This window comes from Rhizobium freirei PRF 81 (genome assembly GCF_000359745.1).
Taxonomy (GTDB): Bacteria; Pseudomonadota; Alphaproteobacteria; order Rhizobiales; family Rhizobiaceae; genus Rhizobium; species Rhizobium freirei.
This window is the reverse complement of record NZ_AQHN01000084.1, coordinates 461,374-519,044: the sequence shown is the minus strand read 5'-3', so window position 1 is coordinate 519,044 and position 57,671 is coordinate 461,374. Positions and strand designations below refer to the sequence as shown.

Annotated in this window: 50 protein-coding genes (2 of these 50 only partly in view); 29 read left to right on the top strand and 21 right to left on the bottom strand. The window is 60.8% G+C overall.

The annotated features are described in order from the left end of the window. Positions 1-377: the start of a LysR family transcriptional regulator gene (locus RHSP_RS25770; protein WP_004125419.1), read on the bottom strand. It extends 541 nt beyond the left edge of the window; the window shows 377 of its 918 coding nt (coding positions 1-377); it begins with the start codon at positions 375-377; the stop codon falls past the left edge of the window. Between the two features lie 117 nt (positions 378-494). Between RHSP_RS25770 and RHSP_RS25765 the strand changes: the two genes are divergently transcribed. Next, the gene (locus RHSP_RS25765) at positions 495-1,106 is read left to right on the top strand and encodes a glutathione S-transferase family protein (RefSeq protein ID WP_004125416.1); all 612 of its coding nucleotides are present in this window, start codon (positions 495-497) and stop codon (positions 1,104-1,106) included. Then, positions 1,103-2,086 carry a pyridoxamine 5'-phosphate oxidase family protein gene (locus RHSP_RS25760; RefSeq protein ID WP_004125413.1) on the top strand — a complete coding sequence of 328 codons (984 nt, stop codon included), beginning with the start codon at positions 1,103-1,105 and terminating at the stop codon, positions 2,084-2,086. Before RHSP_RS25765 ends, RHSP_RS25760 begins: the two co-directional genes overlap by 4 nt. Positions 2,087-2,211: 125 nt before the next feature. Here RHSP_RS25760 and RHSP_RS35715 read toward each other — a convergent pair whose 3' ends face one another. Further along, the gene (locus tag RHSP_RS35715; protein ID WP_240535507.1) at positions 2,212-2,595 is read right to left on the bottom strand and encodes a hypothetical protein; all 384 of its coding nucleotides are present in this window, start codon (positions 2,593-2,595) and stop codon (positions 2,212-2,214) included. A 941-nt stretch (positions 2,596-3,536) separates the two neighbouring features. Here RHSP_RS35715 and RHSP_RS25750 point away from each other — a divergent pair. Beyond that, positions 3,537-4,829 (top strand): NCS2 family permease, encoded by a 1,293-nt coding sequence (locus tag RHSP_RS25750; RefSeq protein ID WP_037154445.1) that lies wholly within the window; start codon positions 3,537-3,539, stop codon positions 4,827-4,829. A gap of 284 nt (positions 4,830-5,113) precedes the next feature. Here RHSP_RS25750 and RHSP_RS25745 read toward each other — a convergent pair whose 3' ends face one another. Beyond that, positions 5,114-5,599, bottom strand: a complete 486-nt coding sequence (locus tag RHSP_RS25745) for an ureidoglycolate lyase (RefSeq protein ID WP_004125404.1) — start codon at positions 5,597-5,599, stop codon at positions 5,114-5,116. Positions 5,600-5,644: 45 nt separating this feature from the next. Beyond that, a complete protein-coding gene (puuE, locus tag RHSP_RS25740) occupies positions 5,645-7,102 on the bottom strand; it encodes an allantoinase PuuE (RefSeq protein WP_004125402.1) in 1,458 nt (485 codons plus the stop codon). A gap of 160 nt (positions 7,103-7,262) precedes the next feature. Here puuE and uraH point away from each other — a divergent pair, with 160 nt between their 5' ends. Genes uraH through xdhC form a run of 4 tightly spaced genes read left to right on the top strand, consistent with a single transcriptional unit; the run spans position 7,263 to position 12,328 of the window. After that, entirely contained in the window at positions 7,263-7,628 is a 366-nt protein-coding gene (gene uraH, locus RHSP_RS25735; protein ID WP_004125401.1) for a hydroxyisourate hydrolase, read from the top strand. Between the two features lie 3 nt (positions 7,629-7,631). Continuing rightward, positions 7,632-9,116: a xanthine dehydrogenase small subunit gene (gene xdhA, locus RHSP_RS25730; RefSeq protein ID WP_004125398.1), complete on the top strand. Its 1,485-nt coding sequence runs from the start codon at positions 7,632-7,634 to the stop codon at positions 9,114-9,116. A 4-nt stretch (positions 9,117-9,120) separates the two neighbouring features. Then, positions 9,121-11,475, top strand: a complete 2,355-nt coding sequence (gene xdhB, locus RHSP_RS25725; protein WP_004125397.1) for a xanthine dehydrogenase molybdopterin binding subunit — start codon at positions 9,121-9,123, stop codon at positions 11,473-11,475. Between the two features lie 4 nt (positions 11,476-11,479). Beyond that, the gene (gene xdhC, locus RHSP_RS25720; RefSeq protein WP_004125395.1) at positions 11,480-12,328 is read left to right on the top strand and encodes a xanthine dehydrogenase accessory protein XdhC; all 849 of its coding nucleotides are present in this window, start codon (positions 11,480-11,482) and stop codon (positions 12,326-12,328) included. Positions 12,329-12,351: 23 nt separating this feature from the next. Here xdhC and RHSP_RS25715 read toward each other — a convergent pair whose 3' ends face one another. The 3 genes from RHSP_RS25715 to RHSP_RS25705 all read right to left on the bottom strand — a co-directional run bounded on the left by RHSP_RS25715 (position 12,352) and on the right by RHSP_RS25705 (position 14,067). Then, complete coding sequence (locus tag RHSP_RS25715; protein WP_004125393.1) at positions 12,352-12,792, bottom strand: PIN domain-containing protein; 441 nt, start codon at positions 12,790-12,792, stop codon at positions 12,352-12,354. 2 nt (positions 12,793-12,794) lie between these two features. Then, positions 12,795-13,046: a type II toxin-antitoxin system Phd/YefM family antitoxin gene (locus tag RHSP_RS25710; RefSeq protein ID WP_004125392.1), complete on the bottom strand. Its 252-nt coding sequence runs from the start codon at positions 13,044-13,046 to the stop codon at positions 12,795-12,797. Between the two features lie 82 nt (positions 13,047-13,128). Beyond that, a complete protein-coding gene (locus RHSP_RS25705; protein WP_004125391.1) occupies positions 13,129-14,067 on the bottom strand; it encodes a LysR family transcriptional regulator in 939 nt (312 codons plus the stop codon). A gap of 141 nt (positions 14,068-14,208) precedes the next feature. Here RHSP_RS25705 and RHSP_RS25700 point away from each other — a divergent pair, with 141 nt between their 5' ends. Then, on the top strand, positions 14,209-15,447 hold the full coding sequence (locus tag RHSP_RS25700) for a urate hydroxylase PuuD (RefSeq protein ID WP_004125390.1): 1,239 nt from the start codon (positions 14,209-14,211) through the stop codon (positions 15,445-15,447). Continuing rightward, positions 15,444-16,787, top strand: a complete 1,344-nt coding sequence (gene guaD / locus RHSP_RS25695) for a guanine deaminase (RefSeq protein WP_004125388.1) — start codon at positions 15,444-15,446, stop codon at positions 16,785-16,787. The genes RHSP_RS25700 and guaD overlap by 4 nt, the downstream gene beginning before the upstream one ends. A 131-nt stretch (positions 16,788-16,918) precedes the next feature. Here guaD and bhcR read toward each other — a convergent pair whose 3' ends face one another. Next, positions 16,919-17,746, bottom strand: coding sequence for an HTH-type transcriptional regulator BhcR (bhcR, locus tag RHSP_RS25690; RefSeq protein WP_004125387.1), 828 nt, complete (start codon positions 17,744-17,746; stop codon positions 16,919-16,921). Between the two features lie 263 nt (positions 17,747-18,009). Here bhcR and gcl point away from each other — a divergent pair, with 263 nt between their 5' ends. From gcl to RHSP_RS25660, 6 genes are all read left to right on the top strand, one after another. After that, positions 18,010-19,794, top strand: coding sequence for a glyoxylate carboligase (gcl, locus tag RHSP_RS25685; protein ID WP_037154440.1), 1,785 nt, complete (start codon positions 18,010-18,012; stop codon positions 19,792-19,794). Positions 19,795-19,806: 12 nt separating this feature from the next. Beyond that, positions 19,807-20,622, top strand: coding sequence for a hydroxypyruvate isomerase (gene hyi, locus RHSP_RS25680; RefSeq protein ID WP_004125381.1), 816 nt, complete (start codon positions 19,807-19,809; stop codon positions 20,620-20,622). Between the two features lie 5 nt (positions 20,623-20,627). Beyond that, complete coding sequence (locus tag RHSP_RS25675) at positions 20,628-21,512, top strand: 2-hydroxy-3-oxopropionate reductase (protein ID WP_004125378.1); 885 nt, start codon at positions 20,628-20,630, stop codon at positions 21,510-21,512. A gap of 118 nt (positions 21,513-21,630) precedes the next feature. Beyond that, a complete protein-coding gene (locus tag RHSP_RS25670) occupies positions 21,631-22,902 on the top strand; it encodes a glycerate kinase type-2 family protein (RefSeq protein WP_004125375.1) in 1,272 nt (423 codons plus the stop codon). A gap of 350 nt (positions 22,903-23,252) precedes the next feature. Further along, positions 23,253-24,881: an MFS transporter gene (locus tag RHSP_RS25665; protein ID WP_037154437.1), complete on the top strand. Its 1,629-nt coding sequence runs from the start codon at positions 23,253-23,255 to the stop codon at positions 24,879-24,881. A 55-nt stretch (positions 24,882-24,936) separates the two neighbouring features. After that, a complete protein-coding gene (locus RHSP_RS25660) occupies positions 24,937-25,470 on the top strand; it encodes a hypothetical protein (RefSeq protein ID WP_240535506.1) in 534 nt (177 codons plus the stop codon). 86 nt (positions 25,471-25,556) lie between these two features. On the opposite strand, the gene RHSP_RS25655 is transcribed toward RHSP_RS25660, so the two are convergent. Then, positions 25,557-26,204 (bottom strand): TetR/AcrR family transcriptional regulator, encoded by a 648-nt coding sequence (locus RHSP_RS25655; RefSeq protein WP_004125363.1) that lies wholly within the window; start codon positions 26,202-26,204, stop codon positions 25,557-25,559. Positions 26,205-26,338: 134 nt separating this feature from the next. On the opposite strand from RHSP_RS25655, the gene RHSP_RS25650 reads away from it, so the two are divergent. From RHSP_RS25650 to RHSP_RS25635, 4 genes are all read left to right on the top strand, one after another. Continuing rightward, entirely contained in the window at positions 26,339-27,520 is a 1,182-nt protein-coding gene (locus RHSP_RS25650) for an HlyD family secretion protein (RefSeq protein ID WP_004125361.1), read from the top strand. Positions 27,521-27,546: 26 nt separating this feature from the next. Further along, the gene (locus RHSP_RS25645) at positions 27,547-29,130 is read left to right on the top strand and encodes a DHA2 family efflux MFS transporter permease subunit (RefSeq protein ID WP_004125359.1); all 1,584 of its coding nucleotides are present in this window, start codon (positions 27,547-27,549) and stop codon (positions 29,128-29,130) included. A 270-nt stretch (positions 29,131-29,400) separates the two neighbouring features. After that, positions 29,401-30,381 carry a sugar-binding transcriptional regulator gene (locus tag RHSP_RS25640; protein WP_004125357.1) on the top strand — a complete coding sequence of 327 codons (981 nt, stop codon included), beginning with the start codon at positions 29,401-29,403 and terminating at the stop codon, positions 30,379-30,381. 57 nt (positions 30,382-30,438) lie between these two features. Beyond that, positions 30,439-32,493: a bifunctional aldolase/short-chain dehydrogenase gene (locus RHSP_RS25635; protein ID WP_004125355.1), complete on the top strand. Its 2,055-nt coding sequence runs from the start codon at positions 30,439-30,441 to the stop codon at positions 32,491-32,493. A gap of 195 nt (positions 32,494-32,688) precedes the next feature. On the opposite strand, the gene RHSP_RS25630 is transcribed toward RHSP_RS25635, so the two are convergent. The 5 genes from RHSP_RS25630 to RHSP_RS25610 all read right to left on the bottom strand — a co-directional run bounded on the left by RHSP_RS25630 (position 32,689) and on the right by RHSP_RS25610 (position 37,204). Further along, on the bottom strand, positions 32,689-33,045 hold the full coding sequence (locus RHSP_RS25630; protein ID WP_004125354.1) for a type II toxin-antitoxin system RelE/ParE family toxin: 357 nt from the start codon (positions 33,043-33,045) through the stop codon (positions 32,689-32,691). 2 nt (positions 33,046-33,047) lie between these two features. Next, on the bottom strand, positions 33,048-33,299 hold the full coding sequence (locus RHSP_RS25625) for a ribbon-helix-helix domain-containing protein (RefSeq protein ID WP_037154618.1): 252 nt from the start codon (positions 33,297-33,299) through the stop codon (positions 33,048-33,050). Between the two features lie 237 nt (positions 33,300-33,536). After that, entirely contained in the window at positions 33,537-34,589 is a 1,053-nt protein-coding gene (locus RHSP_RS25620) for a substrate-binding domain-containing protein (RefSeq protein WP_037154433.1), read from the bottom strand. A gap of 51 nt (positions 34,590-34,640) precedes the next feature. Beyond that, positions 34,641-35,690 carry an ABC transporter permease gene (locus tag RHSP_RS25615; protein ID WP_004125344.1) on the bottom strand — a complete coding sequence of 350 codons (1,050 nt, stop codon included), beginning with the start codon at positions 35,688-35,690 and terminating at the stop codon, positions 34,641-34,643. Then, positions 35,687-37,204: a sugar ABC transporter ATP-binding protein gene (locus tag RHSP_RS25610; RefSeq protein ID WP_004125342.1), complete on the bottom strand. Its 1,518-nt coding sequence runs from the start codon at positions 37,202-37,204 to the stop codon at positions 35,687-35,689. The genes RHSP_RS25615 and RHSP_RS25610 overlap by 4 nt, the downstream gene beginning before the upstream one ends. 145 nt (positions 37,205-37,349) lie before the next feature. Between RHSP_RS25610 and mtnK the strand changes: the two genes are divergently transcribed. The 5 genes from mtnK to RHSP_RS25585 are packed head-to-tail and all read left to right on the top strand — an operon-like array spanning position 37,350 to position 42,783. Further along, on the top strand, positions 37,350-38,621 hold the full coding sequence (gene mtnK, locus RHSP_RS25605; protein ID WP_004125341.1) for an S-methyl-5-thioribose kinase: 1,272 nt from the start codon (positions 37,350-37,352) through the stop codon (positions 38,619-38,621). Then, positions 38,618-39,712: an S-methyl-5-thioribose-1-phosphate isomerase gene (mtnA, locus tag RHSP_RS25600; protein WP_004125339.1), complete on the top strand. Its 1,095-nt coding sequence runs from the start codon at positions 38,618-38,620 to the stop codon at positions 39,710-39,712. Before mtnK ends, mtnA begins: the two co-directional genes overlap by 4 nt. Before the next feature lie 4 nt (positions 39,713-39,716). Continuing rightward, positions 39,717-40,652: a transketolase gene (locus RHSP_RS25595; protein WP_004125337.1), complete on the top strand. Its 936-nt coding sequence runs from the start codon at positions 39,717-39,719 to the stop codon at positions 40,650-40,652. Positions 40,653-40,654: 2 nt separating this feature from the next. After that, complete coding sequence (locus tag RHSP_RS25590; RefSeq protein WP_004125336.1) at positions 40,655-41,656, top strand: transketolase family protein; 1,002 nt, start codon at positions 40,655-40,657, stop codon at positions 41,654-41,656. Further along, positions 41,656-42,783: a RuBisCO large subunit C-terminal-like domain-containing protein gene (locus RHSP_RS25585; RefSeq protein WP_004125334.1), complete on the top strand. Its 1,128-nt coding sequence runs from the start codon at positions 41,656-41,658 to the stop codon at positions 42,781-42,783. The genes RHSP_RS25590 and RHSP_RS25585 overlap by 1 nt, the downstream gene beginning before the upstream one ends. A gap of 301 nt (positions 42,784-43,084) precedes the next feature. On the opposite strand, the gene RHSP_RS25580 is transcribed toward RHSP_RS25585, so the two are convergent. From RHSP_RS25580 to RHSP_RS25555, 6 genes are all read right to left on the bottom strand, one after another. Further along, positions 43,085-43,996: a carbohydrate kinase family protein gene (locus RHSP_RS25580; RefSeq protein ID WP_004125332.1), complete on the bottom strand. Its 912-nt coding sequence runs from the start codon at positions 43,994-43,996 to the stop codon at positions 43,085-43,087. After that, positions 43,993-45,027: an ABC transporter ATP-binding protein gene (locus RHSP_RS25575; protein ID WP_004125330.1), complete on the bottom strand. Its 1,035-nt coding sequence runs from the start codon at positions 45,025-45,027 to the stop codon at positions 43,993-43,995. The genes RHSP_RS25580 and RHSP_RS25575 overlap by 4 nt, the downstream gene beginning before the upstream one ends. Next, complete coding sequence (gene argH, locus RHSP_RS25570) at positions 45,027-46,541, bottom strand: argininosuccinate lyase (protein WP_004125328.1); 1,515 nt, start codon at positions 46,539-46,541, stop codon at positions 45,027-45,029. The genes RHSP_RS25575 and argH overlap by 1 nt, the downstream gene beginning before the upstream one ends. 3 nt (positions 46,542-46,544) lie before the next feature. Next, positions 46,545-47,396, bottom strand: coding sequence for a carbohydrate ABC transporter permease (locus RHSP_RS25565; protein WP_004125326.1), 852 nt, complete (start codon positions 47,394-47,396; stop codon positions 46,545-46,547). Next, complete coding sequence (locus RHSP_RS25560; RefSeq protein WP_004125324.1) at positions 47,393-48,337, bottom strand: carbohydrate ABC transporter permease; 945 nt, start codon at positions 48,335-48,337, stop codon at positions 47,393-47,395. The genes RHSP_RS25565 and RHSP_RS25560 overlap by 4 nt, the downstream gene beginning before the upstream one ends. A gap of 94 nt (positions 48,338-48,431) precedes the next feature. Beyond that, positions 48,432-49,679: an extracellular solute-binding protein gene (locus tag RHSP_RS25555; RefSeq protein WP_004125322.1), complete on the bottom strand. Its 1,248-nt coding sequence runs from the start codon at positions 49,677-49,679 to the stop codon at positions 48,432-48,434. A gap of 296 nt (positions 49,680-49,975) precedes the next feature. Between RHSP_RS25555 and RHSP_RS25550 the strand changes: the two genes are divergently transcribed. Further along, positions 49,976-51,184 carry an ROK family protein gene (locus RHSP_RS25550; RefSeq protein WP_004125319.1) on the top strand — a complete coding sequence of 403 codons (1,209 nt, stop codon included), beginning with the start codon at positions 49,976-49,978 and terminating at the stop codon, positions 51,182-51,184. A gap of 18 nt (positions 51,185-51,202) precedes the next feature. Next, on the top strand, positions 51,203-53,599 hold the full coding sequence (locus RHSP_RS25545; protein ID WP_037154424.1) for a PIG-L family deacetylase: 2,397 nt from the start codon (positions 51,203-51,205) through the stop codon (positions 53,597-53,599). A 48-nt stretch (positions 53,600-53,647) separates the two neighbouring features. On the opposite strand, the gene RHSP_RS25540 is transcribed toward RHSP_RS25545, so the two are convergent. After that, positions 53,648-54,517 (bottom strand): helix-turn-helix domain-containing protein, encoded by an 870-nt coding sequence (locus RHSP_RS25540; protein WP_004125314.1) that lies wholly within the window; start codon positions 54,515-54,517, stop codon positions 53,648-53,650. Between the two features lie 123 nt (positions 54,518-54,640). Between RHSP_RS25540 and RHSP_RS25535 the strand changes: the two genes are divergently transcribed. The 3 genes from RHSP_RS25535 to RHSP_RS25525 form a co-directional block, all read left to right on the top strand. Further along, complete coding sequence (locus tag RHSP_RS25535; protein ID WP_004125312.1) at positions 54,641-56,167, top strand: GMC oxidoreductase; 1,527 nt, start codon at positions 54,641-54,643, stop codon at positions 56,165-56,167. Positions 56,168-56,184: 17 nt separating this feature from the next. Continuing rightward, complete coding sequence (aroE, locus tag RHSP_RS25530; protein WP_037154422.1) at positions 56,185-57,033, top strand: shikimate dehydrogenase; 849 nt, start codon at positions 56,185-56,187, stop codon at positions 57,031-57,033. Positions 57,034-57,309: 276 nt separating this feature from the next. Next, a protein-coding gene (locus RHSP_RS25525) for an FMN-dependent NADH-azoreductase (protein WP_004125305.1) crosses the window boundary here: on the top strand, positions 57,310-57,671 show its 5' portion. Its footprint extends 259 nt past the window's final position; the window shows 362 of its 621 coding nt (coding positions 1-362); its start codon is at positions 57,310-57,312; the stop codon falls past the right edge of the window.

Sequence of the window (57,671 nt, the reverse complement as noted above, 5' to 3'; positions counted from 1 at the left end):
ACGGTCTTGACCTGCATGTTCTGGTAGAGCCGGAGGAAATCGAGAATGACCGGAAGCACGTGAATTCGCCCGAAAAGCACCGGCGCCGTCACCGTCAGCACTCCGGCCGGCTGGGTGTAGCTACCAGCAGCATTGGCCTCCGCCTCGCTGATCTCGGCAAGGATCCGTCGGCAGTCAGCCGCATAGCCCTCACCGGCCGAGGTCAGCTTCATCGAACGGGTTGTTCGCACCAGAAGACGGGTTCCAATACTGTCTTCCAGCTGGGCGACTGCGCGGGTCACCGATGGCGCACTCATATGCAGCAGCTTGGCGGCGGGCGCGAAGCCGCCACTCTCTACGACCTGCGCAAAAATGCGCATTGCCTGCAACCGGTCCATGCGAACAACTCCATTCCTATTATTTCTGATAATGAAATGGTCACATGCTTATTTCAATGGTTATCGTCATGCCTACTAATAGTCATGATGCTTCCAGTCATTTCACAGGAGGCAGACATGAAGCTCTACTACCACCCACTATCCGGCCATTCGCATCGCGCCCGGCTATTCTTGTCGCTGCTTGGAATCGACCATGAGCTCATAATGGTCGATCTTGTGGTCAAGGCGCACAAGCAGCCGGATTTTCTTGCGCTCAATCCCTTTGGGCAGTTGCCCGTGCTCGACGACGAGGGAACGATTGTCTCGGACTCCAATGCCATTCTTGTCTACATCGCCAAGAAGATGGGGCGGACCGACTGGTTGCCCGAAGACGCGGTTGGCAGCGCAGCCGTTCAGCGCTGGCTCTCGGTCGCCGCCGGTCAGATTGCCTATGGCCCGGCGATGGCGCGCCTGATCAATGTCTTCAACGCGCCGCTTCGCGCCGAAGAAGTCATTCCGCGTGCCCATGCCATCCTGACGCTGATCGAGGCTGCACTCGTTGGCCGCGACTGGGTCGCCACGCATCGACCGACAATCGCCGACGTCGCGCTTTACAGCTATTTGGCCCGCGCACCTGAAGGGGATGTCGACTTGGCGCCGTACCCTCACATCCGCGCCTGGCTCGCGCGGGTAGAGGCGCTGCCAGGCTTCATCGAGTTCCAGAAGACACCTGTGGGTTTGGCGGCATGACGGACGCGGCGGCCAATGAGGATTCGTCGCTGGCGTCGCCGTGGCACGACGGCGAAATCCGTTTGCAACGGTCGGTCGGTGTCGAGGCACGCATGAACGAGATCGGGCGGAAAGTGATCCGCGATCATCTGATCGATCAGCATCGCGAATTCTATCCACTCTTGCCGATGGTCGTTCTTGGCGCGGTCGACGCAAAAGGCGATGCCTGGGCGACGCTGCGCGCCGGACGGCCTGGCTTTCTCTGCGCCGCAGATCCGTATCGGCTGAGTGCCACTCTTGTCCGAGAGGCAGCCGATCCTGCCGAAGCGGGAATGGAGGATGGCCAGGACATCGCGCTCCTCGGCATCGATCTTGGTACGCGCCGCCGGAACCGGCTGAATGGTAGGTTGCGCCGGCGCACCGATGGATTTGATCTGATGGTCCGCGAGAGCTTTGGCAATTGTCCGAAGTATATTCAGACGCGAGATGTCAGTTTCACGAGGGACCCTGCGCAGGCAACGAGCGCTCCGCCGCATGTCAACTCGACACTCGACGACGCTGCACGCGCGCTCATAGAACAGGCCGACACTTTCTTCGTGGCATCCTATTTCGAAGATCGCGGCAAGCGGCGCGTCGATGTCTCCCATCGGGGCGGGCAGACCGGCTTTGTGCATATAGGTGCGGATGGGTGGCTAACGATCCCTGATTTTCTTGGCAACCGCTTCTTCAGCACGCTCGGGAACATCGCCCTGAACCAAAGGGCCGGTTTGACATTCGTGGACTTTGCCTCGGGCGGGCTCCTGCAGATGACCGGCGATGCCGAGATCCTGTTCGATCACGCATCAAACCTCTCCCTCAAGGGCGCCGAACGCTATTGGCGATTCCGGCCGCGACTCGTTATCCGGCGGCCAGAGGCCCTCCCGATCCGATATGAAATGACCGAATGGTCGCCGTTCACCCTGGCGACAGGCAGATGGGGCCACCCGTATCCGAGATCTTAATATGGCTTCGGCAACATAGGCACGGCCAACGAGGCTACCGCCTTCGAGAACCGCGCCGAGATGCGTTTCGTTGCAAACTCATCGCCCAAGGGGCAATGCCGATCGAAGCCGGCAACTCGAAGTGCTCAGGCACCAATCCTGCGGCTGGCACGAATCAGCCGATTCTCGCTCAAGGCGCGCTGAAACTTCAAATCGGTCTGAGCGTGATGACCAAGATCGTCGAGAAACTCGCAGACATCCTGCAGCGTATCGACGACAATATAGCGAAGACCACCACCAGCATCGATCAGATCGTAACCGATGCCTATGCCGAAGCCGCCTGCTACCTGGCGAAACCACGCCGAGCGCCAGCTTGTAAAGCCGGCGGGATCGGCCGCGAATTCAGCAAGCAATGTCTTTTGCCGTTCGATCCGCATCAGGAATGTTGCCACGATATCTGCCGCGCCAGTCTTCGGCTTTTCCGCCCTTTTGGCAGCCCATTTATCGATGAAATCGGATTTGGGTGGCAAAGGTTCTGCTTCATTGCATTCAACCGCAGCAGCCAAACTGATATCCGACGGCTCGGAGCAGTCCGCGTCAGCGGTCGCAGCAACCGACGGTTCCTCGCGCTCTGCCGAATCCTGCCTGAGTTCGGAAGCAAACGAGCCCCATATCGATTTCGTTTGCTCCGCTGGCCTCGCCTTCGTTCGGCGAGAGGTCTTAATTTCGATGATGAAGGGTTTTGTAGGTTTAGCCATGTTGTTCGGGAGTGCGCTCCGTATAGGGCAGCAGTTGGCGGAAGATCAGCTTGGATGGCTTTGGTCTTGCAAGTGCGACATAGCCATCACCTGCAGTCTTGGCAAGTCGAGATATTATCTATCCTTACCTTTTATTGGAAATTGCCGCGATCATTATTTGCTCCTGGAGTCTCAAACTATCCATAGTTGTTGTCTCGATATTCAAAATTCGCCTTTTAGCGCTCGCATGATGGGTTGCAACACGAACCAAATATATTTCGCCTGCGATATTCCTTCGATGGCAGACCGAGAATGATGGCCTGGAATATGGAAGAGGTCATCAATCGACCGAACATGGAAACGGGACGGGGAAGCGGTACGGTTTCGCCATCCGGCTGAAAATAGTTTGGCCTTGTCACAGCGCCGCTATAAATATGGCCCATATCGTTCCTGCCTGATCGACGGTATCGGACGATTGCCCCTCGACCGAACGACGGCTTTCATTACGAGCCGATCGCCTCGAGACCGGTAGCATTTCGCGCAGAAATAGCTTGAAAAATTAGAATGTCTTTCGCGAATTGCAGGGAAATCCGGCTCTAGCGTCCAAACCCATTAAAAGCGCACAATCCACCTTCGCTACGAAGCGCTCATAGTCGCTTCTCGCGGCCCGCATCGGAGGAGATGTTGGCAAGCTCCATGATTTTACGAGCGTCGGGAACGCTTTGGGAGGAACAATGCTTGAACGAATTTTCAAATTGAGTGAGCACGGCACGTCCGTGCGCACCGAGCTCATCGCAGGCGTGACGACATTCCTGACGATGTCCTACATCATCTTCGTCAATCCGGACATTCTGTCGACCACCGGCATGGACCGGAATGCCATCTTCGTTGCGACCTGTCTCGCAGCGGCATTGGGCTCGATCATCATGGGCGTTGTCGCCAATTGGCCGATCGGCATGGCGCCGGGCATGGGGCTCAACGCTTTCTTCGCCTTCACGGTCGTCGCCGCACTCGGCTTTACCTGGCAGCAGGCGCTCGGCGCCGTCTTCATCTCCGGCTCCATCTTCGTTCTCCTGACGGTCACCGGCGTGCGCAGCTGGCTGATTGCCGGCATTCCGCGCTCGCTCAGAAGCGCGATCGCTGCCGGTATCGGTCTGTTTCTCGCAATCATTGCGCTCAAGAGCGCCGGCATTGTCGTTGCCAACAAGGCGACGCTGATCGGTCTCGGAGACCTGAAGCAGACCGGCCCGCTCCTCGCAATCTTCGGCTTCTTCGTCATCGCTGTTCTCGATGCGATGAAAGTGAAGGGCTCTATCCTGATCGGCATTCTCGCCGTCACCGTCCTCTCCTGGATCTTCGGCGTCAGCCAGTTCCACGGCATCGTTTCGGCGCCACCCTCGATCATGCCGACCTTTCTGCAGCTCGATATCGTCGGCGCTCTCCATGGCGGCCTCGTCCATATCATTCTCGTCTTCGTGCTCGTCGAAGTCTTCGACGCCACGGGAACGCTGATCGGTGTCGCCAAGCGGGCGAAACTGCTCGAGGAAGGCAAACCAAGCCGCTTGAGCCGGGCTCTGCTTGCCGACAGCGCCGCCATTGTTGCCGGCTCGCTGATGGGCACCAGCAGCACCACGGCCTATGTCGAGAGTGCTTCGGGCGTTCAGGCAGGCGGTCGCACGGGTCTGACGGCGCTGACGATTGCCGTGCTCTTCATCGCCGCCCTCTTCTTCTCGCCGCTCGCGGCATCCGTTCCCGCTTATGCAACCGCTCCGGCGCTGCTCTACGTAGCCGGTCTTATGATGCGTGAGCTGACAGAAATCGAATGGGATGATCTGACGGAAGCAGCACCGGCAGCGCTCACGGCGCTCGCGATGCCATTCACCTACTCGATCGCCAACGGCCTTGCTTTCGGTTTCATCAGCTATGTCGTCCTGAAGGTTTTCACCGGCCGCTGGTCGACACTTCATGTGGCGACGCAGATCGTTGCGGCCTTGTTCATCGTCCGCTTCGCCTTCTTCGCAGACTAAAGGCGGCAGCGCATTTCAAGGAGCCGGGCCATCCGACGGGATGGCCCGGCTCCTTTGCATTTAGAGACCATTTTGGACGCCGTTTCCGATCGCATTCGAAGCTCGCTGTGGCCGCCAACTAAGAGCCTCTATCGTGGCCGAGCGTCTCAAGAGCCGCGGAGAAGCACGGCAAGCGGGCTTATCGCTCGGCATCTCCAACCTGGAATGAGAGAGACTTACCCGCAAAAAGGGGCGCCGCAACAGCGGCGCCCCTGTCATCATCTAAGCTCCCGCCTGCTCCGCGATCAGCGGATCAGGAACGGTTCGTCAAAGAAATGCTCTTCGAGATTTACGCCCTCGCCGCCGCGATCGACCACGGCAAAATCGGAGGGACCATCGAGAGGGGTGAGGATGCCATGCCAGACATTGCGGCCGATATTGACGCCCTGCCCCGGCTTCGTGCGGAAGGCCAAAGGCTCAGCCGGCCCATTCGCAGTCTCCTTGGCGACGACGACGAGGAATGGATAGTCCGTCAGCGGTATGAAGGCCTGGCTCCCGAGCGGATGCCGCTCGACCATGCGTAGTTCCAGGGGCAGCTCGTATGGCTCGCCGCGCAAGAGGCTGATCATCGCCCGCGCCTTTTCGCCCGTTGTCTCAACCTTCGCCAGGTCATGATAGCGCACGCATTTTCCGGCATTGATGGGGTAGTTATACGCCCCTTCCATTTCGATCACGTCGCCGAACGGAAAAAAGGCGGCGTTCGTCAACGGCTGGATCTCAATCACTTTCATTCACGCTCTCCTCATCTCTGTTGCTCCAATACAGGCATTCGACGTTCATGCAGCGGTCTGTTGATCGCGCGCATGCCGGCCTTGTCCTTCTGAGAGCAGGGCGGCAAGCCGCAGAAACGCGATCCGCTCCACCTGGCGGCAGGCGGTGGCAAACTCGGCGTCGCGGTCGTTTTCCATCCGGGTCTCGAATGCGGCGAGGATCCCCGACTTCGAGTGGTCGCGCACGGCAATGATGAAGGGGAAGCCGAATTTTTCGACATAACGGATGTTGAGGTCGGTGAAGTGGGTGCGCTCCTCGTCCGTCAGCGCATCGAGGCCGGCAGATGCCTGCTCTTGCGTCGAACTTGCCGTCAGGCGTTTCGCCTGCGCCAACTTCCCGGCAAGATCCGGGTGGGCAACCAGCACGCCGAGCCGCTCCTCCTCGCTTGCAGCGCGGAACTGAAAAGTGAGCGCGGCATGGATCCCAATGGCGGTATCGTTTGCCGGCGAAAGTTCGCCCGCGAAGGCACGCTGCGCGATCCAGGGCGAGTGTTCGAAAATGCCGCCAAAACGCTCGACGAAGTCCGCTTCCGGCATCTGTGAGGGTCGCTCCGCGACCCGCTCCGGCGGATGGGTCTTTGCCCAATGTTCGGCGATGTCGACACGGCGTGCGATCCAGACCCGGTCGTGGCTCCGGACGTAGTCGATGAAGCGGGCTAGCGCCATGACACGGCCCGGCCGTCCGATCAGCCTGCAATGCAGACCGATGCTCATCATCTTCGGACTGCCGGCGGCACCCTCCGCATAGAGCGCATCGAAGGAATCCTTCAGATAGCTGAAGAACTGGTCGCCGCTGTTAAAACCCTGCGGCGTCGCGAAACGCATGTCGTTGGCATCGAGCGTATAAGGGATGATCAGCTGTTGGCGGCCACCGTGCTCGTACCAGTAAGGAAGATCGTCGGCATAGGTGTCGGAGATGTAGTCGAAGCCGCCGGCTTCCGTCACCAGATCGACGGTGTTGACGGAACAGCGACCGGTATACCAGCCACGCGGCCGCTCGCCGGTGACGAGGGTGTGCAGGCGGACAGCCTCGGCGATCGCTGCGCGCTCTTCCTCCGGCCCCATATCCTTGTGCTCGACCCATTTGAGGCCGTGCGAAGCAACTTCCCAACCGGCTTCCAGCATGGCGGCGACCTGCGCCGGTGATCGTTGCAGAGCCGTCGCAACGGCATACACGGTGACCGGGACCTGCTTTTCGATAAACAGCCGGTGGAGGCGCCAGAAGCCGGCGCGAGCGCCATATTCGTAGACCGATTCCATATTCCAGTGGCGCTGGCCCGGCCATTGGGCGGCACCGACGATTTCCGACAGAAAGGCTTCCGATGCCGCGTCGCCATGCAGCACGCAGTTCTCGCCACCCTCTTCGTAATTCAGGACGAATTGTACGGCGACGCGCGCATCGCCCGGCCATTGCGCCTCAGGCGGCGTCTGGCCATACCCGTGCATGTCACGGCAATATCGCATGAAACACTCCTCCAAATGTCTTCGATGACAAATTTCTAACCGCAAAATGCGCGCGTTATTCCCCTTGGAAAATTTGAAAGTCTCGAACGATACCGCTGCTTTTCAGTGGAATAGGCCTGGGGGATAGTGGATGCAGGAGCGCTACGTTCGGGAGAAGAAAATGCAGTCTCATTCGCAAGGAGCCGGCCGGCTCACGACCCATGTTCTGGACACGGCGCTCGGCAAGCCAGCCCAGGATCTGCGCATCGATCTCTACCGGGTGGACGGAGAGGCGCTGCATCTCCTGAAATCCACGCGGACGAATGATGATGGCCGATGCGACGCGCCGCTGCTGGCGGGCGACGACATGAAGTCCGGCATCTACGAGCTGCGCTTCCACGCTGGCGACTATCTTGGCCGCTCGAGCGAAGGCCCGATGTTCCTTGATCTCATTCCGATCCGCTTTGGCCTTGGCGATGAGGGCGCGCATTACCATGTGCCGCTGCTTCTCTCCCGCTACAGCTACTCCACCTATCGCGGGAGCTAGACGATGATGCCGGTGACAATCCGCTCCGAATTGCGTTTCATCCTCAACGGCCAGGAGGTTGCGCTTGATGACGTCGCGCCGGACCAGACGCTGCTCGACTGGCTTCGGCTCTCACGCTCGTTGAAGGGCACGAAGGAGGGCTGCGCCGAGGGCGATTGCGGCGCCTGCACCGTGCTTGTGGGACGGCTGACACCTGCGGGCGCGCTCGTCTACGAAGGGGTCAATGCCTGCATTCGCTTCCTTGGCTCGCTTGACGGATGCCACGTCGTCACCGTCGAACATCTGGCAGGCAGCGACGATCGCCTGCATCCGGTACAGCAGGCCATGGTGGATTTTCACGGGTCGCAATGCGGCTTTTGCACGCCGGGCTTCGTGATGTCGCTCTACGGGCTCTGGATGCAGACGCCGAACCCGACGGACCAGCAGATCGAAACGGCGCTCCAGGGCAATCTCTGTCGCTGCACTGGCTATGAGCCGATCCTGCGCGCTGCCCGCGCTATTTCCAGCTATGGCGGGACGCAAAACGATCCGTTGCTTGTCGAGCGTGGAACAATGATCGCGCGGCTGAAGGCCCTTAGCGACGGCGCGCGTGTCGAAATCGGCGAAGGTCGTCACCGGCTAATTGTGCCAGCAAGCCTCGATGATTTCGCGACCGTCCTGGAGACCTCACCGACCGCGACCGTAGTGGCCGGCTCCACCGATGTCGGCCTTTGGGTGACCAAGCACATGCGCGACATCACGCCGGTCGTATTCATTGCCGGGCTGCAGGAATTGAAGTCGATCGAGGTGGAGGATGGCGTCATCACCATTGGCGCAGGCGTTACCTACTCGGAAGCGATTGAAATGCTTTCGCAGCATATTCCGGCATTGGGTCCGCTGATTGCCCGCATCGGCGGCCAGCAGGTGCGCAACATGGGGACGATCGGCGGCAACATCGCCAACGGCTCGCCGATCGGCGACACGCCGCCGGCGCTCATCGTGCTCGGCGCGTCGCTCACTTTGCGTCAAGGCACGAGCCGGCGCACCATTCCGCTCGAAGATTTCTTCATCGCCTACGGCAAGCAGGATCGCCAACCCGGTGAATTCGTTGAAACCGTGCATATTCCGGTCCCGGCATCGGGCGAAAAATTCGCCGTCTACAAGGTGACGAAGCGTCGGGACGAAGATATCACGGCGACGCTCGGCGCCTTCCGCATGGCGCTTGCCGACGACGGCACGGTGGCGGAAATCCGCATCGCCTATGGCGGCATGGCCGCAACGCCGAAACGGGCCTTCGCCGTCGAAAAGGCGCTGCTCGGCCAGATCTGGAGCGAACAGACGGTGGAGGTCGCCATGGAGAAATACGCCGAGGATTATTCGCCGCTGACCGACATGCGCGCTACTGCGGAATATCGTGCGCTGGCAGCCAAGAACCTTCTGCTCCGTTTCTACCTGGAAACGACGCCCTATGCGGCACCGGCTCAGGTGTCCAGATACGAGGCCGCGTGAACCCATGAACAAGCACAGTCCCGACCTCAAACCCGAAACCATTGTTGGTGGCGTCCACTCCAGCCCTCGCCATGACTCCGCTCACAAGCATGTCTCCGGCACTGCCGTTTACATCGACGACATTACCGAACCGACCGGGACGCTTCACGCCGGCCTCGGCCTGTCCACAGTCGCGCACGGTATCCTGAAATCGGTCGATCTTGCCGCCGTGCGGGCAGCTCCCGGCGTTGTCACCGTGCTGACCCATGAGGACGTGCCTGGCGTCAACGACATCTCGCCCTCCTACATGCACGACGACCCGGTGCTTGCCGCCGGCAAGGTCGAGTTTCATGGCCAGCCGATCTTCTGTGTGATCGCCGAAACCCGCGAACAGGCCCGTAAAGCGGCGCCGCTGGCAAAGATCGAATATGAAGAATTGCCGGCCGATATCGACATCTGGGATCTCGACGTTTCGACCCACAGGCAAGTTGTTACGCCGCTGACGCTGAAGCGCGGCGATGCCGCCGCTGCTCTTGAGAGCGCGCCGCGTCGCGTGACGGGCCGCATGCGGCTGGGCGGCCAGGACCATTTCTATCTGGAAGGCCAGATTTCGCTTGCCGTGCCCGGCGAAGACGACGAGGTCGTCGTCTATTGTTCGACCCAGGGTCCGAGCGAGACACAGCACATGGTGGCCCATGCGCTCGGCGTGCCGAGCAATGCCGTGACGATCGAAGTTCGCCGCATGGGCGGCGGCTTCGGCGGCAAGGAAACCCAGGCAAACCAGTGTGCGGCAATCGCTGCAATCGCCGCCAAGAAGCTGAAACGCGCCGTCAAAGTCCGTCTCGACCGCGACGAAGACATGGTCGCCACCGGCAAGCGGCATGATTTTGCCATCGACTACGATGTCGGCTTCGACGACGAGGGGCGCATCCTTGCCGTCGACTATATCTTCGCGCTTCGGGCCGGATTTTCCGCCGATCTTTCCGGCCCGGTCGGCGACCGCGCGCTGTTTCACTGCGACAATGCCTATTTCTTTCCGCATGTGCATGCGAAGTCGGCGCCGCTTTACACCAACACCGTTTCCAACACGGCGTTTCGCGGCTTTGGCGGGCCTCAGGGCATGGTCGGCGCCGAACGCGTCATTGACGAGGTGGCTTTTGCCGTCGGCAAGGACCCGCTCGAGATCCGGAAGCTGAATTTCTATGACGCGATGGGCGTTAAGGGTGAGCGCAACCTCACCCCTTATCACCAGAAGGTCGAGGATTGCATCATCCAGCGCATCGTTGCCGAGCTGGAGGAAAGCGCCGATTATGCCGGGCGCCGAAAGACTATTTCCGAGTTCAACGCAAAGAGTCGCATCGTCAAGCGCGGCATCGCGCTGACCCCGGTGAAATTCGGCATTTCCTTCACCAAGACCGAGTCAAACCAGGCCGGTGCGCTGGTCCACGTCTATAGCGACGGCTCCGTGCATATGAACCACGGCGGCACGGAGATGGGCCAAGGCCTGCATCTGAAGGTGGCGCAGGTCGTGGCGGAAGAATTCCAGATCGACCTCGACCGGGTGAAGATCACCGCGACGACGACGGCCAAGGTGCCGAATACGTCGCCGACCGCCGCTTCCTCGGGTGCGGATCTGAACGGAATGGCGGCGCAGAACGCCGCACGCCAGATCAAGGACCGGCTGATCGCCTTTGCAGCGGAAAGCCATCAGGTTCCCCGCGATCAGGTGGTGTTCCTGCCCAACCGCGTGCGCATCGGCGATATCGAAATGCCATTCTCCGACCTCGTCAAAAAGGCCTATATGGCCCGCGTCCAGCTCTCGGCGGCCGGTTTCTACAAGACGCCGAAGATCCATTGGGACCGAAAGACAGGGCGCGGCCACGCCTTCTACTATTATGCCTACGGAGCGGCGTGCTCGGAGGTATCCATCGACACGCTGACCGGCGAATATGTGGTCGAACGCACGGATATCCTCCATGATACCGGCCGCTCCCTGAACAAGGCCATCGATATCGGTCAGATCGAGGGCGGCTTCATCCAGGGCATGGGCTGGCTGACGACGGAAGAACTCTGGTGGGACGGCAAGGGGAGGCTTAGAACGCATGCGCCCTCCACCTACAAGATCCCGCTTGCATCTGACCGCCCGAAGATCTTCAATGTGGCGTTGACCGACTGGTCGGAAGCCTATGAGCCGACGATCCATCGCTCGAAGGCGGTCGGCGAGCCGCCGCTGCCGCTCGGCCTTGCCGTTCTGCACGCGCTATCGGATGCTGTGGCGAGCGTCGCCGATCACAAGATCTGCCCGCGTCTCGATGCGCCGGCAACGCCGGAGCGGGCGCTGATGGCGATCGAGCGTCTGAAGGCTGCGCAAAAGGAGTGAGGTCATGCACGCCGCCCACGAAGATATCCGGGATTTTCTGCGCCGCGAACCGGCGTCGATCCTCGTCGAGGTAACGGGCGTCGCGGGCTCGGCGCCACGCGATACCGATGCCTGGATGCTGGTTTCGGAACGGGCGATTTTCGCAACCATCGGCGGCGGGCAGCTCGAATATATGGCAATCGACCAGGCGCGCCGGGCCTTGCGTTCCGGCCTCGCGGCCGAGCCGATGAATGTGCCGCTCGGCCCCGAGATCGGCCAATGCTGCGGCGGTCGGGTGGGGCTTGCCTTTACGGCGCTCAATCCTGAGCTTGCGAACAAGCTGGTCGCTCGCAGCGACCGTGAAATGGCCGCACGGCCACATGTCTATATTTTCGGGGCTGGCCACGTCGGCGATGCGCTTGCCATGGCGCTTTCTCTCGCGCCGCTGCGCGTCGTGCTGGTCGATACGCGCGAAGACGAACTCACCGCCTGCACGGTGCCGCGTATCGAGACCTGTCTGACGGCGATGCCCGAGGCTGTCGTGCGCGACGCCCCGGCCGGCAGCAGTTTCGTGATCCTCACCCATGATCACGCGCTCGATTTCCTCATCGCTGCCGAAGCGCTCAAGCGCGCGGATGCCGCCTATGTCGGCATGATCGGCTCCAAGACCAAGCGTGCCACCTTCAGAAACTGGCTGTCGCGCGAAAGCGGCCGGGCGGAGCTTTTCGATCGCCTGATTTGCCCGATCGGCGGAACGGCGGTGAAGGACAAGCGTCCGACCGTCATCGCCACGCTTGCCGCGGCCGAGATCATGACGGCGGCGCTGACCTGGGCGGCAGATCGGGCAAAGCTACCCGCGACCGCCAGCCGCTAAAAGCTTCCGAACGGCAAAAGCCGTTATCGGACAATGGGTAACTGCTTCAGGGGATTGGCAAGGGGCACGCCAAGCGGCTCGAAATGGCGCTCATTGGCCGTCAAAACAGTGAGTCCGCGGGCAGCAGCGGTCGCGGCAATGGCAATATCCTCAAAGCCAGGGTCGTGAGCACGCGCCCGGTCAAGCATCAGGCCAGCGTGTCTCGCCTCTTCAATTCCGAAGGGCAGGATACGGCCGGTATAGAAATGTTCCACCGCCGCGAGCCAGCGGCGCAGGTGCTCCGCTTTCGTCGTCGCTCCGATTCTTGCCGCTCGGGCGATACCTGCCTCGATCTCGGCAATCGTGATTGCCGAAAGATAAAGCCGGTCACTATTCGAACGCATCCAGGCTGCGAATGCGTCAACGCCGACATGGCGCTTGGCCGGTGCATCGGCCGACACGATATTGGTGTCCAGAAGATACAAGATCAGAAGCCGTTTTCACGCAATGCACGGGCGGGCTTTCGCGATTGCTCGGGAATATCTGCCGTCTCGCCGGGAAAGGCCAAAAGCAGATCGGCGAAATCCGGCACCCTGGAAATCCGCTGCCATTCTTCGAAGGAAACCAGCACGGCTTCCTTCCGGCCATGGCGGGTGATAACGGTCGGCTCACCAGCCACGGCTTGATCGACCACAGCGGAAAGCGTCGCCTTTGCATCCTTGAGCTGGATTTCCTTCATGTCACTTCTCCATATGACTACCGATAGTCATATATGATGTCACTAACATGAATCAAGCGGAGATCAACCTGCGGTTTTCGGATCACGAAGCCGCAGCCGCCGGCTCGTCCGCAAGCAGCTTGCCGATGAGCCGCTGACAGCGCTCTGCCATGAAATCGATCATCAGGCGGACCTTCGGATCCTGGAAGCGCTTATGCGGATAGATGGCGGCGAGCTGAACCGGAGCCGGCGGGCTCTCCTTCAGGATCTCCACCAATCGCCCCTCGCGCAGGTATGATTTCACCTCGAACAGCGGCTTGTTGATAATGCCGCGGTCTTCCAGCGCCCATTGGGTAAGGACATCGCCATCATCGCTGTCATAGGGACCTGCGACCTCGAATTTGCGAAGACCTTCCGCCGTCGTCAGCGTCCAGTAATATTCCTTGGATCCGGGATAGCGCAGCAGAAGACAGTCGTGCTTGTCGGCAATCAAGGCGTCCGCGGTCGGCGGCACGCCACGTCGCGCCAGATAGGCGGGCGAAGCGCACAGCACACGCTCGCAATTGAGGATGCCGCGCATGCGCAGATTGGAATCCTCCAGCACGCCAAGCTTGAAGGCGACGTCGACGCCTTCGGCCAGAATATCGACATTGTGGTCCGACAGGCGGACGCGCACCTCGATATCCGGATATTTGTCGTGAAATTCGGGAATGCCCGAAGCGACCAGCCGGCGCCCGATGCCGAGCGGCGCGGTGATCCTGAGCGATCCTTTCGGATTGCGCGAGAGATCGGCGATCGCCGCCTCCGCCTCGTTGACGGCCTCGATGATCTTTACCGCCTTCTCATAGAAAACGCGGCCATGTTCGGTCGGCGAGAGCTTACGCGTCGTGCGGTTGAAGAGGCGCACGCCGAGATGGCGCTCGAGTTCCTTGATGCGATTGCTCGCCACCGCAGGCGTGACGCGCTGGTCGCGCCCTGCCGCCGAGAGTGTACCGAGTTCGACCACGCGAACGAAGACGCGGACATTATCAAGATAGGACATATCCCTTTCTACCACATCGGCGTGCGGAACAAAGCGGGGGTGATCTTATAGATTTTTTTGAAAGTGTTGGCGGATTCACCGGGATTTTCGAGAAAATCGAGCGATGGCAAACAATCCCATGGAAATCGGGAGGGAGTTCCCATGTACGAATATGCCATCGCCTGGGACTGGCTGACCTTTGCCGTCCGCTGGCTGCACGTGATCACCGCAATTGCCTGGATCGGCTCGTCATTTTATTTCGTCGCGCTCGATCTCGGCCTGAAGAAGCATCCCGCGCTGCCGCCAGGCGCCTATGGCGAGGAGTGGCAGGTCCATGGCGGCGGCTTCTACCACATTCAGAAATATCTGGTGGCGCCGGCCAACATGCCGAACCACCTCGTCTGGTTCAAATGGGAAAGCTACGTCACCTGGATGTCCGGCTTCGGCATGCTCTGTCTCGTCTACTACGCCGGGGCCGACCTTTACATGATCGATCCGGCGGTCCTCGACGTCTCCAAGCCGGTGGCGATCGCCATTTCGCTGGCTTCGATTGCGGGCGGCTGGATCATATACGATCTGATCTGCAAGTCACCCTTCGGCAATGACAATACGCGGCTCATGGTGGCGCTGTATTTCATTCTGGTCGCGGTGGCCTGGGGTTACACCCACCTGTTCACCGGCCGCGCCGCCTTCCTGCATCTTGGCGCCTTCACGGCGACGATCATGTCGGCCAACGTGTTCTTCATCATCATTCCGAACCAGAAGATCGTCGTCGCAGACCTGATCGCCGGCCGCACGCCCGATCCGAAATATGGCCGGATCGCCAAGCAGCGTTCAACGCACAACAACTACCTGACGCTGCCGGTGTTGTTCCTGATGCTGTCGAACCACTATCCGCTGGCCTTCGGCACGCAGTTCAACTGGATCATCGCCTCGCTCGTCTTCCTGATGGGCGTGACGATCCGCCACTGGTTCAACACCCGCCACGCCGATGCCGGCAAGCCGACCTGGACATGGATCGTCACCGTCGTCCTCTTCATCGTCATCATGTGGCTTTCCACAGTACCGAAGATCCTGACGGGCGAGCCGGTCACGAAGCTTTCGGCGATCCAGCAGCCTTTCGTCGAGGCTCAGGCCTTCCCGAAAGTTCGCGACACCATCATGGGGCGCTGCTCGATGTGTCATGCGAAGGAACCGAGCTGGGAGGGCATCGTCGCCCCTCCGAAGGGTGTCGTCTTCGAAACCGATCGCGATATCGCCGCCCATGCCCGAGAGATCTACCTGCAGGCAGGCCGCAGCCACGCCATGCCGCCGGCCAATGCCTCTCACATAACCGACGAGGAGCGCCGCCTGCTCGTTTCCTGGTATGAAAGTGCCGTCAATGGGGAGAAGATCCAATGAATGAAGTCCTGATCCGTGGCCGTGTCCTGACCTTTCTTGCCGAACCGCAAGGCATCGATGACACCGCGTCCTATCGCTATATCGAGGATGGCGCCGTTTTTGTCCGCGGCGGAAAGATCGTTGAGATCGGCCCCTATGGCGACATAAGCAAGCTTGCCGGTGCCGATATCAATATCGCGGATCATCGGCCGAATCTCATCCTGCCCGGCCTTATCGACACGCATCTGCATTTCCCGCAGACGCAGGCGATCGCGTCTTATGGCGCGCAACTGCTCGAATGGCTGAACACCTATATTTTCGTCGAGGAGCAGAAGTTCGCCCGCGCCGCCCATGCCGCAGAAGTAGCTGACCGCTTCATGGACGAACTGCTGTCGAACGGTACGACGACGGCGGTTGCCTATTGCTCGGTGCATCCGGAAAGCGTCGACGCCTATTTCGCGGCGGCCGAAGCCCGCGGCATGCGCATGATCGGCGGCAAGGTGATGATGGATCGCAATGCGCCGGACGTGCTGCGCGACACGCCGCAACAGGGGTATGACGAAACAAAACGGCTCATTGAGAAGTGGCATGGCCGCGGCCGCGCGCATTACGCGATCAGCCCGCGCTTTGCGATCACCTCCAGCCCCGAACAAATGGAGATGAGCAGAGCGCTCGTCGCCGAGCATCCGGACTGCTATGTCCAGACGCATCTCTCGGAAAATCGCGACGAGATCGCCTTTGCCACGTCCCTCTATCCCGAGGCGAAGGACTACACCGATATTTACGCTCGCTACGGTCTGCTCAATAGCCGCATGTTGCTTGGCCATTGCATCCATATGAGCGAGCGCGAAGTTTCCGTTCTGGCCGAAACCGGCGCGGTCGGCGTGTTCTGCCCGACATCGAACCTCTTCCTCGGCTCCGGCCTCTTCAATGCCGCTCGTTTCGACAAGCTCGGCGCGCGCTGGTCTGTCGCGACCGATGTCGGCGCCGGCACCAGCTTCTCCATGCTGGAAACCATGGATGAGGCGTATAAGGTTCTGCATCTGCAGGGCCAGCGACTGACGCCGTTCAATTCCTTCTATCGCATGACGCGCGGCAATGCGCTCGCGCTCGGACTGGAAAGACAGATCGGCTCGCTGCAGGCGGGGGCGGATGCCGATATCGTCGTGCTCGATTCCAGCGCCAAGTCGGCAATGGAATTCCGCATGCGCACAGCAACTTCGCTCGCCGAGGAGCTCTTCATTCTTCAGACCATGGGCGACGACCGCTGCATCGCTGAGGTCTATGTCGCCGGCAAGGCAACGAAGACCAAAAGCAAGAAGTCGGAAGCGGTTGCGCGCCAGCCACTGCAACTTGCCTGACCATTGATGCCGCGGACCGCCGACGCCGTCGTCATCGAATAGGAGACGGCGGCGTTTGGCGCTGCCGGCTGATTTTCAATGATGTCTCGTGCTGTTCTGCCTCGTCGGCACCGGCCATTCCCGGCGCCAATTCAAACGCACCTCAGCCTCCCGCCCATTGCCTTCGTCAGTTCCTCGGCGGCTGCCCGCACGAGCGGACCAAGCGCGTCGACCTTCTGGTCCGGTAGCCGCACGGCCGGTCCCGAGACGGAAATGCCGGCAATGGCGTCTCCATACTCATCGAAGATCGGTGCCGCCACGCAGCGCATACCGAGCGTGTGCTCCTCATCGTCGATCGACCAGCCGCGCGACCGGATCTCGGCTACATCCGTCAGCAGCTTGGGCAGCGTATCGCGGGTTTTATCGGTGAAATGCTGGAGCGGACGACTGCCGAGCACGGCTTCGATCCGGCTATCCGGCCAGGTCGAGATAATCGCCTTGCCGATGCCGGAAGCATGGATCGGGCCGCGCCGACCGGGCCTGAAAAAGGCGCGCATCGGTGCATGGCTTTCCGCCTGGGAGATGAAAACGACGTCACCATCCTCTTCGATGGCGATATTGGCGGTCTCACCGGATTCTTCCATCAATTGCTTCAGGAAGGGCCTGCTGATGCTGCCGAGCTTGCGGAAGCGCAAATAGGCCGTTCCGATCTCGAAGGCCTTCACGCCGATCGTCCAGGCGCCGGTCTCGCCGTCATGAGTGACCATGCCATGCTGGGCGAGAGATGTCAGCAGCCTGTGCACGGTGGAAGGCGCCATGCCTGACCGATCGGCAAGATCGGTCAGCACCGCACCGTCGGCTTCGGCCACCAATCCCAGAAGTTTCAAGCTGCGATCAAGCACCTGGACGGAGGAAGCCGCCGCATTCTCGGCCGGTTTCCGGCCCGGCCTGCCCCTTGTCTTTTCCCGATTTTCCGCCATGACGCTCGCTTCTTACCCAAAGTATGCCGCGATCTCCTGGCGTCGCGTCCCACGCTTTGGTTTCTCTTCTTTTGCATGTCGCCTATCGCAAGACCGCTCGAAACTTCGGCGCGGCATGCATGGCTTCATGACATATCCGCTTCCCATCGATTGTTCCAGATTTGTTGAAAATGTTTATTTCCATATGATGAGATCGATTTCCATTATTTGATTGCATTCCAACAACCATGCGGTACCTTCGATACAGAAACGGAGGAATTCCCATGGCAAAGATGCGTGCAGTCGATGCCGCAGTGCTGGTTCTGGAGAAGGAGGGCGTCAACTGCGCCTTCGGCGTTCCCGGCGCTGCGATCAACCCCTTGTATTCGGCAATGAAGATGCGCGGTTCGATCCGCCATGTGCTTGCCCGTCACGTCGAAGGCGCGAGTCACATGGCCGAGGGCTATACCCGCGCGCGCGCCGGCAATATTGGCGTCTGCATCGGAACGTCTGGACCAGCCGGCACGGACATGATCACCGGCCTTTATTCGGCCTCTGCCGATTCGATCCCGATCCTTTGCATTACCGGCCAGGCGCCGCGCGCCCGTCTTGACAAGGAGGACTTCCAGGCCGTTGATATCGCCAAGATCGCAGCACCCGTCACCAAGTGGGCTGTTACCGTCATGGAGCCAGCGCTCGTTCCCTTCGTCTTCCAGAAGGCATTCCATACGATGCGCTCCGGCCGTCCTGGCCCGGTCCTGATCGATCTGCCCGTTGACGTCCAGCTCGCCGAAATCGAATTCGACATCGACACCTATGCGCCCCTCGCCCCCTATAAGCCGTCGGCGACACGCGCCCAGGCCGAAAAAGCGGTTGGCATGCTGAACGCAGCCGAGCGGCCGCTGATCGTCGCAGGTGGCGGTATCATCAACGCCGACGCTTCGGACCTGCTCGTCGAACTCGCCGAGATCACCGGCGTTCCGGTCATCCCGACGCTGATGGGCTGGGGCACGATCCCGGACGACCATCCGCTGATGGCCGGCATGTGCGGGTTGCAGACCTCGCAGCGCTACGGCAATGCGACGCTGCTCGCCTCCGACTTCGTCTTCGGTATCGGCAATCGCTGGGCAAACCGTCACACCGGCAACGTCTCGACCTATACCGAGGGCCGGACGTTCGTGCATGTCGATATCGAACCGACCCAGATCGGTCGTGTCTTTGCGCCCGATTTCGGCATCGTCTCGGATGCCGGCGCTGCATTGAAACTATTCCTTGACGTTGCAACCGAATGGAAAACGGCCGGCAAGCTGCGCGACTGGTCGGGCTGGGCAGAGGAATGCCGCAACCGCAAGCGCACCATGCTGCGCAAGACGCATTTCGACCAGACGCCGCTGAAGCCCCAGCGCGTCTACGAGGAGATGAACAAGGCGTTTGATCGCGACACCTGCTATGTCTCAACCATCGGGCTTAGCCAGATCGCCGGCGCGCAGTTCCTGCATGTCTACAAGCCGCGCAACTGGATCAATTGCGGCCAGGCCGGCCCGCTCGGCTGGACGCTGCCGGCAGCGCTCGGCGTGCGTGCTGCAGATCCGGACCGTCCGATCGTCGCTCTGTCCGGCGATTACGACTTCCAGTTCCTCATCGAGGAATTGGCCGTTGGTGCCCAGCATAAGCTGCCATACCTGCACGTGGTCGTGAACAATTCCTATCTCGGCCTCATCCGCCAGGCCCAGCGCGGCTTCAACATGGATTTCGAGGTCAGCCTCGCCTTCGACAATATCAACGCGTCAGGCGACGCGGAGCCAGGTTACGGCGTCGATCATGTGGCTGTCGCCGAGGGGCTTGGCTGCAAGGCCATCCGCGTGCGCAGTCCGAACGAGTTCCAGGAAGCGTTCACCACCGCAAAGAAGCTGATGGCAGAGCATCAGGTTCCTGTTGTCATCGAGTTCATTCTGGAGCGCGTCACCAACATCGCCATGGGCGCCGACATCAATGCTGTCGTCGAGTTCGAGGAACTTGCCGAACGCGGCGAGGATGCCCCGACCGCGACCCTTGCACTGCTGGACTGAAGGAGAGATCACATGCCGAAGTTTGCGGCCAATCTGACCATGCTTTTCAACGAGGCGCCCTTCCTCGAGCGCTTCGCGCTCGCCGCCAAGGCCGGTTTCGAAGGCGTCGAGTATCTCTTCCCCTATGACTTCGAGAAGGAGGCACTTCGCGCCGAGCTCGATCGCCATGGTCTCACGCAGGTGCTGCACAATCTGCCTGCCGGCGACTGGGCGGGCGGCGAGCGTGGGATCGCGATCTTTCCCGATCGTATCGACGAGTTCCGCCGCGGTGTCGCTTCTGCGATCGATTATGCAACGGCACTCGGCTGCAGCCAGATCAACTGCCTTGCCGGCATCGCGCCGGCCGGCATGTCGGATGAGGTGCTGCGGACGACCTTCGTCGCCAATCTCGGATACGCCGCAGCCGAACTGGGCAAGCACGGCATCCGCCTGTTGATCGAGCCGATCAATCGCTTCGACATTCCGGGCTTTCACCTCAACACGCCCGACCAGGCGGCCTCGATCATCGCCGAAGTCGGTAGCGACAACCTGTTCATTCAGTATGATCTCTACCATCAGCAGCGCACCGAGGGCGAACTGATCGGCACCTTCAAGAAGCATCAGGCGAAGATCGCCCATGTGCAGCTTGCCGACAATCCCGGCCGCAACGAACCGGGCACCGGCGAAATCGCCTATCCCTTCGTTTTCAACGCGCTTGATGCGCTCGGCTACGACGGCTGGATCGGCTGTGAATACAAGCCGCGCACCACCACCGAAGCAGGGCTCGGCTGGTTTGCGACCGCCGGCCGCCAGGCTGAAAGCGCCGCCATTCTCAATATCAGGAGTTAAAAACCATGGCACAAATCGGATTCATCGGCCTCGGCATCATGGGCACCCCCATGGCACGCCACCTGCAGGATGCCGGCCACACCGTCGTCACGTCCAAGTTTGCCATTGCGCCGCGTCAGGAGTTGCTCGACCACGGCCTGAAGATCGTCGAGACGCCGAAGGCGCTTGCCGAAACCGTCGACACGATCATCCTGATGCTGCCGGATACGCCCGAGGTCAAGGATGTTCTCTTCGGCGAAAATGGCGTTGCTTGCGGCCTTTCGAAAGGCAAGCTCGTCATCGACATGAGCTCGATCTCGCCGATCGAAACCAAGGAATTCGCAAAGAGAGTACGCGAAACCGGTGCCGAATATATCGACGCGCCCGTTTCCGGTGGCGAGGTCGGCGCCAGGAACGCCTCGCTCTCGATCATGGCCGGCGGCTCGGAGGCCAGCTTCGAACTGGCGCTGCCGCTCCTTCAGCTGATGGGAAAGAACATCACGCTCGTCGGCGATTGCGGCGACGGCCAGGTCACCAAAGTAGCCAACCAGATCATCGTCGCGCTGACGATCGAGGCGGTATCCGAGGCCCTCGTCTTCGCGTCCAAGGCCGGAGCCGATCCCGCACGCGTGCGCGCGGCGCTGATGGGCGGCTTTGCCTCCTCGCGCATCCTCGAAGTGCATGGCGAACGCATGATCAAGCGCACCTTTGAGCCCGGTTTCCGCATATCGCTGCATCAGAAGGATTTGAACCTTGCGCTGCAGGGGGCCAAGGCACTTGGCGTCTCGCTGCCCAACACCGCCTCGACGCAGGAGCTCTTCAACCAATGCGCCGCCAATGGCGATAGCGGGCTCGACCACTCCGGTCTCGTCAAGGCGCTGGAGCGTATGGCGAACCATCCTGTCGCCTAGAGCATTCCCAGGAAAAGTGCGTAGCGGTTTTCCGCCCGGAATGCGTGCAGAAACAGAAAGTAGAGCGTTTTCACACTTCGCAGGAAAGGCGAAAACGCTCTAACATGTGAGAAACCCGATGCCGAGCATTGCCGATCCCCGCGCCTTTCTGGAAACGCTGTTCTATGCAGCGGTCGCCGCTGCAGATCCAGACAAGGCGCTCGCCGCCCATCTGCCGGAAAAGCCGAAAGGCCGCACGGTGGTGGTCGGCGCCGGCAAGGGGGTGGCGCAGATGGCGCGCGCCTTTGAGCGCCTGTGGGATGAGCCGCTCTCCGGCATCGTCGTCACGCGTTACGGCTATGCCGTGCCCTGCGAGCGTATAGAGGTTCTTGAAGCCGCGCATCCCGTTCCGGATGAAAGCGGCCTGCTCGCTGCGGAGCGCCTGATGGCGGCGGTGAGCGGTCTCACCGAAGACGATCTCGTCGTCGCCCTTGTCTGCGGCGGTGGCTCGGCATTGCTGCCGGCCCCCGCCGGCGATCTCACGCTTGCCGACGAGATCGCCGTCAACCGGGCGCTGCTTGCCTCCGGTGCGCCGATCAGCGCGATGAATGCCGTGCGCAAGCAGGTCTCGCGTATCAAGGGGGGCCGGCTGGCCGCCCTTGCCTATCCGGCCCGCGTCGTCTCACTCGTCGTTTCGGATATTCCGGGTGACAACCCTGCCCTCGTCGCCTCCGGCCCAACGATTGCCGACGCCGCCAGGCGCGTAGATGCGCTTGAAATTATAACCCGCTATCACCTTGAGCTGCCGGAAGCCGTCCTGCGCCATCTGAAGGACGGTAAGGACGAGCCGCCGCGGCCATCGGATCCGCGCTTTGCTGGCAATGACGTCAGGCTTGTCGCCTCGGCCGCTATGGCACTGGAGGCTGCGGCCAGTGTTGCACGCAAGGCGGGCGTCGAAGCGATCGTCTTGTCCGATGCCATCGAAGGCGAAGCGTCGGAGGTCGGCCGGCAGCATGCTGCGATTACGTCCGAAATCGCTCGGCGAGGCCTATCGTCTCAAAGCCCGATCGTCGTGCTCTCCGGCGGCGAGACGACCGTGACCATCAAGGGCAAAGGCAAAGGCGGCCGCAACAGCGAGTTCCTGCTTTCCTTCGCCTGCGCTATTTCCGGCCAAAAAGGCATTGCCGCGCTCGCCGCCGACACGGACGGTATCGACGGTTCGGAAGACAATGCCGGCGCCTTTGCCGACGGCACCACCGTTTCACGCCTTGCCGATCAGAATAAGGATGCTGCCGAATTCCTTGGCCGCAACGACAGCTGGTCAGCCTTCGCCGCTCTCGACGACCTCTTCGTGAGCGGTCCGACCGGCACCAACGTCAACGACTTCCGCGCGATTCTTTTGAACGGCTGACGAACTGCCGCAGGCACGCTCCGAGGGGTTTTCCAGGCCCGCTATCCGCGGGCAGGATCATTGGCGGTAGGCAATGCGTCCCGGCAATTGCGGCCATGAACCCAGCTGCTTTCCAGATGTGTCGGCCGCTCGTGCACTAGCTCGGAAACAGTCGTTGATGACAAGACCATCCCGAACGATGGTTTCGGGATGGAGCGGACGATTTCGACGTCATTGCCGAGAATATTATTCCAAAATCGTTTCAGAAATTAGCAAATCACTATAGGCTTAAAATCGACTCGACCGTGCGTGCGCTTCGAGCGAGTTTGCTGCGCCCGTCGAGCAAGATAATCCTGCGAAGAAAAGCCGACATGCCCAAAAGAACCTCTCCGCTCGTCGCGTTTCAGTCCAAGACATTCCGCTCGCTCTGGTCGGCAACGCTCATCTCAAATCTCGGCGGATTGGTCGAAGGCGTCGGTGCTGCCTGGCTCATGACCAGCCTTGCCACATCCCACGGCATGGTGGCGCTGGTTCAATCCTCCACCACCTTGCCTGTCATGATCTTCTCGCTCGCAGCCGGCGCGCTTGCCGATAACTACGATCGAAGACAAATCATGCTAATCGCGCAGATGCTGATGCTGTGCGTATCCGCGACGCTGGCGGTGCTGTCCTACGGCAACGCCTTGACGCCCTGGCTGCTGTTGAGCCTCACCTTCCTGATCGGCTGCGGCGGCGCCCTGCACAACCCGTCATGGCAGGCCTCGATGGGCGATGTCGTGCCGCGCGACCATTTGCCAGGCGCCGTCGCACTCAACAGCATGAGCTACAATCTGATGCGCAGCATCGGGCCGGCGATCGGCGGCGTCATCGTCGCCGCCGCCGGTGCCGCCTTTGCGTTTCTCTTCAATGTCTTCTGTTATATCGCCCTGATTTTCGCCCTGTGGCGCTGGAAGAAGGCCCCTGCCCGCAACATGCTGCCGCGCGAGCCCTTCGGCAGTGCCATGTCGGCCGGATTCCGCTACGTCCTGATGTCGCCGAACCTGCTCAAGGTGATGTGCCGCGGCTTCGCCTTCGGGCTCACGGCGATCGTCATTCTGGCGCTTTTGCCCCTCGTCGCGCGCGACCATGTGCACGGCACGGCAATCACCTACGGCATCATGCTCGGCTTCTTCGGCTTCGGCGCGATCTGCGGTGCGCTCCTGATCGGCCGCATTCGCGATCTCCTGAGCAACGAATGGGTGATCCGCGGCGCATTCTTTACGCTCGCTCTCAGCAGCTTCCTCCTGGCGCTGAGCAATCAGGTGTGGCTGAGCTGTCTACTGCTGATGCCTGCAGGCGTGGCATGGGTACAGGCCTTCTCGCTGTTCAACGTCACGGTTCAGCTTTCCACGCCGCGTTGGGTCGTTGGCAGGGCCTTGTCGCTCTACCAGACCGCCACCTTCGGCGGCATGGCGGCCGGAAGCTGGCTCTGGGGTGAATTGGCCGACAGCCATGGCGTCACCGGCGCCCTCCTTATCGCGAGCGTCACGCTCGCGATGGGCGGCCTGCTCGGTCTTCTGTTGCGGCAACCGGATTTCGAATCCCTCAATCTCGATCCGACGAATACGTTCAGCGAGCCGCAGCTGCAGCTCGACCTGCGCTCTCGAAGTGGCCCGATCCTGGTCATGGTGGATTACAGCATCGATCAGGAAGACGTGCCGGAATTCCTGGCCGTCATGGCGCAGCGCCGCAGGATGAGGATCCGGGACGGCGCAAAGCAATGGTCGCTGCTGCGCGATCTGGAAAAGCCGAATACCTGGACTGAGAGCTATCATCTGCCGACCTGGATCGACTATGTCCGCCACAGCCAGCGCCAAACGCACGCCGACGTCGAGGTCTCAGAGCACCTCGACGCGCTGCACCGCGGCGACCAGCCGCCAATCATCCATCATATGATCGAACGGCAGACGGTGCCGCGGCATGACGACATGCCTTTGAAGCCCTATCTCGACGCAACATGACGGAACCGAACGAGCGGGCTACCTGCTTCAGTTCTGCCTCCCCTAAAAGTCCGAGATGACCGTCTGCTCGACTTTTCCATGCTTTGCCTGTTTACTCACGCACAAAGCGGGGGCGACGATGAAAATTCTATTTCTTGCATTTTTCGCAATGACTACGAGTTGCACGACGGCGTTTGCATCCGGCACCATCTATTACGGCTCTCGCGCCGGGATGGAGGTGACGATCGTCAGCATGTCGGGCCTCGATACGTCGCATGCGGAAATCCGGACCAAGCACACACGGGAAAACGCAGTCGCCTTCTGCCGAGAGTATGTCCAAAAAATCACGCCGGATTGTATCAAACAGGAACTGGCGACGCCGTTGAACGACCTCATCCAGGCCAATTGCAAAACCGGAGTTTTTACGGATTTCGCTGGCGACCGGCATCAATTCCAGGGCCGCAATCCTGCGGCCGGCAGCACGGCCAAATATCGGCTGGTGGATCTGCAGACGAATGAGGCCGCTGATGGTTCCTCCGCGTCCGGCTATCCGACCAATATGGGGATCTTTCGGGCTTTGTGCCCAAGAACTGCGCCGCAAGACGACTGAGGCGCAGCTGCACTCCTCACTCTTTCATTCGCTCACAACGTGGCAACAGCGCCCCAGCTCTTCGAGATCAATCGACATGCCACCGGTCAAACTTGGCATCCCTTCAGGAAGATGTCGGCGCATATCCGGGCGCGCTGGGCAATGTCGTCGATACCGGGCGTCTTCTGTTGACGCAGGATCGCGGCGCGCTGCGGTTCCATGATCATCATTCCGCGCAGCATGCCGGAGGCCATGTGCGGATCCTCGAGCTTGATCAGCCCTCGTTCGACCTGCGTTGTCAGCCATTTCTCCATCACCGCATTTGAACCGACGATGGCGGTCTCGTAGAAGCTCTTTGCGATTTCGGGAAAGCGGTCGGATTCCGCGATAATGAGGCGCATCATGTCGACCGTATCATCCGACATCGTCAACATGCCGTAGGCCGTCAGCAACCGCTCCAGCCCCTGCCGCACATCCATCGTTGCGAGCGTCGACTGGTCAAGCGCCAGGAAGAACCGATTGATGCGATCGGAAATGATGCTGGACAGCAAATCCGCCTTGGCCGGGAACAGCCTGTAGAGCGTCTTCGTCGAGACCCCTGCCGTTTGTGCGATCGCGTTGATGCTTGCGGCGGCATAGCCGTTTTCCCGAAACTGGGTGTCCGCTGCCTCTATGATCAGGCTTTTCGTATCGTCGTCGCAACGGATCTGGGGGCGACCCCTCGACCGCTTCTCGATTAATTGAATTTCGATCATGATAATTTTCCAAATTCCCGTTGACTTCCATTTTATAGCGCATATTTTGGAAAACAGCAAGTTTCCTAAATATCGAACCGAGAATTTTGGCGGCCTATCCATCCGTCGAAACCGGTCCTTCGGGAGTAGCAGCAATGGAAAGCAAGGTTCATGTATTGAATGCCGGCAAGCAGGCAGCCGCCTCAGAGGCTCCGTCGATGGACGCCGGCAAGCCGGGCGTGCCGGCGGAATTGGCACGGATTGTATCTGAGGAAAAGCCGGCGGCGAAGCGCGGAAAATCGTTCCTGCTCGGCGCGACGGCGCTCGTTGTCATCGCCGCCGCGGCCTATTACGGGCACAATTACTGGACGATCGGCCGGTTCCAGATATCGACCGACGATGCTTATGTGCAGGCCGACAACAGCGCTATTGCACCGAAAATCTCGGGCTATGTCACCAATGTCCTCGTCGACGACAATCAGGCGGTCAAGGCGGGACAAGTGCTTGCCCGCATTGACGATCGCGACTTCAAGACGGCGCTCGATCAGGCCAAGGCCGATGTTGCCGCGGCTCTTGCCGATGTCGAGGCCAAGCAGGCCTCTCTCGACATGCAGCAGTCGCTGATATCGGCTGCCCAGGCGACCATCGACGTCGACAAGGCCAACGAGACCTTTGCCGAGCAGAACGACAAGCGCTATGCGAGCCTTTCAGTGAATGGTTACGCTGCGGTGCAGACCGCACAGCAGGCCGCCGCTCAGATCGTCGCTACCCGCGCCGCCATCAGTCGCGACACTGCGTCGCTTGCGGCAACGACCAAGCAGGTCGATCTGTTGAAAGCGCAGCTGGCTCAGGCCAAGGCAACGCTTGCCCATGATCGGGCGGTCCAGAGCCAAGCCGAGCTCAATCTCTCCTATACGGCGATCACCGCCCCGCTCGACGGCGTCGTCGGCAATCGCTCGCTCCGCGTCGGCCAATATGTTCAGGCCGGCACGCAGCTGATGTCGGTGGTGCCGACATCGGCCGCCTACATCATTGCCAATTACAAGGAGACCCAGCTGACCGACGTGCATGCCGGCCAGCCGGTCGACATCGAAGTCGATATGTTCCCCGGCCGCACCTATCACGGCCATGTCGACAGCCTGGCGCCCGCCAGCGGCCAGGAATTCGCGCTGCTGCCGCCGGACAATGCCACGGGCAATTTCACGAAAGTGGTGCAGCGCATCCCGGTGAAGATCGTGCTTGACGCCGACAGCACAACATCCGGCGACCTGCGCCCCGGCATGTCGGTGCAACCGAGCATCGACATCAAGACGGCCGATCAAGGCCACGGCGCGTGAATGCTGGGGATGAGGAGTATTAAACCATGTCAACGATCACAACCGCCGCCGTCCCGCAGCCGGGTGCGAGGGCCAGCACCAAAGAATGGATTGCCGTGCTTGCCGGCATGATCGGCGCCTTTATGGCAATTCTCAACATACAGATCACCAACGCCTCTCTCCTCGACATAGAAGGCGGCATCGGCACGGGCGTCGACAACGGCGCCTGGATATCGACCTCCTACCTGATCGGCGAGATCGTCGTCATTCCGCTGACCGCCTTTTTCAGCAGCGTCTTTTCGTTTCGCCGCTATATTCTCGTCAATTCGATCCTGTTTCCGCTATTCTCGATCGCCTGTGCCTTTGCCCATGATCTTGGCACCATGATCGTGCTGCGCGGGCTGCAAGGCTTCGCCGGCGGCGTGCTCATCCCCATGGCCTTCACCATGATCCTCACCAAGCTGCCCAAGGCGCAGCAGCCGACGGGGCTTGCCATCTTCGCTCTCTCGGTCACGGTTGCCCCGGCGATCGGCCCCACCATCGGCGGCTATCTGACCGAGAATTATGGCTGGCAGACGATCTTCTTCATCAATGCCCTGCCGAGCGCCGTCATGGCGATCGCCCTTGCCCTTACACTCGAAAAGGCCCCGATGCAGCTCGGCCTTCTGAAGCAGGGCGATTGGGCGGGGATCGTCACAATGGCGATCGGGCTCTCGGCGCTGCAAACCGTGCTTGAGGAAGGCAACAAGGACGACTGGTTCTCCTCGCCCTTCATCCTGAAGCTCAGCGCCATCGCCGTCGTTTCGCTCGGAGCCTTCATCTGGATCGAGCTGACGGTCCAGAATCCTCTGGTGAAACTGCGGCTGTTGAAACAGCGCAATTTCGGCATCGGCGTTCTCGTCAATGTGCTGGTCGGCTTCGCTCTCTTCGGCTCGGTCTACATCCTGCCGCAATATCTCGGCCAGGTGCAGCGCTACAACGCCGAGCAGATCGGCAACGTGCTCGCCTGGACCGGCCTGCCGCAGCTCATCCTGATCCCGCTGGTTCCGATGATGATGAAGCACTTCGACGTCCGCTATATCGGCTTTCTTGGCATCGGCATCTTCGCGATAAGCTGCTTCATGAACGTCACGCTTTCGGCCGATACCGCCGGCGACCAATTCTGGATCCCGAATATCGTGCGCGCCGTCGGCCAGGCCATGGTCATCACGCCGATCACGGCAATTACCACCGCCGGCATCGCAGCGGCCGATGCCGCCGCGGCGTCCGGCCTGACCAACATGCTCAGAAACCTCGGAGGTGCTGTCGGAACGGCGACGCTCGGCACGGTGCTCACCAAGCGCGAGCAGTTCCACTCCAACATCATCGGCCAGTCGGTGACCTTGTCGCGCGACGAGGTAAGGGAGCGGCTGACGCAGGTGACCAATTACTTCCTCTCGCATGGGGTCTCCGATCATGCCCTGGCCGTGCAGAAAGCGACGGTCGCTCTCGGCAGCATCGTCAGGCGGCAGGCACTGATCATGGGCTTCAGCGACACCTTCGCCGTGATCGGCATCCTGCTGGCCACAGCGGCAGTCGCCGTCCTTTTTGCCCGCAAGCCCGCCCCCGGCGGCGGAGCGGGCGCTCACTGAGACAGGCGCAGGATCCGCGTGGCGCGAGGACCTGGTTCTTCGCGCCACGCGCATATGGTTGGACATCGCGAACCGGCCTGTTTACGCTTTACAAGGATCATCTTGAGCGCCTGCCGGCTCAAGGTATCGACCGATAGCCGCTGGCAACAAGCCCTTGGTCGAAGCGCCGCCATTCTTATTCTAATTCCTCCAACTCGCTCCGCCTGCTTTTGCATTGACTTTTGTCAGCCATGATGAATTATGTCAGGGTATTCATTTTGAAAGAGCAGCATGCCGATCCGCTCCAACGATCAGATAATTCACAAGGCCGCCTGGCTCTACTACACGCATGGCATGCGCCAGGATGAAGTGGCTCAGCGCCTGGAGATCTCGCGCGCATCGATTGCCATGTATCTGCGCCGCGCGCGCGAAATGGGGATCGTCTCGATCACCACCTCTAACGAACTCTTCTCGGATGATGTTCTTGCCCGGGAGCTGGAGGACGCGACGGGCCTGACGTCCGTCTGGATCGTGCCGGAAGACCGGCAAGCCATGGATCCGGCGGCAGAAATGCCTGTTGTCGCGGCCTCCGTCTTCCTCGAACTCATCAACAAGGGCGACCGGATCGGCGTCGCCTGGGGACGCACCGTCTATCATATTGCCGACGTCATGCCCTTTGCCGATCTGCGCGGCGTCACGGTGGTCCAGCTCTGCGGCAATCTCGGCGCGCCCTATTCCTATCGCCCCGATCAATGCACGACGGAAATCGCCCGGCGGCTCAATGCCGAAGGCATCAATCTCTATGCGCCGCTTGTTCTCTCCTCGGAACGGCTTGCGGAAGAACTGCGCTCCGAGCCCGTCATTCGCGAGCAGCTTGCCACCATTTCCGACTGCCAGCTCGCGCTCTATTCGGTGGGCGGCATCGAGGAGGATAGCCACCTCGTCAAATGCGGCGCGCTTTCAGCGGCAGAAATGCACGCGATGGGCAGCAACGGTGCGGCGGGCGTCATCGCCGGGCAGCTCATTGACCGCGATGGCCAATGGATGGACTGCGGCCATAACCGCCGCTGCATGTCTGCCGATCTCGGCTCCATCCGCGCGATCAAGAAGCGCATGCTCGTGGTGCAGGAAGACAGCAAATTCGAACCCCTGGTCGCTGCGCTCAAAGGCGGCTTCGCCTCGCACCTCGTCGTTACAGCCTCGATGGCGCGGCGGATCCTCGATCGCTGGAACACAGAAGGGCTCGACAGAAACAGCTCAGGCAAGACCTGAGCCTGTCACATGGCCCACCGATCGGGAAAGGGCCGTCTCACCGGGAGGTAAACTAGAATGGAAAGTCTCTGGCGCGACGATGTCGCGGAAAAAGTCGTGGCCGATTATCAGGCCAAGGGCGTCAATCGCGACCTTGCATTGCGCACCTATACGACACGGCTTTTGGGAGGTGAACCGCGGCTCGTGCTGCATGGGGGCGGCAATACCTCCGTGAAGACGGAGATGACGGATCTCGTCGGCGATACCCACGCCGTCCTCTGCGTCAAAGGCAGCGGTTGGGACATGGGCGTCATCGAGCCGCCGGGCCTGCCCGCAGTTCGGATCGGACCGCTTCTGAAGAGCCGGAAGCTCGCAAAGCTGTCGGACGAGGACATGGTGACATTGCTGCGCGCCAATCTCATCGATCCCATGGCACCGAACCCTTCCGTGGAAGCGCTTCTGCACGCCTTTCTTCCGCATAAGTTCGTCGACCACACCCATTCGACGGCCATTCTGGCCATCGCCGACCAGGCGAAAAGCCGGGAAATGTGCGCGGAGCTGTTCGGCACGAAGATGGGCTTCGTACCCTATATCATGCCCGGATTTGCGCTCGCCAAGGCGGCGGCGGAAGTCTTCGAACAGGATCCGACGGTCGAGGGCCTGATCCTCGACAAGCACGGCATATTCACCTTCGGCGAGACGGCGAAGGAAGCCTACGGCCGGATGATCCATTACGTGACGCTGGCGGAAGACCATGTGAAGCGGAATGGCCGTCATCCGTTCACGCCGGCCGCCCTGCCCGCCGATCTCGCAAGCCCCGGCGATATTGCCGCGATGCTGCGCGGTGCCGTTGCCGTCGACAAGGGCGAAGGTCGTTTCGACCGCATGGTCAGCGTGTTCCGCACCTCGCCGGCTATCCTCGACTTCGTCAACGCCGCCGAAGTTACCGACATGGCTGCACGCGGCGTCTCGACACCCGATCTTTCCATTCGCATCAAGACCGGACCGATGGTGCTGCCGGCGCCGACGAAGGAAAATCTCGCCGGCTATCGTGGCATCATCGACGAGCGCGTCGTCGCCTTTGCCGCCGACTATACCGAATATTTCCGCAGCAACGACGCCCGCGACGAGGTCAAGCGCGTCATGCTCGATCCGATGCCGCGCCTGACCCTGGTGCCGGGTCTCGGCATGTATGGTCACGGCCGAACCCACAAGGATGCGACGATCGCTGTCGATGTCGGAGAAATGTGGATCGAGGCGGCCCGCGACGCGGAATCGATCGGCCGGTTCGAGCCGGTCAGCCGGCCGGATCTGTTCGACCTCGAATATTGGTCGTTGGAACAGGCAAAGCTCGCTGGTGCCAAGCCCAAGCCCTTCACCGGTCAGGTCGTGCTGGTGACCGGCGGGGCGGGTGCCATCGGCGCCGCCATCGTCAAGGCATTTACAGCCGAAGGCGCCCATGCCGTCGTGGTCGACCTCGATGGCGAGAAGGCAAAGGCGGTCGCCAAATCAGCCGGCAATAATTCGATCGGTGTTGCGTGCGACATAACGGACCCGGTCTCGGTTCGCGCCGCCTTCGATGCAGCGGTCGCCACTTTCGGCGGTGTCGACATTGTCGTCTCGAATGCGGGCGCCGCCTGGGAGAGCCCGATCGCGACCATGGACGACGCGCTGCTGCGCAAAAGCTTCGAGCTGAATTTCTTCGCCCACCAGAGCGTGGCGCAAAACGCCGTGCGCATCATGAAGGCGCAGGGGACCGGCGGCGTTCTGCTCTTCAATGCCTCCAAGCAGGCGGTCAATCCAGGTGCCAAATTCGGCGCCTATGGACTTCCGAAAGCAGCAACCCTCTTCCTGTCCCGCCAATATGCGCTGGAGCATGGCGCCGACAGGATCCGGGTCAATGCCGTCAATGCCGACCGTATTCGATCGGGCCTGCTCAATGACGAAATGATCGCCAACCGCGCGGCCGCGCGCGGCTTGTCCATCTCCGAATATATGGGCGGAAACCTTCTTGGCCTCGAGGTGACGGCCGAAGACGTCGCGCGCGCCTTCGTTCACCACGCTCTGGCGGAGAGAACGACGGCCGATGTAACCACCGTCGACGGCGGCAACATCGCCGCCGCCCTTCGCTAACGCATGTCGCATAAATGTGTCTGACGGTTTTGCGATGCCGACATGTCCACACTGAAAGACCTTGAGCGCTTCTGCCTTTCTTTGAATCGCAAAAGCGCTCCATCATACCCGCCTTGGCGCATTCCGAACGAAAAGCCGCCCGGCATTTGATGCCGTTTAAGAGGGGCTGGCGATCATCGCCAGCCTCGTTACCGACTAATCGGTCGGTTTCTTGCCTTCCAAAGCTACCAGATCCTCCTTAAGGCGCACCGCCATGTCCATGCGCTCGTGCAGAATGCTCATGACGCCAAGGTCGCCGTTATTCAGAATACGGAAGAAAACATAATGATGCTCGTACCGGCTAAAATAGGCCTCGCGCTTGACGTCGGCTGGAACGGCCAGTCTCTGCGGCAGCCTGCGCCACAGATGCCGGTCTTTCGTCAGGAGCTGTAAATGAGCATGGAGCCCTCGAATATAGGTGACGGCTTGCGCTTCGCCCCACTTTTCGACCGTATCACGCCAGATCTTGTCCTGTGCGGCATCCGCACGCGGGTAAAAACGATAAGCCGGCATGTTTAGCGGCTCTGGTTCCGCCGGATGACGTCATCAACCGAGACCACGACAAATTCGCTGTCGTCCGCCCGCAATGCCGGCGACAATTCTCTGCACAGGGCTTCCCAGGCCTCGTTCTTGGTTTGGAGGTCACGGCGAATAAGCGCGCGAATGTACTCACTCGCGTTTTCATAGAGACCATCCTCGCCGATCTGCTGCTGAAGGTGGTCCTGCAGAGGCCCTTTGACCTTCACGTGGATACTGTCCGATGCCATCGCTTGTCCTTTCGCTACCCAGCTATTGTGGGAAGCGTAGCAAATATTGTCAATATTCTCCATTGCGAAAGATCATTTTCGGGCAGCAGAGCCTGACAAGCTTGCGCTTCGCTGAGGTGAGATCCAAAAGAAAAATCGTGCCAACCGGCGCGTTTTTTGTCGGTATACCTACGTGAACCGTGAAACACAGAAAAAAAGCGGTGCCGAAGCACCGCCAGCTGGTGAGAAAGAGTTTGCTTACTTGGCAGCGGCCTTCGGCATCCACGCCGGCATGGCGACGTCCGCGTGGGCAAACTGCGGCAGCTTGACGCCGAGTTCTTCCATGTTCTTGATATTCTGCTCGTTCAGCGCCTTCTGGGTGATCAGCGTCGGCGGAACGATGACCTGATGGCCCGGATCCTGACCGGCGAGCAGCATGGCAAGCGCACGGACGGAGACCTGACCGACCACGGCCGGATTGGTTGCCGCCGTCGCAGCCCAGGCGGAACCGCTTTCGCGCATCGCTGCAATGTCAGAGGTCGAAATGTCGGCCGAATAGATCTTCACGTTGGAGGAAAGCCCGGCTTCGTCGACGGCGATCTTCACGCCCTTGGCAAACTCGTCATACGGCGCAAACATCACGGTAATGTCGGGATTGGCCGAAACCACCGAACGGGCCTGGTTGGCGACCGAGTTGGCGATCGGGTTGTCCATCGTGCCGAACTGCGCGGCTTCCTTGATGCCAGCATATTTCTTCTTGAATTCCTTCCAGGTCTCGTCGCGTCGGTCGAGCGGCGCAATACCGGCAACGTAGACATAGCCCGCCTTAAAGCTTTGGCCATTGTCCTTGACAGCCTGCTCGAGTGCGAGGCGAGCAAGGTCGCGGTCGGACTGTTCGATCTGCGGGATCTTGGCATTCTCGACATTCACGTCGAAGGCGACGACCTTGATGCCGGCATCGATGGCGCGCTGGGCCGCATCCTTCATGGATTCCGTCAGGCCATGCTGGATGATGATGCCCTGCACGCCGAGCGCGATGGCCTGATCGACCATGTCGGCCTGCACGGCTGCATCCTGGCGGCTGTCGAACACCTGCAGCTGGACGCCAAGCGCCTTGGACTGCGCCTCGACACCGGCGAGATAGGACTGGAAGAAATCGCCGGTCGAGAGATATCGCACGAGCGCAATCTTCACATTGCCGGGCTTATCGAACGGCTTTGGCATGTCGGCGGCAAAGGATGGCGCACCAAATGCCGCCGCTCCCATCAGGCCGAGCGTCAATACGCCCAGCGTTCTGCGTGTCATCTTCATATCAGTCTCCTCCTCCAATGAAATTATGATTATGCGCCAGGGCATGCGCCCTTAGCGTTTGCTCCTCTTTGAGAATGCAAAGGTGAAAATCAGAGCGACGACGAGAACCGCGCCCTTGACGAAGTCCTGCGTGTAGTAGGGCACGTTCATCATCGTCAGCCCCTGCAGCAGGATACCGACGAAAAGGGCGCCGATCGCCGTCCCCAAGGCATTGGGCTTTGCCGCGCCAAGCACTGCAAAGCCGATAAGTGCGGCGGCAACGGCATCGAGCAAAAGGTTGTTGCCGGACGCGATATCGCCGCGGCCGAGACGGGCTGCGAGCAGAATGCCGCCGATCGAGGCGAAGATCCCCGAGATGATGTAGGCGGAAATCTTGTAGGCATTGACCGGCGCGCCGGCGAGGCCGGCAGCCCGCTCATTCGAGCCGACCGCATACATCATCCGTCCGAACCGCGTATATTCGAGAAAGAACCAGATCAGGATTGCCAGCACGATCAGGACCACGACCGAAACCGGCACGAGATTGGGCAGGATAAAGTCGAAGCGGTGGCGGCCAAGAGCGAGAAAGTCGGGGCTGAATGCGCCGTTTGCGACAGACCCATTCGGCAGCGTCATTCCGGTGGCAATGGAGCGACCCTCAGTCGGAATTCGCTGGAGCCCCAGCAAGAGAAACATCATGCCGAGTGTCGCGAGCAGATCCGGCACGCGCATATAGACGATAATGATGCCATTGATGAGCCCGACCAGCACGCCAACGGCAAGGCAGACGAGCGTTGCGGTGACAGCATCGCCGCCCATGACCACCATCACATAGGACGAAGCCATCATCGCGCTCGTCGCGACCGATCCGATCGACAGGTCGAAGCCGCCGACCACGAGTGTCGCGGTGACACCGAGGGCAAGGATCCCCGTGATCGATACCGATTGCAGGATGAAGACCGCGCTCTGCGGCGAAGCGAAGCCGCCGGTGACGAGCGAGAAATAAAGGATCATGCCGGCAAGCAGGACGAGGAAGCCATATTTAATGGCGATATCCCTGACGCTCACTGTCGGCTGGGACAAGGGAACCGCGCCCGCGGATTTGCTCTGTTCACTGCTCATATTGCGCTGACCTGTTGAGAGGATTGACCTGCGATCTCAGACAGCAGGCGCTCGACATCGATGCCGGAATTGCGATGCTCGCCGACGATCGTCTGCTCCGACATCACGAGGATGCGGTCGGCGACCTCGAAGGCTTCGTCGAGCTCGGTTAGAAAGAGGATTGTGGCTCGCCCGTTTGCCGAGGAGCGTAGTTTCTCGCCGATGTCGCGGCGGGCCACGATGTCGACGCCCTGGAAGGGTTCGTCGAGAACAAGGAGGCGCGACGGCTCCGAGAGCCAGCGGCCGACCATGACCTTTTGCTGGTTGCCGCCCGACAGCGTGTGCATCTCGTCCCGCTCGCTACGGCAGACGACGCCAAGCGACGATATCTGCCGGCGTGCCCTTTGCCGTTCGGTGCCTCGGCTGGATATTCCGAAACGCGACAGCCGTCGCAGAAACGGAAGGCTGATATTTTCGTAGATATTGAAATCGGGCACGATGCCGCTGATCCCCCTATCCTTGGCGACGAGGAATACGCCCCGAGCGATCGCCTGGCCTGTCGTCTTCGGCACGTAACGCGCGCCATCCAGCATCATCTGACCGCCTGCCGGCATACGCGCCCCGGCAAGCACTTCGGCAAGCGCCGACTTGCCGACGCCGACGAGGCCGGTGACCGCGACGATCTCGCCTTCGCCGAGCTCGAAATCGAAAGGCCGCGAATGCTCGGATAGCTTCAAGCCGTGCGCGCGAAAAACCGGAGCGTTTGCTTCCCGCACGGCGATCGCGTCGGCCGAGACTTTGCGGCCGAGCATCGCATTGACGGCACCTTCATAGTCGAGATCCGGCCCTTCGAAGCGGCCGGTGATGCGGCCGTCGCGCAGCGACACGATGCTGTCTGCAAGCCGGCGGATATCGGACATGCGGTGCGAAATATAAAGGATTGCAACGCCTCGCGCCTTCAGACGATCCACGAGATCGAACAGGCGATCGGCCTCCGCGCTCGACAGCGACGAGGTCGGCTCGTCGAGGATCAGGACTTTCGGCTCATGCGCCATGGCACGCGCAATCGCCACCATCTGGCGATCGGCAAGGCTCAAATCGTTGATGCTGGATTTGAGATCGATCGTCAGGCCCATGCGCGATGCGACCTGCGCAGCTTCGCGCCGAACCCGCTGCGGGTTGAAGAAGAGCCGCGCGCCGCGCCCGTTCAGCCGGTCGAGCGTCAGATTGGTTGCAACATCGAGGTCGGCAACGACGCCGTCATTGATGTTCTGGTGCACCGTCACGACACCGGCGCGGATCGCCTCCGCGGGCGTCGAAGGTTCAAACGGTGCGCCCGAAAGAGTGATCGTGCCGGCATCACGCGGATATACGCCGCTCAGGATACGCACGAGCGTCGATTTGCCGGCGCCATTGGCACCCATCAAGGCTGTTACGGCACCGCCCTTGAGGTCGAGATGCACCCCTTGGAGTACCGCTACCGCACCAAAGGATTTGCGCACGCCTTCGATGCGAAACACTGCATTGTCGCTCATTCTCTCCTCCCAATGATGTCAGGTTAGGATAGCTTTTCATCAAATGTCAAGGTCGTTGACATTTGCTATAATACTGCCTTAGTTGTGCCCATGACGGCATGTCGGCACACGGTGGAGGCCGCGACATGCGCAGGAGGAGAGCATTATGGACACGCAAGTCTTCGCGGCGCTCAGCGCCGAGACATTGCCCGGCCGGCTTGGCGGCAACACCATTCTCAAGGAAAAAATCGGCGACGATTCGGCGCGGTGGGAGGTCAAGGAAGTCGGCGACGGCAACCTCAATCTCGTTTTCATCGTCACAGGCGAAAAGGGAGCCGCGATTGTCAAGCAGGCGCTGCCTTATGTGCGTCTTGTCGGCGAAAGCTGGCCGCTTCCCCTGAAGCGCTCGTATTTCGAATATCATGCCCTCATACGCCAGTCCGCGCGCGACCCTGGCATGGTGCCGGAAATCTTCTTCTTCGACGCCGCTCAGGCGATCATCGCCATGGAATATCTGACGCCGCACGTCATCCTGCGACGGGCGTTAATCGACGGCCACGCCCTTCCGAAAATCGGCCGTGATCTCGGGCTCTTCTGCGCGCGCGCACTCTTCCGTGGCTCCGATTTCTCGATGGTCACGCGCGACAAGAAGGCCGACATGGCCCTCTTCGCCGACAATGTCGAGCTCTGCGACATCACCGAGAATCTCGTCTTTTCCGATCCCTATTTCGACGCCACGCTCAACCGGCATACCTCGCCGCAACTCGATCCGCTTGTCGCGGAATTGCGTCGAGATCGTGATCTCAAGGTCGAAGCACAAAGGCTGAAGCACCTCTTTTCCGCCAAGGCCGAGACGCTCTGCCATGGCGACCTGCACACAGGCTCGGTCATGGTCACCGAGGAGGAAACGCGTGTCATCGACCCGGAATTCGCCTTCTATGGACCGATCAGTTTCGATGTCGGCATGCTGCTCGCCAATTTCTGGATGAATTACTTTGCGCAAAGCGGCCACGAGAGCGAGCGCGATGCGCGCGCGGGCATGCGCACCTATCTGCTCGATACGGTCGAGACCATCTGGGAGACCTTCCGCGCCGAATTCGCCAATCTCTGGCGCAGCGAGCGAAAGGGAATTCTCTACCAGGCGAGCCTCTTCGAGGATCAAGGCGATCTGCTTGGGGCCGAACAGGCTCTGAACATCGTCCTCGACGAGATCTATCGCGAAATGCTGGGCTTTGCCGGCATCGAGATGCATCGCCGCATTCTCGGGCTCGCCCACAATGCCGATTTCGAAACCATCGCCGATCCCAATCATCGGGCCGCCTGCGAGAAGAAGGCGCTGAAACTTGGGCGTCACCTCGCCGTCAACCGGCATCGCATCCACAGCCTCAAAGATGTCCGTGCGACAGCAGAACGGCTTGAGAAGGAGACACTCGCTTGAAAGTCGGAGAACGCCATTACCATACAATCTGGCTCAACGAGGACGGCCGCTCCGTCGACATTATCGACCAGCGCTGGCTGCCGCATGAATTCAGGGTCGTTACCTTGAAGACCGTCGGCGAGGTCGCGGTGGCGATCCGCGACATGTGGGTACGCGGCGCCCCATTGATCGGCGTCACGGCCGCCTATGGCGTTGCAATCGCCATGGTGAAGGATCCCTCCAATGCCCATCTCGATGCCGTCTGGGAGGAACTCAACGAAACGCGCCCGACCGCCATCAATCTGCGCTGGGCGCTGAACGCCATGCGCGAGCACTTGCAGCCGCTTCCGGAAAGCGCACGCGCCGACGCCGCCTACAAACGTGCGGCCGAAATTGCCGAGGAAGATGTCCAGCTCAACCGCGCGATCGGCGCAAACGGCCTCAAAGTCATCCGCGAGATCGCCGCGAAGAAGAAGCGGGGCGAACCAGTCCGCATCCTGACCCATTGCAACGCCGGCTGGCTTGCGACCGTCGACTACGGGACTGCGACGGCACCGATCTATATGGCGACGGAAGAAGGCATTCCCGTCCACGTCTATGTCGACGAAACCCGCCCGCGCAACCAGGGCGCCTACCTGACTGCCTGGGAGATGAACGGCCATGGCGTGCCGCACACGCTGATCGTCGACAATGCCGGCGGCCACCTGATGCAGCATGGCGATATCGACATGGTGATCGTCGGAACGGATCGCACAACTGCAAACGGCGATGTCTGCAACAAGATCGGAACCTACCTCAAGGCGCTTGCAGCCCGCGACAATGGCGTGCCTTTCTATGTCGCATTGCCATCCCCGACCATCGACTGGACGGTGCACGACGGCATCAAGGAGATCCCGATCGAAGAGCGCTCTGCAGACGAAGTCAGCTTCGTTCAGGGCAAAGCACGCGATGGCTCGATTGCGAGCGTTCGCATCTCGCCCGAGGGAAGCCCTGCGGCAAACCCCGCCTTCGACGTCACGCCTGCCCGCCTGATCACCGGCCTGATAACGGAGCGCGGCATCGCGACGCCGTCGCCGGAAGGTCTGAAGGCCCTTTTCCCCGAACGGAGCTGAGACGATGACCCTCTCCAATCAGAAATCCACGGAAGATATTGCGCTTAGAATTCGCCGGCGCGTCTTCTTCCACACCATGAAGAACAATGGCGGCTATCTGAGCCAAGCCTGTTCAGCCGCCGAAAGTCTTGCGCTGCTCTACAATGAATTCCTGAAACTCGGCGAACCGACGCTCCCGAAAGTGCCGCTTCCCTTCCGAGGCGTGCCTTCGGCGCACAATCCCGACGCCTTCACGGGTGCCGGCTACCATGGCCCGTTTGCACCCGAGTTCGACCGCTTTTTCATTTCACCTGCACACTACGCCTTGGTCATTTATTCCGCCCTGATCGAGATGGGGCGCATGGACGAACATGCGCTCGACCACTTCAACAAGGACGGCGGCTCGGTCGAGATGATCGGCGCCGAACATAGCCCCGGCATGGAGGTGACGACCGGATCGCTGGCGCAAGGTCTTTCGATGGCAGCGGGCGTCGCCTGGGCACGGCAGAGGAAGGGCGAACCCGGCAAGGTCTGGGTCTATATGTCCGACGGGGAATTCCAGGAGGGCCAGACCTGGGAATGCCTTGCGGCGATGGCCTATCACCGCATCGACAACATCCGCGTGATCGTCGACGTCAACCGCCAGCAATGCGACGGCGCCATGTCGTCCGTGCTCGATCTTGGCGATCTTGCCGCGCGCGTCGGCGCCTTCGGCGTGACATGCCGTTCGGTCGACGGTCATGATCTCGACGCCATGCGGCAGGCCGCCGCCAGCGCGGAGGCCGGCAAACCGCTGGTGATCCTCGCCAATACCTCGCCCTATCAGGGCATGAATTTCCTCAAGAAGCGTTTCCCGCGACTGCACTATGTTCGCTTCAAAAGCGCGGACGAGCGGCTGGAAATGCAGGCAGCATTAGCCGCCGAGCTTGGCATCGACATGAACGCAGTGGAAAGGGCCTGAACATGGTCGAGATCGTCAACCGTCCCTATGCCAAGGCGTTCGAAACCTTTGCGGTCGCGCGGCCGGAAGTGCTCTGCCTTTCGGCGGATCTTACCTCCTCCTGCGAGGTCGACGGCTTCCGCGACAGGCATCCGGAACAGTTTCTTACGCTCGGCATGGCCGAGCAGAACATGCTGTCCTTTGCCGGCGGCCTTGCGATGCAGGGCTATCGCCCGTTCCTCCATACGTTCTCGGTTTTTCTGTATCGCCGCCCCTACGATCAGCTGATCAATTCGATTGCCTATTCCAACCGCAAGGTGCGGCTCATGGGTTTTCTGCCTGGCATCACGACGCCGGGTGGCATCACCCATCAGGCAATCGAAGACATCGCCGTCATGCGTGCCGTGCCGAACATGACCGTGCTTGAAACCGGCGATGCAACGGAAGTCGAAACCGTGCTTGAGGTCGCTGATGCCATCGATGGCCCCGTCTATGTCCGGGTCCTGCGCGGCGAGGTGCCGCGCCTCTTCTCCACACCTTTTGAGTTCAACAGGCTACGTACGCTTTCCGAAGGCGACGACATTCTTGTCGTCAGTTCTGGGGTTTGTACAGAGGAAGCGCTGCGCGCGAGCGGACCGCTCAAGGCGCTCGGGATCGGCGTCCATCACCTGCACGCCTCGACGTTGAAGCCATTCGACCGTGATGGCCTGCTGAAGGCAGCCCGCGGCAAGAAAGGTGTCGTCACACTCGAAAACCACACGATCGTCGGCGGCCTCGGCTCGCTGGTGGCGGAGATTCTGGCTGAAGAAGGCATCGGCATCAAGCTGAAGCGGCTCGGCCTCAACGACACCTTTGCGCATGGCGCCTCCAAGCCATATCTGATGAAAAAATACGGGCTCGATGCCGGCGCGCTTGTCGGCGCCATCGAACAGCTACTCGGCAAGCCGCTCTCCATCGGCGAGGATGAGTTGGCAGAAGTCCGTCTCGACCACGTTCATTCGGCCCAGAAGGCCGAGGCACTCTGATGGCTCCGCGCTTCACCGTCACCTATTTCATCCGGACGGCCGATGCCGAAGAGGCACGAAAACGCGCCCTCGACATCGCGCTTGAACAGACCGTCGAAATTCCGCGCCATGTCGTGCCGAAGGGCTATGTCGAAGACGAAATCCTGGGGCGGCTGGAAGCGCTGGATAAAGATCCGGATGGACGCCAGGGCTTCCTAGCAACCATCTCCTACTCGGAAGACGATATTGGCGGCGATTTCCCGCAATTTCTCAATATCGTCTTCGGCAACAGTTCCATCAAACCCGGCCTGAAGGTGGAGGATATCGGCCTTTCGCCTGGCATCCTCGATCTTTGCAAGGGGCCGCGGCATGGCATCGCGGGGCTCCGCGCCCGCGCCGGCGTTGGCGAAACGCCATTGCTCATGTCGGCGATCAAGCCGGTCGGCCTTCCGACGAAGGAGCTTGCGCGCCTTGCCCATGATTTCGCACTTGGCGGCATGCATTATGTCAAGGACGATCATGGTCTGGTCGACCAGAAGACATCACCGTTCGCCGAGCGGCTAAAGGCTTGCGTGGAGGCCGTTGGCGAAGCCAACGTCAAGAGCGGTCGCAAGGCGAGCTTCGTGCCGAACGTGACAGGTCCTGCCAATGCTGTTGTTGAGCGAGCACAGCAGGCTCAGGAAGCCGGTGCCGGCGGTATCATGATCGCTCCTGCGCTTACCGGCTATGATGTCATCCGCAGCCTCGCCGCAGATCCGGATTTCACCCTGCCCATCGTCTCGCACCCTGCCTTTTCCGGCGCGAACGTCGTCTCGCCCGACTGCGGATTTAGCCATCGCGCCTTCTTCGGAACTCTGCACCGGCTGATGGGAGCGGATGCCGTCATCTATCCGAATTTCGGTGGCCGTTTCGGCTTTACGCGCGAGGAGTGTGTGTCGATCGCTGATGCTTGCTCGGTCGAACTTGGCGGCCTGAAGACCATTGTCCCGGCCCCTGGCGGCGGCATGACATTGAACCGGGTTGCCGAGATGCGCGAGGCCTATGGCAACGATATTATGTACTTGGTTGGCGGAGCGCTGCTGGAGCAAGACAACCTCGTCGAGGCATGCCAGCGTTTGTGCGATGCCGTCAACGCTCGATCTGCCTGAGGCGTGCGGGCCGATCTAACATGGGCGCGCAGCTGCACGCATCATTCGGTTGTTCGCCAGCAACGTGACGACCTTGCTCCGGATATCAAAATCCAGAGCAATTCCAGCAAAGGTGCGAAGCGGCTTTACCTCCGAAATTGCGTGAAAACAAAGAGATCGAGCATTTCCGTGACGCTGTTTAAAACGGAAACGCTCGATCAATGCCCGCAAGGAAGAGGCGATGCCCGACGGTCGGGGATCTGCCGCCAAAGCGGCTGATTTTCTTGTTCGAAATTAGCCGCTTATCGGGTGGAACCCCATTTTATCCGGCTATGCGTTCCGCAGAGCGCAGCACGGCCGCGCCGCCGGCGGCCTGCACCGCAAGACTGCCATAGTCGATGCCGGCCGCCAACGCGCGGTGCACATCATGCCCTTCAAGCCAAGCATCGATAAATCCGGCATTGAACGCGTCACCTGCACCCGTGGTATCGATCACCGGAACATTTTTCGCCGGCAGATGGGCATGCCTGTCGGCGGCACGAAGCCATGCGCCCTCACCACCGCCCTTCAATGCAACGATCGGGAAATGCTTTGCGAGAACGTCGAGCGCCGCCACCGGATCGTCGTGACCGGTAATCGCCTGCGCCTCTTCCCGGTTGGGCAGGAATATATCGACACCCTCGCAGGCGGCGAGCAGGCCGGGATCGTAGATCAGCGTCTCGTCCCAGCTCGGATCGAGCGAAACCGAAAGACCGACGGACTTTGCCTGCTGCACCAGATAGGGGATTTCGTGCAACGTCGCAAATTCCGCAATATGCAGATGCCCGGCATCTTGCCATTGCAACGCAGCGGAAAGTGTCGCCGGCAGCGCCGAGCCGGCGCGACGCGACAGAAATGCCCGGTCGTTGCCGATCACACTCGCCACCGTCACCTGCGGGCCGGCATCGTCGGCGCGCTCAAGAAAGCGCAGATCCAGGCCGCCGATTTTGAGATCCGGCTCGATGCCGCGCGACAGGCCGTCAAAGCCGAGGCGCGCGACCAGCGCCACCGCCCTGCCCGCATGGGCAAGATGCGCGGCGGATATGAACGCGCCGCCGCCGGCCGCCATCTTCATGTTTTCGGCGAAAACCTCACGCCCCGGCCGCGGCAGCGATTGCAGCCCGGTGAAAATGAGGTCGCAGTAAATCCGTCCTATGCTGAGGACAGCCGGACGCTTGAATTGTTGCGGTATCATAAGCGGCCCAGGCTCTTCTCGGTCTTGGCATCGAAGAGATAGAGGCTGCCCGCCGGCGCGGAGACGGCAAGCGTGCTGCCGGTTTCCGGAATGACCTTGCCCGGTGCCGTGGCGACGATGGACGCGCCATTGATATCGAGATGAACCAGCGTTTCCGCGCCGAGCGGCTCCACTGCAGTGACGGTGCCGCGCAGCGACAGGCCGCCGGACTTGTCCTCTTCGACCCTCAGATCATGCGGGCGGACACCAACAAGCACGTCGCCATCAGGCGCGAGGTCCACTCCGGTTCCGTTGCGGCGCCCCTTGGTCAGATTCATCGACGGGCTGCCGATGAAGCGTGCCGTGAACACATCGACCGGGTTCTCGTAAAGCTCGGTCGGCGTGCCGGTCTGCAGAATGCGACCGTCGCGCATGACGACGATGCGGTCGGCCATGGTCATGGCTTCGACCTGATCGTGCGTCACATACACGGTGGTCGTCTTCAGGCGCTGATGCAGCCGCTTGATCTCGATACGCATCTGCGCGCGCAGCTGGGCGTCGAGGTTGGACAGCGGCTCGTCAAAGAGGAAGGCGGACGGGTTGCGCACCATGGCGCGGCCGATGGCGACGCGCTGGCGCTGGCCGCCGGACAAGGCTGCCGGGCGGCGGTCGAGATAGGGTTCGAGGCCGAGCGCCTTGCCGGTCTCCTCGATACGCTGGTCCTTCTCCGCCTTGGACAGTTTCGAGGTGTAGAGGCCGAAACCGATGTTCTGCCGCACGGTCATATGCGGATAGATCGCATAATTCTGGAACACCATGGCGATGTTGCGCTGCTTGGGATCGCGCTCGTTGACGACAGCGCCGCCGATCTTGAGATGGCCGCCGGAAATATCCTCAAGGCCGGCTATCATGCGCAGCGTCGTGGACTTGCCGCAGCCCGAAGGTCCGACAAAGACGACGAACTCCCCATCCTTGATCTGAAGATCGATAGCCCGGACGGCTTCGACCTTGCCATAGCGTTTGACCAGCTTTTCGAGTTCGATGGTCGCCATCAGCATGCCTCCACAAGTGCACTGAATTTCTCATTGAGTTCGCGTGCAGCCTTCGCTTCGCCTGCCGCGTGATCCGAGGCCAGCGCCTTGAAGCGACCGGCTTCCGCCTTATGCCGTGCGAGTGCGGCATCCATCGCCTTGGGCGCCGGTCCGCCCAACCGGTCGCGCACGGCGACGAAATGCTGCGGCGACACCAGCTCCTCGAATTTTTCGCGCCCGAAGGAGGGTTCGCGGGAAGTCGCCTCGCGGAATGCTTCGAGGAACGGCTCGAAGCCGTCCTTCTCCAGCCCACCGCCAACAGTGACGACAGCGCGCGCTACCTTTGCCGCTATCTCATGGGCCTGCCGGAACGAGAGGCCCTCTATGCGGACCAATGAATCCGCCAGTTCGGTAATGGTGATGCAGGAGCGGCGGATATTTTCCCCCACGCGCGCCGGATCGATGCGGATCGCCCCGATAAAAGCGGCCAAAAGATCGAGAACGCGGCCAGCCGAGGCAAATGCCTCGTACCCCATCTGCTGGGTCTCGCCTTCGCTGTCGTTCATGTCGGTGAATGGCGTGTTATGCATTACGTCGAGAACCGTGCGCGCCCGGCCCATGGTCTGGCTCGCCAGATGGCGCATATGTTCGACCGGCACCGGATTGCGCTTCTGCGGCATGATCGAGGAGATCTGTACGAAAGCATGGGGAACATAGATCTGGCCGACTTCGAAGCTCGTCCAGAACTGGAAGTCCTGGATCAGGCGCCCGAGATGCAAGAACATCAATTCCAGCGCCGAATAGGTCGAGGTGATGTAATCCACCGCGGCGATGCAGCTATAGGAGTTGGACAAAGGAGCGGCAAAGCCCAGCAGCTCCGCGACCCGTGCGCGATCGATCGCGAAGCCCGAGGTGGTGATCGCTGCCGCTCCCATGGGAGACAGGTTGACGATCGCGCGCGCGGCTTCCAATCGCTCCAGGTCGCGGATGAGAACCTCTATCGCCGCCGAAAGATAATGGCCGAACGTCGAAGGCTGCGCCGGCTGGCCATGCGTGTAGGCGACGATCAGCGTCTCCTTTTCGCGTTCGGCAGCGGCGATCATCGCATCCATCAGATTGCGAACCTTTGATGTCAGTGTGTCGATGCGTTCCTTCAGGCCAAGCTTGAACAGGGTGTGGTCGATATCGTTGCGCGAGCGCGCCGTGTGCAGACGGCCCGCAATATCTGCACCGATGCGGGCCTTCAGCTCCTTTTCGATCAGGAAGAAGAAGTCCTCGACCTCGCCGGTATAGGTGAGCTTGGAGGGATCGATTTCCCGATCGATGGCCTCCAATGCGCCCGCGATTGCAGCCGCCTGCTCGCGGTCCAGAATGCCTGTTTCGGTCAGCATCACCAGATGCGCGCGGTCGATGCGGCGGAAGCCGTCGACATGGTGGGTCTTGGCACCGTCGAAAAGCGGACGAAGCACGGTTTCCTTATAAACCGGATCGGGGAAGACGCTTTTATCGGAGAGCCGGGGATCGAGATCGGACATGGTTCAACCCTTTAGGCCTGCAAGCATGACACCGCGGACGATGTAACGCTGAAGAAGAAGGAAGACGAGGAGTGTGGGAAGCGTGGCGATGGCAGCGCCCGTCATGATCATTTCCCACTGGATGGACTGCTCGACGGCAAAGCTCGAAAGCCCGACCGGCAATGTATAAAGTTCCGGGCTCGTGGACACGATCAGCGGCCAGAAGAATGCGGTCCAATTGCCGAGGAAGGTGAAGATCGCGAGCGCGGAGAGCGCAGGCGTTACCAGCGGCATCGCCACCTTCCACCAGATCTGGAACTCGTTGAGGCCGTCGACACGGGCGGCTTCGAGAAAGTCGTTCGGAACGCCTTCGAAGAATTGCTTCATCAGGAAGGTGCCGAAGGCCGTCATCATGCCGGGGAACATGATACCCCAGTAGCTATCCAGCCAGCCGAGCTTGCTCGACATCAGATACCACGGGATGACAAGCATTTCTGTCGGGATCATCAACGTCGAGAGAATGGCGAGGAAGATGAAATAGCGGCCGCGGAACTGGAACTTCGCCAGCGTATAGCCGACGAGGCTGTCGAAAAAGACGTTCGACAGCGTGACGACGACTGCGACGATCATGGAGTTCATGAACCAGCGCAGGAAACGCCCGTCGGCGAGAATGGTGACGTAGTTCGCAAGCGTCGGTTCTGCCGGGATCAGGCGCAGATCGTAGACCTGCCCCGCCGTCTTCAGTGAGGTGGAGAACATGAACGCCAGCGGCGTGATCATGATGAGGCCGCCGATGAACAGCAGCGTCCACATGAGGATGCGGCCGGGTCGCAGGTTCTGGAACGGCAAAGGCTTGGTTTGAGCTGACGTAGTCATTTCTTTTCCCTCAGAATCCAGAGCTGCAACAGCGAGACGCAAAGCAGGATGGTGAAGAGAACGACGGTCTGCGCAGCCGCATAGCCCATCGCATAGGAGGAAAATGCCGTCTGGTAGATCATCAGGACCAGCGGCTTTGTCGAACCGAGCGGACCGCCCGGATCATTCGTGGTCATGTTGTAGACCTGATCGAAGATGCGCAGGAAACCGATCGAGGAGAAGACGACGAGGAAAACCGTGGTCGGCTTCAAAAGCGGGATCGTGATCTTGCGCAGGATCGCCCATTCGCCGAGGCCGTCGATGCGTGCCGCCTCGTAGAACGTATTGGGGATAGCACGCAGACCGGCCATGAAGATGATGATCTGGAAACCGAGGCCCGCCCATATGGACGTTGCCATGATGGCATAAAGCCCTTGATCGACCGAGCGCAGAAAGCCCTGCTGCGGCAGGCCGACGGCATTCAAGATATTATTGATGAAGCCGATCGGCGCGGGTTGATAGAACCAGCGCCAGACCCACGCCATGGCGGCGGCCGTCGTCAGATAGGGCAGGAAATAGAGGGCGCGGATGAACCCATGCATGAAGTGCACGCGGTCGAGAAAATAAGCGATCGTGAACGAGACCAGGAGGCTGATGGGCGTACCGATCAGCAGATAGGTGAAGGTGTTCTTGAACACCTTCCAGAATTCCGGATCGGAAAACAGCTTCTGGTAGTTGGCGATGCCGATGAAATTCGGCGGGTTCATCAGATCCCAGTCGGTGAAGGAGAGCCAGAAGGCTTCCACCGTCGGATAAAAGCGGATGACCGAATAGAAAAGGATCGGCAGGGCGAGAAAGCTCCACACCCAGATCAGCCGTCGCGTGCGCATGGAAAGGCGATCCGTGAGGCGATTGCCCGAGGGCCCGTTCGCCATGCCGCCTGTTTCAGCCGTCATTGTCATGTTTCAAAACCCTTTGGCAGCGGAATATGCGGTGCCTCACACAGGCAAGGGAAGACGAAGCGGCACATGCCGCTCCGCTGGTTTGCCATTGCCCTTACTTGGCCGCGTCGAGCACCGGCTGCTCGGCCTTGGCCGCCTGATCGACGGAGTCTTTGGCGGGCTGCTTTTCCAGGATCACGCGGTTGGCCATGTCGATCGCAATCTGACGCTGCTTCTGCTCGTCGGCGAACATGGTCGTATGCGCATATTCCAGACCTTTAAGGAACGGGCTGTAGATCGGATCGGCCAGGTTCTTCTCGGTCATGGCCGCGGAACGGCGCGCCGGCAACTCGCCGACATCCTTCAGCCAGATGTCCATGGCTTCAGGCGAGGAGATGTAGTTCAGGAACTTCTCGGCCGCCTTCAGCTTCTCGCCGCTTGCCTTGGCGCTGATGCCGTTGGCAAAGTAGCTGGCATAGTTGGAACGAACACCTTCGGCATTGGCCGGAAGTTCCGTCACGCCCCACTCGAAATCCTTGATGCTGCGGAAGGACCCGAGGCGGAACGTACCGTCGATGGTCATGGCGGCCTTGCCGGCACGGAACGCCGCCTGACCTTCATCCATGAACTTGACTTCGCCGACCTTCTGCTCGGTCTGGAGACCGGTATAGAAGGCGAGCGCCTTTTCGCCGGCAGCATCGTTGTAGGCGACCTTGCGATCCTTGTTGGTATAGGGCTGGCCACCGAACTGGCGCACCAGAACCTCGCGCCACCAATGCTGGTCCTGGCCCGGCATGTCGAGCGTGATGCCTTCGGCCAGAAGATTGCCGGAAGCGTCTCGCTTCGTGGTCTTCTTGGCGGCTTCGACGAGTTCGTCGAGCGTCTTCGGCGGCTTGCTCGGATCGAGGCCGGCTTCGGTGAAGGCCTTTTTGTTGTAGAACAAGGCCAGCGATCGGACGGCGGTCGGCAGACCGTAATAGTCGTCGCCGCGCTTCATCGCCGAAACGATCGGGAAGAATTCGCTTTCGATCTTGTCATGCGGGAAGGCGTCCTTCGGCAGCGGCTGCAGAATGCCGCCGGCGACGAACTTGTCGAGCCAGCCATAGAAGAGCTGCATCACGTCCGGGCTCTTGCCCGCCATTTTCGCGGCAATCACGCGCGTCTGATAGTCGTCGTAAGGGAATGTGACCTGCTTGACCTTGATATCCGGATTGGCCTTCTCGAAATTCTCGATCAGCTTGTCCATCGCCTTGACGCGTGTCTCGAAGACATACTGCCAATATTCGATTTCGACAGCCTGAGCTGCATTGGCCGCAAGGGCGCTGAACCCCGCAACCAGACCTGCCAATAGTAGTTTACGCATAAATCCTCCCTTGTGCCCCCATCCGCCGGTTTCCCAAAATGCGGTTGCCAGGCGTGGCTCCGGACGAGCGCTCCGCCCATCCGCCTGTTCCTTCACATGTCGCGCATTGCTGCGCGACGCCTATTCCTTGACCCCATGCGAAAACCCTCTTTCCGCGTCGAAGCCGGGCGGCTTTCACCACCCTGTCCTTTAGGCTTCAATTTTAAATGCGCTTTGTCAATAAGATAATTTAGTTGAATTAATATATTGCTGTTATGAGCACGCCGCGCTATTCCTCGATGAAGGCAGGAGGACACATGACACAGCAGCCGGCAAAGATGCCGTTGGCCGTCACTCTCGGTAAGAATCCCGAACGAATTCGCGACCATAACCGTCGCGTCGTGCTGGATGTCGTACGCCGTCATGGGCCGTTGGGGCGCATGCATATCGCCCGCCTGACGCATCTCACGGCACAGGCGATCGCCAATATCGTCGACGAGCTGGTGGCGGATAACCTCCTGATGCAGCTTGGCCGGCTTAAGACCGGCCGCGGCCAGCCGCCGATCCAGTTTGCCGTCAATCCCGAGGGCGCCATGACCATCGGCGTCGAAATGGGCTCGACCCACATGGTCACGACAGTGCTCGACCTTTCGGGCAAACCGCGCAAGCAGCATGTCCGCCCCATTCACGACGTCAGCTCCGAAAAGCTTTCGGCGCAATTGCGGGCGGAAGTCGATGCCGTCAGAACGTCATTTCCCGCACGCCTGCTCGGCATCGGCGTCGTCATGCCCGGCCCCTTCGACATCGAGGGCATGAGTTCCGTCGGCCCGACCACCCTGCCCGGCTGGTCCGGGATCGATGCGGCAGAGGTTCTGAGCGAAGCCTGCGGCGAGCCGGTCCTCGTCGAAAACGACGCCAATGCCGCCGCGGTCGGCGAACGCCTGTTCGGCGCCGGTCATGCGATCTCCAATTTCGCCATGATCTATTTCGGCGCCGGCATAGGCCTCGGCATGATCCAGGATGGCGCGCCGTTTCGCGGCGCTTTCGGCAATGCCGGCGAAATTGGCCATATCGTCATTACGCCGAACGGACGCCGTTGTGCCTGCGGCCAGAAGGGTTGCCTCGAGACCTATGCATCGCTTCACGCGCTGCGCGAAAAACTTCATGCAGCAGGCATCGAAAACACCGATTTCGACGCGCTCGAAAAGCTGCATGGGGAGCGCAACCCGGTGGTGATCGACTGGCTGCAGGACGCCGCCGACCACCTCGCGCCGATGATAGCCATGATCGAAAACATTCTTGATCCCGAAACGGTGATCATGGGTGGCATGCTGCCGGACGAGATCATAGACGATCTGATCCGTCATATGGGCGAGCTGCCGATTTCGGTCGCGAGCCGCCGCGCTCGCGCTCTGCCGCGCGTGCTGCGTGGACAGACCGGCAAGTTCACCGCGGCACTCGGCGCCGCTTCCCTGCCGATGTTCGAAGCGATGACGCCGAAGCTCGACATGAATTCTGAATTATAAAACCATACGCGAGGAACCATGCTCACCGCCCTTCAGCGCATCGAGCGCCAGAAATCGTCACCTGCCCTTGTCCGACTGCATCGGGCGCTGAGCAGGCTGCGATCAACGGTGACGCTGATGCACGCGGGCGCGCATCCCGACGACGAGCAAAGCGGGCTGATGGCCTATTTCCGTTTCGCGCTCGGCACGCGCGTCGTGATCGCCTGCTCGACACGTGGCGAAGGCGGACAGAATGCGCTTGGGTTGGAGCGTGGCGGCGCGCTCGGCGTGATCCGCAGCCGCGAGATGGAAGAGGCGGCGCGCATTCTCGATTGCGATATCCATTGGCTCGGCCATGGCCCGGACGATGCTGTGCACGATTTCGGCTTTTCCAAGGATGGCGACGGCACCTTAGCGCACTGGGGCGAGGAGAAGACCGTCGAGCGTCTGGTGCGCGCCTATCGCGCCGAGCGCCCCGACATCGTGCTGCCGACCTTTCTCGATGTTCCCGGCCAGCACGGCCATCACCGCGCCATGACGCGGGCAGCGGAGAAAGCCGTGCGGCTCGCGGCGGATGAAAATGCCTATCCGGAACATTTCGCCGAAGGGCTGACGCCATGGCGGGTCGCAAAATTCTACCTGCCAGCGTGGCCGGGCGGCGGCGATACCTATGATGACGAGCTGCCTCCACCGGACGCAACGCTGAAAATCCGCGCGGCCGACCGCGACGAGGCAACCGGGGCGGATTATGACCGTATCGGTGAGTGGTCGCGCGCCTGTCATGCCACGCAGGGCATGGGCCGTTGGCCTGACATGCCAAAAGCCGAATGGCCGCTGCATCTGAAATTGCCGGAGAGCCATTCGGAAGAGACGATCTTCGCTTCTCTTCCTCAAACGCTGGCCGAACTCGCCGCGACTGGCGGGCTCTCAGAAGAAGCCACGCAGAAGCTGCTCAATGCCCATGCAGCGATCGAAGACGCCATTGCCGCCTATCCGCGGCGAGAGACCATTATCAAACGACTGGTCGATGCGGCGAAAGACCTGAAGGCAGCTCTGATCCATTCACCGGATGCTTTCCTGCAGCGGCACCGGCTTGAGCGCAAACTCCGGGAAATCGATGCCGCATTGATCGAAGCAGCTTTGCTATTCGACCGTGCCAGCCTTGACAGGCCGATCCTGGCCCCAGGCAGCGAAACTAGCCTTATCGTCGAGTATGGAAGCGGGGCGGCGGATATCGCTATAACTGCTGAAGTCGTTCTGCCGAAAGGCAGCACCGCGTCTTTCGAGAGCCGGACACCGGGACGGGAGAAATTGACCATCTCCGTTTCGCCGCAAGCGGCCCTTTCGCCGCTCTTCGAGCCGGCATGGCGCGCGCTCTGCGGCAATGGACAGGCATACATCCGGCTCAAGGCTGGCCTCGATGGGCACGAGGCGGAAACCCTTGTCGATCTGGAGGAGCAATTTGCCATTGTTCCGCCCATGTCGCTTCGGCTGGATCCGCCCGCACTTGTCGTTTCGACGCGCCAACGACAAACAAATGAATGGCGGATCGGGCTTGCCGTTGAAGGCCATGTAAACAAGACCGCCTTCGGATCGGAGAACGGATGGCTTGCCGAGGCGGAGGGATCAGCGGCGACGGTGCGTGCGCCTGATGAATTAAAGCCCGGTTTGACGCGCCTGCTGCCGATCGCGGATGGGCAGCCCGCCTGGCAAACGACTGCCACGAGCTACCGGCATGTCGGCACCGCCCTCTGGCGCGAACAGACCGCCCTGTCGATACTCGCGCTCGACCTGCGCCTGCCGGATGCGTGCATCGGCTATATCGGCGGCGGTGCCGACAATACCTGTCTCTGGCTGAAGCGGATGGGGTTCGATGTCACCGAGCTCGAAGAGCATCATCTTACAGGTGATCTTTCGCTGTTCACGACGATCGTAGTCGGCATATTTGCCTTCGGATTGCGACACGATCTGGCAGCCGCAACGGACAGGCTGCACCGCTTCGTGGAACAGGGTGGGCATCTGGTGACCCTTTATCACCGTCCATCCGACGGCTGGCATCCGGAACACACGCCGCCCCAAAAACTCTCGATCGGCTCGCCTTCGCTGCGCTGGCGCGTCACCAATCCGGCAGCACCGGTCACCGTTCTGATACCGGAACATCCCTTGCTGACCGGGCCGAACCTCATCGATGACAATGATTGGAACGGATGGCACAAGGAGCGCGGGCTCTACTTCGCCTCTAGCTGGGATGAGGCCTATCAGCCGCTCCTTTCCATGCATGACGATGGTGAACAGCCGCTGTTCGGCGCGCTGGTCTCGGCAGAAATCGGCAAAGGCCGCCATACGCATACAAGTCTCGTCCTGCACCATCAGCTCGACCGCCTCGTGCCCGGCGCCTTTCGCCTTCTGGCCAATCTGGTGCAGCCAGCCCAATGACCGGCTTCGCGTCATTGACGCGAAATAAGTAAGCGATGCCCGGGCCGCTCAAGCGCTCGCTGCCGATGATTTGAAGCTTTGCCGGTAGCGTGTCGGCGGCAGGCCTTTGGCGGCGCGAAATTGATGGGCGAAATGCGCCGTATCGGAAAAGCCGCATTCGCTGGCGATATGGCTCATGGGCAGGTCGGTTTGCATCAGCATCTGGCAGGCCCGGCCAATGCGCAACTGCATCACATATTGGCTGATCGACATGCGGGTGCTGCGCTTGAACACGCGCTGCAATTGGCTATCCGTCAGATGCGCGATAGCGCAGAGCGGGGCGAGCCGCAGCGGTTCACGATAATGCGCGTGCAGCCAGGTGAGCACCCGGCGCATCCGTTCCCGGTCACGCGGCGTTTCGCTGACGGAAACCTCCCCTGAGGCCAGCGACCTCCCAGAAACTGCGGCGAGATCCAACAAGATCCCCTGCAATTCCAGGACTTGCCGCGCCGGCGCAAGCCCGCCGAGCGCCAGCATGCGCGGGCGCAGACGCGCGACCGTTGTCGCATCGAACTCCAGTCCGCGCCCGGCCGCAGCAGCCAAGGAAGCAAGGCCGCCATATTCCGGCATCAACGCCATCAAGCCCTCGATCCATTCGCGGGTGAACCAGCATACGATCGCCCGGTGCAGCCGCGCCTCTCCCACGAGCGTCTCGGACTGCCAGGCATGGGGCAGGTTCGGCCCGAGCAGAACGAGATCGCCATCGCCGTAACGCTCCACATTATCGCCGACGAAGCGCACGCCGCCGCTATCGACCGTCAGCGTCAGCTCGAATTCCGGATGGTAGTGCCAGTTGAACGGGAAGTCGGGCAATTGCCGGTCGAACAGGAGCCAGGAGCGATCAGCAGGAATGGCAACCGTTTCGAACCATGGCTGCATTGGCGTATTACTCCGCATAGATCGCAGTAGAATGCGGCTATCATACAAATTCTTGCGGTCAGAGGGAATGGCGTTATCCATTGTCGTCTGTAATCTCACTGTGCCCGGCAACAGGAGGAGCAGATGGACGCGGCAATCAGACCGGATGTGGTGATCATCGGATCGGGTGTTGGCGGCGGCACGATCGCACGTCAGCTGGCGGGTACGGGGGCACGGATACTCATCCTCGAACGCGGCAATTACCTACCCAACGAGCCGGAAAATGCCGACGCCGAAGCAGTTTTCACCCAAGCACGCTACCGGACCAAGGAAGAATATCGGGACGAGACCGGTCGTCGCTACCGCCCCGGCCAATACTACTATGTCGGCGGACACACGAAGTTCTATGGAACCGCCATGTTCCGGTTCCGCGAAAGCGATTTTCACGAGGTACGGCACGAGGGCGGGATATCCCCGGCCTGGCCGGTCTCCTATGCCGATCTCGAACCCTATTATGACGAGGCGGAGCGTCTGTTCGGCGTGCGTGGACAGGCAGGCGAGGATCCTACGGAGGCCGTTCGTTCCAACCCTTATCCCCATGCAGCCATTCCACATGAGCCGATCATCGCCGACATGGCGGAAAGATTGCGCGCACAGGGCCTCCGCCCCTTCTTCATGCCATCTGCGGTCGATTTCGGCCACGGCGGAAGCTGTCGCCGCTGCGGCACCTGCGATGCCTTTCCCTGCCGCTATGGTGCGAAAGGCGATGGCGAGACGCGGCTGATCCGGCCTGCCCTCAAACATCCCAACGTGACGCTTTGGACGGAAGCACAGGTCATGCGGCTCCTCCCCGCAGCAGATGGGCGCATAGCGGCGGCCGAAATCCAGCGTGACGGCCAGCTTATGCGCGTTGAAGCGCCCCTGTTCGTCCTCAGTGCCGGCGCGATCAACTCCGCTCTTCTGCTGCTGCGCTCATCCGACGCCTCCAATCCGAACGGACTTGCCAATCGCTCGGGCGTCGTTGGCCGCTATTTGATGAACCATCATCTGACCGGGCTGATGGGTCTGATGCCGTTTCGCGTCAACGACACGAAATTTCCGAAGACCCTATCCGCCAACGATTTCTATCATGGCCTGCCAAACGACCGTGCGGCGCGGGGCAATATTCAAATGCTCGGTAACGTCAAGGGGCCGATGATCCGCTCCGCCTACCCTTGGATACCGCGTCCGTTTGCCAATCTCCTCGGACGTCATAGCGTCGACTGGCTATGCATGTCCGAGGACCTGCCGCGGGCCGAAAGCCGTGTCCGCCTTCTGCCCGATGGTCGGGTCGAAGTTGCTTATCACCCCGGAGACGGGCCGGCGCATGATCGCTTCGTGGAGCATGTCCGTTCCCGGCTGCGGCGAATTTTCCCGGTCGTGCTGCGCCATTCTTTCGGCATCGAGGCGCCGTCCCATCAATGCGGCACGGTGCGCATGGGGGCGGATCCCGCACAGTCGGCGCTCAATTCCCTCTGCCGGACACACGACCATCCGAACCTCTACGTGGTCGACGCCTCGTTCTTCCCGTCTTCCGCGGCGCTCAATCCGGCACTCACCATCTGCGCACAGGCGCTGCGCGTCGGCACTCACCTGCGCGCCGCCTGGCGCAACGATAATCTTGCCGCCTGATCGTTTAGGAGCTTTCTATGGTTCACAATTTTCTTTCGCCGCTCACCGGTTCCTTCGCGATGCCGGCCGCCGAAAACCCAACCGTCGCCATGATCGAGGCAGCCTATCGCCATCATGGTCTCGACTGGCGATATATCAATTGCGAGGTCGCGCCCGAGGCATTGGCGGATGCCGTGCGCGGCGCCCGCGCCATGGGCTGGATGGGCTTCAATTGCTCGCTTCCTCACAAGGTGGCGGTGATCGAGCATTTGGACGAGCTCGGTCAATCCGCCCGTATTATTGGCGCGGTCAACACCGTCGTGCGCCGCGATGGTCGGTTGATCGGCGAAAATACCGACGGAAAAGGTTTTGTCGCCGCACTGCGCGAAATCATCGACCCGGCGGCCAAGCGTGTCGTGCTGCTCGGAGCAGGCGGCGCGGCCAGGGCCGTCGGCGTGGAGATGGCACTGGCCGGAGCAGCCGAAATCACAGTCGTCAATCGCAGCGCCCGTCGCGGAGAGGAGGTCGCCGCCGTCATCGACGGACAGACGCCGGCACTCGGGCGCTATCGGCCCTGGGACGGCCGCTACCACGTACCGGAGGACACGGACATCCTCATCAACGCCACGTCGATCGGCCTGTTTCCGGATGTCGACGCCGCGCCGGACATCGAGTTCGGCAGCCTGCGCTCCGACATTGTGGTGGCCGACGGCATTCCGAACCCGCCGCTGACGCCGTTCCTCAAACAGGCGCAGGCACGGGGATGCCGCACCGCCGATGGCCTCGGAATGCTGGTCAACCAAGGCGTCATCGCCATTCGCTACTGGACCGGGATCGATGCCGACGCCGATGTTATGCGCAAGGCTCTGGCCGATCTTGGATTATGAGCGGACATGCTGAGTACGGGAGCTCTCGATGCTCCCCTGTTCAAATCTACGCAAGCAATTGGGTAGCAGATGCCACCACATGGGATCGCGACATTTTACAAGTCCACCAGTTCGAAGTCTCGTGGGCAGTTGTTACTCAATTGAGCAATTTCGATATGCCCGCGAGACTACTGGCGTTCCCGATTCAGCAACTCAATGTCCGAGAACGTGCATCTAGCGTTGCGGTATACGCGACGTAAATTCTCCTTGCTCAAGGTTTCACGTAAGGAGAACACAATGAAGCTGTTACACATCGACACGAGCATTCAGGCCACGGGCTCGATAAGCCGCGAAATGTCCGCTGCGACGGCCGAGCGGCTGAAGCGGGAAATTCCCGGTCTCGACGTCCAATACCGCGATCTTGCGGTCCACCCGCTGCCGCACCTGACCGCACGTGTCTTCGCGGCGCTTGCACAGGATATGGATACAGGCGACTTTTCCGACGCTGAACGGAACGACGCCGTTGAGAGCAAGAAGGTGCTCGAGGACTTCATGGCTGCGGATATCGTCGTGCTGGGTGTCCCACTCTACAACTACTCGGTCCCGAGCACGCTCAGAGCCTGGATCGACCGGATCGTCGTCTTCGGCAAGACGTTCCG

Bases quoted from the DNA above. Each gene is read 5' to 3' on its own strand.
- RHSP_RS25765 (WP_004125416.1), top strand. From the start codon at position 495: ATGAAGCTCTACTACCACCCACTATCCGGCCATTCGCATCGCGCCCGG.
- RHSP_RS25760 (WP_004125413.1), top strand. From the start codon at position 1,103: ATGACGGACGCGGCGGCCAATGAGGATTCGTCGCTGGCGTCGCCGTGG.
- RHSP_RS25750 (WP_037154445.1), top strand. From the start codon at position 3,537: ATGCTTGAACGAATTTTCAAATTGAGTGAGCACGGCACGTCCGTGCGC.
- RHSP_RS25745 (WP_004125404.1), bottom strand. From the start codon at position 5,599: ATGAAAGTGATTGAGATCCAGCCGTTGACGAACGCCGCCTTTTTTCCG.
- puuE (WP_004125402.1), bottom strand. From the start codon at position 7,102: ATGCGATATTGCCGTGACATGCACGGGTATGGCCAGACGCCGCCTGAG.
- uraH (WP_004125401.1), top strand. From the start codon at position 7,263: ATGCAGTCTCATTCGCAAGGAGCCGGCCGGCTCACGACCCATGTTCTG.
- xdhA (WP_004125398.1), top strand. From the start codon at position 7,632: ATGATGCCGGTGACAATCCGCTCCGAATTGCGTTTCATCCTCAACGGC.
- xdhB (WP_004125397.1), top strand. From the start codon at position 9,121: ATGAACAAGCACAGTCCCGACCTCAAACCCGAAACCATTGTTGGTGGC.
- xdhC (WP_004125395.1), top strand. From the start codon at position 11,480: ATGCACGCCGCCCACGAAGATATCCGGGATTTTCTGCGCCGCGAACCG.
- RHSP_RS25710 (WP_004125392.1), bottom strand. From the start codon at position 13,046: ATGAAGGAAATCCAGCTCAAGGATGCAAAGGCGACGCTTTCCGCTGTG.
- RHSP_RS25705 (WP_004125391.1), bottom strand. From the start codon at position 14,067: ATGTCCTATCTTGATAATGTCCGCGTCTTCGTTCGCGTGGTCGAACTC.
- RHSP_RS25700 (WP_004125390.1), top strand. From the start codon at position 14,209: ATGTACGAATATGCCATCGCCTGGGACTGGCTGACCTTTGCCGTCCGC.
- guaD (WP_004125388.1), top strand. From the start codon at position 15,444: ATGAATGAAGTCCTGATCCGTGGCCGTGTCCTGACCTTTCTTGCCGAA.
- bhcR (WP_004125387.1), bottom strand. From the start codon at position 17,746: ATGGCGGAAAATCGGGAAAAGACAAGGGGCAGGCCGGGCCGGAAACCG.
- gcl (WP_037154440.1), top strand. From the start codon at position 18,010: ATGGCAAAGATGCGTGCAGTCGATGCCGCAGTGCTGGTTCTGGAGAAG.
- hyi (WP_004125381.1), top strand. From the start codon at position 19,807: ATGCCGAAGTTTGCGGCCAATCTGACCATGCTTTTCAACGAGGCGCCC.
- RHSP_RS25675 (WP_004125378.1), top strand. From the start codon at position 20,628: ATGGCACAAATCGGATTCATCGGCCTCGGCATCATGGGCACCCCCATG.
- RHSP_RS25670 (WP_004125375.1), top strand. From the start codon at position 21,631: ATGCCGAGCATTGCCGATCCCCGCGCCTTTCTGGAAACGCTGTTCTAT.
- RHSP_RS25665 (WP_037154437.1), top strand. From the start codon at position 23,253: ATGCCCAAAAGAACCTCTCCGCTCGTCGCGTTTCAGTCCAAGACATTC.
- RHSP_RS25660 (WP_240535506.1), top strand. From the start codon at position 24,937: ATGACCGTCTGCTCGACTTTTCCATGCTTTGCCTGTTTACTCACGCAC.
- RHSP_RS25655 (WP_004125363.1), bottom strand. From the start codon at position 26,204: ATGATCGAAATTCAATTAATCGAGAAGCGGTCGAGGGGTCGCCCCCAG.
- RHSP_RS25650 (WP_004125361.1), top strand. From the start codon at position 26,339: ATGGAAAGCAAGGTTCATGTATTGAATGCCGGCAAGCAGGCAGCCGCC.
- RHSP_RS25645 (WP_004125359.1), top strand. From the start codon at position 27,547: ATGTCAACGATCACAACCGCCGCCGTCCCGCAGCCGGGTGCGAGGGCC.
- RHSP_RS25640 (WP_004125357.1), top strand. From the start codon at position 29,401: ATGCCGATCCGCTCCAACGATCAGATAATTCACAAGGCCGCCTGGCTC.
- RHSP_RS25635 (WP_004125355.1), top strand. From the start codon at position 30,439: ATGGAAAGTCTCTGGCGCGACGATGTCGCGGAAAAAGTCGTGGCCGAT.
- RHSP_RS25630 (WP_004125354.1), bottom strand. From the start codon at position 33,045: ATGCCGGCTTATCGTTTTTACCCGCGTGCGGATGCCGCACAGGACAAG.
- RHSP_RS25625 (WP_037154618.1), bottom strand. From the start codon at position 33,299: ATGGCATCGGACAGTATCCACGTGAAGGTCAAAGGGCCTCTGCAGGAC.
- RHSP_RS25620 (WP_037154433.1), bottom strand. From the start codon at position 34,589: ATGAAGATGACACGCAGAACGCTGGGCGTATTGACGCTCGGCCTGATG.
- RHSP_RS25615 (WP_004125344.1), bottom strand. From the start codon at position 35,690: ATGAGCAGTGAACAGAGCAAATCCGCGGGCGCGGTTCCCTTGTCCCAG.
- RHSP_RS25610 (WP_004125342.1), bottom strand. From the start codon at position 37,204: ATGAGCGACAATGCAGTGTTTCGCATCGAAGGCGTGCGCAAATCCTTT.
- mtnK (WP_004125341.1), top strand. From the start codon at position 37,350: ATGGACACGCAAGTCTTCGCGGCGCTCAGCGCCGAGACATTGCCCGGC.
- RHSP_RS25595 (WP_004125337.1), top strand. From the start codon at position 39,717: ATGACCCTCTCCAATCAGAAATCCACGGAAGATATTGCGCTTAGAATT.
- RHSP_RS25590 (WP_004125336.1), top strand. From the start codon at position 40,655: ATGGTCGAGATCGTCAACCGTCCCTATGCCAAGGCGTTCGAAACCTTT.
- RHSP_RS25585 (WP_004125334.1), top strand. From the start codon at position 41,656: ATGGCTCCGCGCTTCACCGTCACCTATTTCATCCGGACGGCCGATGCC.
- RHSP_RS25580 (WP_004125332.1), bottom strand. From the start codon at position 43,996: ATGATACCGCAACAATTCAAGCGTCCGGCTGTCCTCAGCATAGGACGG.
- RHSP_RS25575 (WP_004125330.1), bottom strand. From the start codon at position 45,027: ATGGCGACCATCGAACTCGAAAAGCTGGTCAAACGCTATGGCAAGGTC.
- argH (WP_004125328.1), bottom strand. From the start codon at position 46,541: ATGTCCGATCTCGATCCCCGGCTCTCCGATAAAAGCGTCTTCCCCGAT.
- RHSP_RS25565 (WP_004125326.1), bottom strand. From the start codon at position 47,396: ATGACTACGTCAGCTCAAACCAAGCCTTTGCCGTTCCAGAACCTGCGA.
- RHSP_RS25560 (WP_004125324.1), bottom strand. From the start codon at position 48,337: ATGACAATGACGGCTGAAACAGGCGGCATGGCGAACGGGCCCTCGGGC.
- RHSP_RS25555 (WP_004125322.1), bottom strand. From the start codon at position 49,679: ATGCGTAAACTACTATTGGCAGGTCTGGTTGCGGGGTTCAGCGCCCTT.
- RHSP_RS25550 (WP_004125319.1), top strand. From the start codon at position 49,976: ATGACACAGCAGCCGGCAAAGATGCCGTTGGCCGTCACTCTCGGTAAG.
- RHSP_RS25545 (WP_037154424.1), top strand. From the start codon at position 51,203: ATGCTCACCGCCCTTCAGCGCATCGAGCGCCAGAAATCGTCACCTGCC.
- RHSP_RS25540 (WP_004125314.1), bottom strand. From the start codon at position 54,517: ATGCAGCCATGGTTCGAAACGGTTGCCATTCCTGCTGATCGCTCCTGG.
- RHSP_RS25535 (WP_004125312.1), top strand. From the start codon at position 54,641: ATGGACGCGGCAATCAGACCGGATGTGGTGATCATCGGATCGGGTGTT.
- aroE (WP_037154422.1), top strand. From the start codon at position 56,185: ATGGTTCACAATTTTCTTTCGCCGCTCACCGGTTCCTTCGCGATGCCG.